This window comes from Pseudoduganella aquatica (genome assembly GCF_009857595.1).
In the GTDB taxonomy this organism is placed as follows: domain Bacteria; phylum Pseudomonadota; class Gammaproteobacteria; order Burkholderiales; family Burkholderiaceae_D; genus Rugamonas; species Rugamonas aquatica_A.
In genome coordinates this window covers 1-55,890 of the sequence record NZ_WWCU01000026.1, presented here as the reverse complement: position 1 = coordinate 55,890, position 55,890 = coordinate 1, and the positions used below count along the sequence as shown (strand labels likewise).

General features: G+C 66.6%; 49 protein-coding genes, 3 tRNA genes and 1 pseudogene (1 of these 53 only partly in view). 23 read left to right on the top strand and 30 right to left on the bottom strand.

Annotated features, from left to right (window positions below):
• Positions 1-883: the 5' portion of an L-histidine N(alpha)-methyltransferase gene (gene egtD / locus GTP77_RS20515; RefSeq protein ID WP_371869380.1), read on the bottom strand. Its footprint begins 128 nt before the window's first position; 883 of the gene's 1,011 nt are visible here — the first part of the coding sequence; it begins with the start codon at positions 881-883; its stop codon lies beyond the left edge, outside the window.
• A gap of 169 nt (positions 884-1,052) precedes the next feature.
• On the opposite strand from egtD, the gene GTP77_RS20510 reads away from it, so the two are divergent.
• From GTP77_RS20510 to GTP77_RS20465, 10 genes are all read left to right on the top strand, one after another.
• A complete protein-coding gene (locus tag GTP77_RS20510) occupies positions 1,053-1,919 on the top strand; it encodes a putative selenate ABC transporter substrate-binding protein (protein ID WP_161074006.1) in 867 nt (288 codons plus the stop codon).
• A 10-nt stretch (positions 1,920-1,929) separates the two neighbouring features.
• Entirely contained in the window at positions 1,930-2,760 is an 831-nt protein-coding gene (locus tag GTP77_RS20505) for a phosphonate ABC transporter ATP-binding protein (protein ID WP_161074005.1), read from the top strand.
• Positions 2,761-2,768: 8 nt separating this feature from the next.
• Positions 2,769-3,623: a PhnE/PtxC family ABC transporter permease gene (locus GTP77_RS20500; RefSeq protein WP_161074004.1), complete on the top strand. Its 855-nt coding sequence runs from the start codon at positions 2,769-2,771 to the stop codon at positions 3,621-3,623.
• Positions 3,620-4,435 carry a phosphonate ABC transporter, permease protein PhnE gene (gene phnE / locus GTP77_RS20495; RefSeq protein ID WP_371869379.1) on the top strand — a complete coding sequence of 272 codons (816 nt, stop codon included), beginning with the start codon at positions 3,620-3,622 and terminating at the stop codon, positions 4,433-4,435. Before GTP77_RS20500 ends, phnE begins: the two co-directional genes overlap by 4 nt.
• 6 nt (positions 4,436-4,441) lie before the next feature.
• Positions 4,442-5,125: an ABC transporter ATP-binding protein gene (locus GTP77_RS20490; protein WP_161074003.1), complete on the top strand. Its 684-nt coding sequence runs from the start codon at positions 4,442-4,444 to the stop codon at positions 5,123-5,125.
• A gap of 171 nt (positions 5,126-5,296) precedes the next feature.
• On the top strand, positions 5,297-5,584 hold the full coding sequence (locus GTP77_RS20485; RefSeq protein WP_056404796.1) for a hypothetical protein: 288 nt from the start codon (positions 5,297-5,299) through the stop codon (positions 5,582-5,584).
• A 131-nt stretch (positions 5,585-5,715) separates the two neighbouring features.
• Positions 5,716-7,152 carry a hypothetical protein gene (locus GTP77_RS20480; protein ID WP_161074002.1) on the top strand — a complete coding sequence of 479 codons (1,437 nt, stop codon included), beginning with the start codon at positions 5,716-5,718 and terminating at the stop codon, positions 7,150-7,152.
• Positions 7,149-9,044 carry a phospholipase D-like domain-containing protein gene (locus GTP77_RS20475; RefSeq protein WP_161074001.1) on the top strand — a complete coding sequence of 632 codons (1,896 nt, stop codon included), beginning with the start codon at positions 7,149-7,151 and terminating at the stop codon, positions 9,042-9,044. Before GTP77_RS20480 ends, GTP77_RS20475 begins: the two co-directional genes overlap by 4 nt.
• Positions 9,037-11,778 carry a DEAD/DEAH box helicase gene (locus tag GTP77_RS20470; RefSeq protein ID WP_161074000.1) on the top strand — a complete coding sequence of 914 codons (2,742 nt, stop codon included), beginning with the start codon at positions 9,037-9,039 and terminating at the stop codon, positions 11,776-11,778. Before GTP77_RS20475 ends, GTP77_RS20470 begins: the two co-directional genes overlap by 8 nt.
• 93 nt (positions 11,779-11,871) lie before the next feature.
• Entirely contained in the window at positions 11,872-13,437 is a 1,566-nt protein-coding gene (locus GTP77_RS20465) for a methyl-accepting chemotaxis protein (protein ID WP_161073999.1), read from the top strand.
• Here GTP77_RS20465 and GTP77_RS20460 read toward each other — a convergent pair.
• The 11 genes from GTP77_RS20460 to GTP77_RS20410 form a co-directional block, all read right to left on the bottom strand.
• Entirely contained in the window at positions 13,421-13,984 is a 564-nt protein-coding gene (locus GTP77_RS20460) for a TetR/AcrR family transcriptional regulator (RefSeq protein ID WP_161073998.1), read from the bottom strand. The two genes, GTP77_RS20465 and GTP77_RS20460, sit on opposite strands and share 17 nt — an antisense overlap.
• Before the next feature lie 16 nt (positions 13,985-14,000).
• Complete coding sequence (locus GTP77_RS20455; RefSeq protein WP_161073997.1) at positions 14,001-14,471, bottom strand: nuclear transport factor 2 family protein; 471 nt, start codon at positions 14,469-14,471, stop codon at positions 14,001-14,003.
• Between the two features lie 68 nt (positions 14,472-14,539).
• On the bottom strand, positions 14,540-15,031 hold the full coding sequence (locus GTP77_RS20450; protein ID WP_228895954.1) for a molybdenum cofactor synthesis domain-containing protein: 492 nt from the start codon (positions 15,029-15,031) through the stop codon (positions 14,540-14,542).
• Between the two features lie 2 nt (positions 15,032-15,033).
• Positions 15,034-15,792 carry a GNAT family N-acetyltransferase gene (locus tag GTP77_RS20445; protein ID WP_161073996.1) on the bottom strand — a complete coding sequence of 253 codons (759 nt, stop codon included), beginning with the start codon at positions 15,790-15,792 and terminating at the stop codon, positions 15,034-15,036.
• A gap of 94 nt (positions 15,793-15,886) precedes the next feature.
• Positions 15,887-16,531: a hypothetical protein gene (locus GTP77_RS20440; protein WP_161073995.1), complete on the bottom strand. Its 645-nt coding sequence runs from the start codon at positions 16,529-16,531 to the stop codon at positions 15,887-15,889.
• Positions 16,532-16,569: 38 nt separating this feature from the next.
• Positions 16,570-17,709, bottom strand: a complete 1,140-nt coding sequence (locus GTP77_RS20435; RefSeq protein WP_161073994.1) for a response regulator — start codon at positions 17,707-17,709, stop codon at positions 16,570-16,572.
• Positions 17,710-17,716: 7 nt separating this feature from the next.
• Positions 17,717-20,902 carry a hybrid sensor histidine kinase/response regulator gene (locus GTP77_RS20430; protein WP_161073993.1) on the bottom strand — a complete coding sequence of 1,062 codons (3,186 nt, stop codon included), beginning with the start codon at positions 20,900-20,902 and terminating at the stop codon, positions 17,717-17,719.
• Positions 20,902-21,726 (bottom strand): substrate-binding periplasmic protein, encoded by an 825-nt coding sequence (locus GTP77_RS20425; RefSeq protein ID WP_229202273.1) that lies wholly within the window; start codon positions 21,724-21,726, stop codon positions 20,902-20,904. The genes GTP77_RS20430 and GTP77_RS20425 overlap by 1 nt, the downstream gene beginning before the upstream one ends.
• Before the next feature lie 2 nt (positions 21,727-21,728).
• A complete protein-coding gene (locus GTP77_RS20420; protein ID WP_161073992.1) occupies positions 21,729-23,183 on the bottom strand; it encodes a Ppx/GppA phosphatase family protein in 1,455 nt (484 codons plus the stop codon).
• Between the two features lie 147 nt (positions 23,184-23,330).
• The gene (locus tag GTP77_RS20415; protein WP_161073991.1) at positions 23,331-24,494 is read right to left on the bottom strand and encodes a GGDEF domain-containing protein; all 1,164 of its coding nucleotides are present in this window, start codon (positions 24,492-24,494) and stop codon (positions 23,331-23,333) included.
• Between the two features lie 33 nt (positions 24,495-24,527).
• Entirely contained in the window at positions 24,528-24,803 is a 276-nt protein-coding gene (locus GTP77_RS20410; RefSeq protein WP_161073990.1) for a hypothetical protein, read from the bottom strand.
• A gap of 149 nt (positions 24,804-24,952) precedes the next feature.
• Between GTP77_RS20410 and GTP77_RS20405 the strand changes: the two genes are divergently transcribed.
• Positions 24,953-25,744 (top strand): spermine/spermidine synthase domain-containing protein, encoded by a 792-nt coding sequence (locus GTP77_RS20405; RefSeq protein ID WP_161073989.1) that lies wholly within the window; start codon positions 24,953-24,955, stop codon positions 25,742-25,744.
• A 125-nt stretch (positions 25,745-25,869) separates the two neighbouring features.
• Positions 25,870-28,737, top strand: a complete 2,868-nt coding sequence (locus tag GTP77_RS20400; RefSeq protein ID WP_161073988.1) for a bifunctional diguanylate cyclase/phosphodiesterase — start codon at positions 25,870-25,872, stop codon at positions 28,735-28,737.
• A gap of 41 nt (positions 28,738-28,778) precedes the next feature.
• Here the strand turns inward: GTP77_RS20400 and GTP77_RS20395 are convergent, their stop codons facing one another.
• The 4 genes from GTP77_RS20395 to GTP77_RS30225 form a co-directional block, all read right to left on the bottom strand.
• Positions 28,779-29,243: an acyl-CoA thioesterase gene (locus GTP77_RS20395; RefSeq protein ID WP_161073987.1), complete on the bottom strand. Its 465-nt coding sequence runs from the start codon at positions 29,241-29,243 to the stop codon at positions 28,779-28,781.
• A gap of 33 nt (positions 29,244-29,276) precedes the next feature.
• Positions 29,277-29,645 carry a hypothetical protein gene (locus GTP77_RS20390; RefSeq protein ID WP_161073986.1) on the bottom strand — a complete coding sequence of 123 codons (369 nt, stop codon included), beginning with the start codon at positions 29,643-29,645 and terminating at the stop codon, positions 29,277-29,279.
• Positions 29,646-29,756: 111 nt separating this feature from the next.
• Positions 29,757-29,906 (bottom strand): hypothetical protein, encoded by a 150-nt coding sequence (locus GTP77_RS30230; RefSeq protein ID WP_187358784.1) that lies wholly within the window; start codon positions 29,904-29,906, stop codon positions 29,757-29,759.
• Between the two features lie 157 nt (positions 29,907-30,063).
• On the bottom strand, positions 30,064-30,216 hold the full coding sequence (locus GTP77_RS30225; protein ID WP_187358783.1) for a hypothetical protein: 153 nt from the start codon (positions 30,214-30,216) through the stop codon (positions 30,064-30,066).
• 134 nt (positions 30,217-30,350) lie between these two features.
• On the opposite strand from GTP77_RS30225, the gene GTP77_RS20385 reads away from it, so the two are divergent.
• From GTP77_RS20385 to GTP77_RS20360, 6 genes are all read left to right on the top strand, one after another.
• Positions 30,351-31,208 carry an HTD2 family dehydratase gene (locus GTP77_RS20385; RefSeq protein WP_161073985.1) on the top strand — a complete coding sequence of 286 codons (858 nt, stop codon included), beginning with the start codon at positions 30,351-30,353 and terminating at the stop codon, positions 31,206-31,208.
• Between the two features lie 13 nt (positions 31,209-31,221).
• Entirely contained in the window at positions 31,222-32,382 is a 1,161-nt protein-coding gene (locus tag GTP77_RS20380; RefSeq protein ID WP_161073984.1) for an acyl-CoA dehydrogenase family protein, read from the top strand.
• A 10-nt stretch (positions 32,383-32,392) separates the two neighbouring features.
• Entirely contained in the window at positions 32,393-33,571 is a 1,179-nt protein-coding gene (locus GTP77_RS20375; RefSeq protein WP_161073983.1) for a CaiB/BaiF CoA transferase family protein, read from the top strand.
• 118 nt (positions 33,572-33,689) lie between these two features.
• Positions 33,690-35,045 carry an MmgE/PrpD family protein gene (locus GTP77_RS20370; RefSeq protein WP_161073982.1) on the top strand — a complete coding sequence of 452 codons (1,356 nt, stop codon included), beginning with the start codon at positions 33,690-33,692 and terminating at the stop codon, positions 35,043-35,045.
• A complete protein-coding gene (locus GTP77_RS20365) occupies positions 35,042-35,902 on the top strand; it encodes an HpcH/HpaI aldolase/citrate lyase family protein (RefSeq protein WP_161073981.1) in 861 nt (286 codons plus the stop codon). Before GTP77_RS20370 ends, GTP77_RS20365 begins: the two co-directional genes overlap by 4 nt.
• Before the next feature lie 45 nt (positions 35,903-35,947).
• Positions 35,948-36,946, top strand: a complete 999-nt coding sequence (locus GTP77_RS20360; protein WP_161073980.1) for a TRAP transporter substrate-binding protein — start codon at positions 35,948-35,950, stop codon at positions 36,944-36,946.
• 40 nt (positions 36,947-36,986) lie between these two features.
• Here GTP77_RS20360 and GTP77_RS20355 read toward each other — a convergent pair whose 3' ends face one another.
• The 6 genes from GTP77_RS20355 to GTP77_RS20330 form a co-directional block, all read right to left on the bottom strand.
• Positions 36,987-37,919, bottom strand: a complete 933-nt coding sequence (locus tag GTP77_RS20355) for a LysR family transcriptional regulator (RefSeq protein WP_161073979.1) — start codon at positions 37,917-37,919, stop codon at positions 36,987-36,989.
• A gap of 35 nt (positions 37,920-37,954) precedes the next feature.
• Complete coding sequence (locus GTP77_RS20350; protein ID WP_161073978.1) at positions 37,955-39,628, bottom strand: glycoside hydrolase family 30 protein; 1,674 nt, start codon at positions 39,626-39,628, stop codon at positions 37,955-37,957.
• Positions 39,629-39,632: 4 nt separating this feature from the next.
• Positions 39,633-40,358 carry an SIMPL domain-containing protein gene (locus GTP77_RS20345; RefSeq protein ID WP_161073977.1) on the bottom strand — a complete coding sequence of 242 codons (726 nt, stop codon included), beginning with the start codon at positions 40,356-40,358 and terminating at the stop codon, positions 39,633-39,635.
• 72 nt (positions 40,359-40,430) lie between these two features.
• Positions 40,431-42,308, bottom strand: coding sequence for a sensor histidine kinase, YfiR-like protein-associated (locus GTP77_RS20340; protein ID WP_161073976.1), 1,878 nt, complete (start codon positions 42,306-42,308; stop codon positions 40,431-40,433).
• The gene (locus tag GTP77_RS20335) at positions 42,308-42,949 is read right to left on the bottom strand and encodes a TOL_0243 family YfiR-like periplasmic protein (protein ID WP_161073975.1); all 642 of its coding nucleotides are present in this window, start codon (positions 42,947-42,949) and stop codon (positions 42,308-42,310) included. Before GTP77_RS20335 ends, GTP77_RS20340 begins: the two co-directional genes overlap by 1 nt.
• Positions 42,937-44,856 carry a TOL_0244 family TonB-dependent receptor gene (locus tag GTP77_RS20330; protein WP_161073974.1) on the bottom strand — a complete coding sequence of 640 codons (1,920 nt, stop codon included), beginning with the start codon at positions 44,854-44,856 and terminating at the stop codon, positions 42,937-42,939. Before GTP77_RS20330 ends, GTP77_RS20335 begins: the two co-directional genes overlap by 13 nt.
• 556 nt (positions 44,857-45,412) lie before the next feature.
• Here GTP77_RS20330 and GTP77_RS20325 point away from each other — a divergent pair.
• Both GTP77_RS20325 and GTP77_RS20320 read left to right on the top strand, forming a co-directional pair.
• Positions 45,413-47,194 (top strand): ABC transporter permease, encoded by a 1,782-nt coding sequence (locus tag GTP77_RS20325; protein WP_161073973.1) that lies wholly within the window; start codon positions 45,413-45,415, stop codon positions 47,192-47,194.
• A 10-nt stretch (positions 47,195-47,204) separates the two neighbouring features.
• Positions 47,205-48,515, top strand: a complete 1,311-nt coding sequence (locus tag GTP77_RS20320) for an ABC transporter ATP-binding protein (RefSeq protein ID WP_161073972.1) — start codon at positions 47,205-47,207, stop codon at positions 48,513-48,515.
• 138 nt (positions 48,516-48,653) lie between these two features.
• Here GTP77_RS20320 and GTP77_RS20315 read toward each other — a convergent pair.
• Positions 48,654-48,743 (bottom strand) — tRNA-Ser (locus GTP77_RS20315).
• A 61-nt stretch (positions 48,744-48,804) separates the two neighbouring features.
• Entirely contained in the window at positions 48,805-49,938 is a 1,134-nt protein-coding gene (locus GTP77_RS20310; protein ID WP_161073971.1) for an FAD-dependent monooxygenase, read from the bottom strand.
• Between the two features lie 108 nt (positions 49,939-50,046).
• On the opposite strand from GTP77_RS20310, the gene GTP77_RS20305 reads away from it, so the two are divergent.
• Positions 50,047-50,802 carry an IclR family transcriptional regulator gene (locus GTP77_RS20305; RefSeq protein WP_161073970.1) on the top strand — a complete coding sequence of 252 codons (756 nt, stop codon included), beginning with the start codon at positions 50,047-50,049 and terminating at the stop codon, positions 50,800-50,802.
• 132 nt (positions 50,803-50,934) lie between these two features.
• On the opposite strand, the gene GTP77_RS20300 is transcribed toward GTP77_RS20305, so the two are convergent.
• From GTP77_RS20300 to GTP77_RS20280, 5 genes are all read right to left on the bottom strand, one after another.
• Positions 50,935-51,024: transfer RNA gene (locus GTP77_RS20300), tRNA-Ser, on the bottom strand.
• 32 nt (positions 51,025-51,056) lie between these two features.
• Positions 51,057-51,146, bottom strand: a tRNA-Ser gene (locus GTP77_RS20295).
• 66 nt (positions 51,147-51,212) lie between these two features.
• Positions 51,213-52,502, bottom strand: a complete 1,290-nt coding sequence (serS, locus tag GTP77_RS20290) for a serine--tRNA ligase (RefSeq protein ID WP_161073969.1) — start codon at positions 52,500-52,502, stop codon at positions 51,213-51,215.
• Positions 52,503-52,606: 104 nt separating this feature from the next.
• A complete protein-coding gene (locus tag GTP77_RS20285) occupies positions 52,607-52,810 on the bottom strand; it encodes a hypothetical protein (protein WP_161073968.1) in 204 nt (67 codons plus the stop codon).
• Positions 52,811-53,247: 437 nt separating this feature from the next.
• Positions 53,248-53,919 (bottom strand): glutathione S-transferase family protein, encoded by a 672-nt coding sequence (locus GTP77_RS20280; protein WP_223149372.1) that lies wholly within the window; start codon positions 53,917-53,919, stop codon positions 53,248-53,250.
• Between the two features lie 106 nt (positions 53,920-54,025).
• On the opposite strand from GTP77_RS20280, the gene GTP77_RS20275 reads away from it, so the two are divergent.
• Together GTP77_RS20275 and GTP77_RS20270 are read left to right on the top strand one after the other, a co-directional pair.
• Positions 54,026-54,943, top strand: coding sequence for a LysR family transcriptional regulator (locus GTP77_RS20275; RefSeq protein WP_161073967.1), 918 nt, complete (start codon positions 54,026-54,028; stop codon positions 54,941-54,943).
• A 66-nt stretch (positions 54,944-55,009) separates the two neighbouring features.
• A complete protein-coding gene (locus GTP77_RS20270) occupies positions 55,010-55,714 on the top strand; it encodes a GntR family transcriptional regulator (protein ID WP_161073966.1) in 705 nt (234 codons plus the stop codon).
• Between the two features lie 71 nt (positions 55,715-55,785).
• Here the strand turns inward: GTP77_RS20270 and GTP77_RS31275 are convergent.
• Positions 55,786-55,890 (bottom strand): annotated as a pseudogene (locus GTP77_RS31275) (IS110 family transposase); the annotation flags it as partial.

Genomic DNA, 55,890 nt, shown 5'->3' with positions numbered 1-55,890 from the left:
CTTCCGTGTGTATGCGCTCGCCGCGCGCAAAGTGGCGCTCGTAGCGCTGGCGCCCCCCGGCCGGCCAGCTCACCGACAGCGCCTCGCGCGCTTCCAGGTGCATTTCCACCCGGCTTTCCTCGGCGTTGAAGAAGGCGCGGTGCTGCCACTGCGTGACGTCGAAATCCGCGCCTGTCAGGTGGTTCAGGTGGCGCAGCATGTTCAGGTTGAAGGACGAGGTGACGCCGATCGCGTCGTCATAGGCCGCGTCCAGCACGGCGCCGTCCTTGACCAGGTCCACGCCGATCAGCAGGCCGCCGTCGCCCTGCTCGTTGGCGCGCATGCGGCGCAGGAAGGCGATCGCCTCGTGCGGCGCGAAATTGCCTATCGACGAGCCGGGGTAGAAGAACACGCGCCGCTCGGGCCGCACGCTGGCCGGCAAATGGAAGCTGCGCGAGAAATCCAGCCCCAGCGCCGTCATTTCAATATGCGGGAAGCGCTGCTGCAGCCGGCTCACCGCCTCGTTCAGGAAGTCGCGCGAAATATCGATGGGCACGTACTGCGCCGGGTGCAGCAGCGGGAACAGGCCGGCCGCCTTGGCGCAATTGCCCGCGCCCAGGTCGATCAATGTGGAACCCAGCCCCACCGCCTGCGCGATTTCGCTGCCGTAACGCTCAAAGATGGACGCTTCGGTGCGCGTGGGATAGTATTCGGGCAGCTCGCATATCGCTTCGAACAGCTTGGAGCCCAGGCTGTCATATAAATATTTGGGCGAAGTGTAAGCCCGCTCCGCCAGCAAGCCCGTGCTGATCTCGGCGATGGTGGCTGGACTGCCCTGCGGAACGCTGGACGACAGGCTGGGAATATCAGGCGAAATCACGCGGATCGCCGCAGTACGGGACATAGGCATAGTGTGCTCAGTCAAGTTGATGGGCCATCACCGAGCCTGCTGCCGATGACAGTTTTGCTATCATAGCTGAATATCATATTTTCAGTGTCGCCGCGCCCAAGCCGTGCATTCTTGCGTTAGCCGCTTAACATTGGCTGCTTAACAACTACAAAAAGGAACTTCCATGAAATGCTCTCCATTGACCCTCGTCAAATCCCTGATGGCCGCCAGCCTGCTGTTCGCCGCCGCCCAGGCGCCGGCCCAGCAAGTGCTGCGCGTGTCCGCCATTCCGGACGAAGCGCCGACCGAACTGCAGCGCAAGTTCAAGCCGCTGGGCGAGTACCTGGAGAAGAAACTGAACATGAAGGTCGAGTTCACCCCGGTGACCGACTACGCCGCCTCGGTGGAAGGCCTGATCAACCACAAGCTGGACATGGTGTGGTTCGGCGGCTTCACTTTCGTGCAAGCCAAGGACCGCAGCAAGGGCCAGGTGGTGCCGCTGGTGCAGCGCGCCGAGGACGAGAAATTCCGCTCGGTGTTCGTCACCACCAGCAAAACCATCAACAAGCTCGATGACCTGAAGGGCAAGACCCTGAGCTTCGGCTCGGAGTCGTCCACCTCCGGCCACCTGATGCCGCGCTCCTTCCTGCTGGCCGCGAAGATCAATCCGGACACCGACCTGAAACGCATCGCCTTCTCCGGCGCGCACGACGCCACCGTGGCGGCCGTTGCCGGCGGCAAGGTGGACGCGGGCGCGCTGAACATCTCGGTATGGGAAAAGCTGGTGGCCGAGAAAAAGGTCGACCCGGCCGCCGTGCGCGTGTTCTACACTACCCCCGGCTACTATGACTACAACTGGACCGTGCGCGCCGACATGAACCCGGAACTGAAGAAGAAGATCACCGACGCCTTCCTGGCGCTGGACGCATCCAAGCCGGAAGACAAAGCCATCCTGGACCTGCAGCGCGCCTCCAAGTTCATTCCGACCAAGGCCGAGAACTACACCGCCATCGAAGCGGCCGCCGTCAACGCGGGCCTGCTGAAGAAATAAGATTCGATCCATGTCCGCTCCTTTGTACCTGCTCGAGCGCCTGACGGTGCGCCATGCCGGCGCCGCCAGCGCGCCCGCGCTGCACGCCATCGACCTGGCCATTGCGCCGGGCGAGCAGCTTGCGCTGATCGGCCCTTCCGGGGCCGGCAAGACCACGCTGCTGGCCACGCTGGCCTGCAACCACCAGCCGCAATCGGACGACGGCGGCCGCTACACGGCCTTCGGCGCCGACCCGTGGGCGCTGGACAACGCGGCCCGCCACCGTTTGCGCGCGCGCCTGTTCCTGGCACCGCAGACGCCGCCGCTGCCGCCGCGCCAGCGCGTGGTGACGGCGGTGCTGGCCGCGCGCCTGCCGCACTGGAGCTTGTGGCGCGCCCTGCGTTCGCTGGTCAAGCCGGTGGAGCCGGAAGCGGCCTACCGCGCGCTGGCCCGCTTCAACCTGGGCGACAAGCTGTATAGCCGTGTGGACCGCCTGTCCGGCGGCGAGCGCCAGCGCTGCGGCCTGGCGCGCCTGATGCTGTCGGACGCGCAGGCGCTGCTGGTGGACGAGCCGCTGTCCGCGCTCGACCCCGCGCTGTCGCAATTGACGCTGTCCACGCTGCAGCAGGAAGCCCGCGAACGCAACGCCGCGCTGGTGTGCAGCCTGCACCAGGTGGAACTGGCGCTGGCCAACTTCCCCCGCATCGTGGCGCTGAAACAGGGCAGCATCGCCTTCGACCTGCCGCGCGAGCAGGTCACCGAGGCCATGATCGCCGAACTGTACCTGGGCGAGCAGCCGCCGGCCAATGCGCCCTCGCTGCACGAGTCGGCGGAAAAACTGGCCATCGGCGCCTGCCTCTGAAACACCGTATGCGCAATCTCCCCGCAGTCCCTTATACCAGCCCGGCCGACCGCCACCCCGACCCCGCCTGGCGCGGCCGGATGACGTTCGCCGTGCTTGCTCTCATTGTGCTCTGGCCCATGGTGGTGGCCAGCGAATTCAAGCCCTTCGAACTGCTGGACTGGCAAAGCCTGACTGCCACCGGCCGCTTCCTGGCCGGCTTCGTGCCGCCGGCGCACGACGCGGAATTCCTGTCCATGCTGCTGCGCGAGACCTGGCTCACCATCGCCATCGCCACCGCCGGGCTCACGCTCGCGCTGCTGGGCGCCATCCCCGCCACGCTGCTGGTGACCGAGCGCCTGTCGATCTCGCGCCTGGGCAGCGGCCGCATGGCGCTGCCTTCGCGCCTGCTGCGCCAGGCCGTGCGCTGGCTGCTGATCTTGCTGCGCAGCGTGCCCGAACTGGTGTGGGCGCTGCTGTTCGTGCGCATCGTCGGCCTGGGGCCGACGGCCGGCGTGCTGGCCATCGCCCTGACCTACTGCGGCATGCTGGGCAAGGTCTACGCCGAGATCCTGGAATCGTCCGACGCCCACGCGGCCGACACGCTGCTGGCCAACGGCAGCGGCAGGCTGGCGGCGCTGCTGTACGGCGCGCTGCCGGAGGCGGCGTCCGAGCTGGTGTCCTATACCGTGTACCGCTGGGAGTGCGCGATACGCGGCTCGGTGGTGATGGGCTTTGTCGGCGCGGGCGGGCTGGGCCAGCGCATGGACGAATCCATGAAGGCCATGAGCGGCGGCGAAGTGTCGTCCATGCTGCTGGTGTTCGTGCTGCTGGTTGCCGCCGCCGACCTGGTGTCGAAATACCTGCGGAGGCGCCTCGGATGACGCAGACTGCATTGAAAGAGGCGCCGGCCGGGATGCCGCCGCCCCCCGCTCGCTCCTGGTCCGCCTGGCTCATGGCGCTGGCCCTGGCCATGCTGGTGGCGGCCAGTTTCGCCACGTTGCCGCTCAACTGGTCGGCCCTGCTGAGCGCCGACGCGGTGCGCAGCAGCAGTGAATTCCTGGCCGGCTTCGCGCCCCCGGAACTTGCCGTGCCCTTCCTGGTCAAGACCGCCAACGCCACGCTGGAAACGCTGGCCATGTCCGCCCTCGGCACCCTGCTGGCGGTGGCGGGCGGCCTGCTGCTGGCACTGCCCGGCGCGGGCCGCTTCGGCCGCCCAGCGCGCGCCGCCGTGCGCGCCGTGCTGAACGTGCTGCGCTCGGTGCCGGAGCTGGTGTGGGCGTCCATCCTGATGATCGCTGCCGGACTGGGGCCGTTCGCCGGCACCATGGCGCTGGCCGTGCACACCGCCGGCGTGCTGGGACGGCTGTTTGCCGACGCGCTGGAAAACGCCGCGCCGCTGCCGGAGCAAAGCCTGCGCATCAACGGCGTCTCGCCCATGGCGGCCTTCCTCTACGCCACCTTGCCGCAAACGCTGCCGCAAATGCTGTCCTACACCTTGTACCGGTGGGAGAACAATATCCGCGCCGCCGCCATTCTCGGCGTGGTGGGCGCTGGCGGGCTGGGGCAGATGCTGAAATACCATTTATCGCTATTCCAGATGCAAGCCGCAGCCACCGTCATCATCGCCATGCTGCTGCTGGTGGCGCTGGTGGATGCGGCCAGCTTCGCCACCCGCCGCGCCCTCACCCGCTGATTGCCTATGCTCGCCCTGAACAAGCTGTCCAAGACCTACGCCGGCCGGCCGGTGCTGAGCGAGCTGAGCTGGCTTTTCCGCGCCGGCGAATTTGTCGCCATCATGGGCGAATCGGGCGTGGGCAAATCCACCCTGCTGAACCTGGTCGCGGGCCTGGACCAGCCGGATATGGCCCCGGCGTCCGGACCTCCCATCGTGCTGGACGGCGTGGCCATGTCCGCGCTGGACGACGACGCCGCCACCCGCTTGCGGCGCCAAAAGATGGGCTTTGTTTTCCAGGCCTTCCACGTGCTGCCGCACCTGACCCTGCTGCAAAACGTGGCCCTGCCGCTGCTGCTGAACGGCCTGCCGCAGCAGCGCGCGCTGGACATGCTGGAGGCGGTCGGCCTGCAGGGGCGCGGCGGCGACTATCCGCACCAGCTGTCCGGCGGCCAGCTCCAGCGCGTGGCCATCGCCCGCGCACTGGTGCACCAGCCGGCCCTGGTGCTGGCGGACGAACCCACCGGCAACCTCGACCCGGAGACCGCGCACGGCATACTTTTGCTGCTGCGCAACGAAATAAAATCCAGCGGCGCTTGCACCATTATGGTGACCCATTCCCACGCCGCCGCCGCGATGGCGGACCGCACGCTCGTACTGACCAGCTCGGGACTACAAGAAACAACATCCGTCAACCGCTTTGCTCAATAAATAAGAATATTTTTTGTCCTAGACCTACCAATAATCTACCGTTGCAGTATCATACATACAACTTGCTTGGTTATTAATAGTTGAGTGATCCGCCTGTTTACGCCGTTTGGGCGGTAGAACACAAGCCAGGAGACGCCAATCTATCCACGTTTTCTAACTAAGGAGGAAAAAATGAGCGTGCGGCAAAAGAAACTGGAACTGATCGAGGCAATGAATCGAGCAAGGGCGTTGGAACCCTCCAGCTTTGTGCCCAACAAGCTGCTCGATACGCTGATTGAGAAGATGCACCTTAAAAATGATGCTGAACTCTGCCGCGTACTGGAGGTACAACCTCCTATCATCAGCAAAATCCGCCACCGAAAACTAGCTGTCGGAGCTACCATTTTGCTGCGTATGCACGAAAAATCCGAACTGAGCATACGCGAACTTAAAGATCTATCGACTGCCTCGATGCATTGACCGAATTCTGGTCGTGCAATGCCAGGCGCCGGCATCGCGGTCACCGGCGCCAATCTACAGCCTAGCCCCCGCTGTTACCCTCCCTGCAATCCCCCCTCCAAGCTGCCACCTGTTTCCGTATAGAATGTTGCATGTCCAGTATCAGGAATGCGCCATTGGAAATCCGCGACTTTTTCACCGAGTACAACGACGCCATCAGCGGCGACAGCAACACAGATCCACTGGGACTGACCGTCATCTGGGCTTCGCTGGGCCAGCGCATCTTCAGCAACCGCATCAGCTCCATTTCCTATGACGTGCGCAGCTACACGCTGAACCTGTTTCACCACCATATGGTGCGCGCGCTGGCGGATGACGCCGCCATCGTGCAGCACTATGCCGCGCTGGATTTGCCCAACAGCATGGACAGCCTGGCCTTCAAGAACAGCTGCCTGATCCATTTCGAAAACCTGTTCACCTACGCCATGGCGCAGCACGGCTCCGCCGCCCAGGCCAGCGGCGTGCTGGGCATCTCCAAGGCACGCCGCAAGCTGCGCGAAGCAGGCGGGGCGGCGCTGGGATTCGGCCACAGCCAGGCGCACCAGATCCTGCGCCGCCAGCTGCTGCTCGGAGTAAGCGGCCGCTACAAGACGCCCATGATAGAAATGCGCTTCTTCGACCGTGCCTACCGCTACCAGCTGCCCAAACAGCCCGCCGGCCTATGGCCGGCTGCCGACGCCCTGATCCGCAGGGTGCCGGAACTGTCGCGCTTGAAAAGCAAACTGCTGGCGCACTTCCTCCAGTTTCTGCAGCATGGACCGCAGCTGTCCATGCCGCTGGACAGCGTGGACCCCGAACTCAAGCTCGCCTATATAGGCGCGTTCCGCACGCCGGCCCACGTAGGCAGCTACGCGCGCAGCTTCTGGCTGGAAGCAACCGGCCTGAGCGGGGGCATCGCCGGTGCGGTCCTGGCGCAGCTGGACGGGGCGGAAAGGGCCGGCACGGCTCCGTCTCCGCCGCAACCGCCGCGCACAGTACTGGCCCAGGCGCGCGCGGCGATGGAGCAGGCCTCTCCGGCCGCGCCCGGCAGCGCCGAACTGGAGGCGGCGCTGCTGCCCATCCGCCACATAGAACAGGTGGAACCCTTCATTGCGGACCTGGACTTGCTGTTCCAGCTGGCGCTGCGGCGGCCGCACAGCAGCATGGCGCAGATCGAAGAGGACTGGACCCGCTACGGGCGCAACAGCGGCACCCTGCCCGCTCAGGCCGCCGCGCTGCAAGCCTCGCCGCAGCTGATGCCGTCCTTGCCGGGCACCGCGCAGCGCCGCCTGAGGAAACTGCTGGAGATTGCCGCCTGTCCGGACCTGGAAACGCAACTGGCCCACCTGCTGCGCTACCATGGCGGCATCATGCAGCAGCGCGGCCAGGGCGCCTGGCTGAACGTCAACGCAGCCGGGGCTTATGCGGTATCGGTCCGCACCAGCAAACCGCCCGCTGCGGAGAAACGCCCTCCCGGCGCCTGGATACACGGCTACTACATCGGCGAATTCAAGCAGTTCGCCCAAGGCCTGCGTGGAGGCGCCGCATGAAGCTGCTGGACGAATTCCAGCGCCAGCTGGACAAGACCGGGCCGCCGCGCCGCGTCTTCCTCACCACCTTCAACATGGGCATCGAACTGGTCGAGACTCATCTGCTGCCCGCCATCCTCGGCATGGAGACGCCGCGCTCCGCGATGGAATTCGAGCAGATGCAGCAGGAGCTGGCGCTGCGGCAGGCAGCCGCCGACAATGCCGAAACGGACGGCGACGCCGCCCCGCCCCCGCTCGACCTGCGCGTATTCGCCGACCGCCGCATGCTGTTCAACAGCGTGGAGCGCAAGCGCACGTCGCTACCCGTGAGCGCCGTGTCACCGCTGCGGCTGGGCTTCGGAACGGCCAGCCTGTTCCATCCCAAGGTCATCTATATTGAAGGCGCCGAGGGCGCCATTCTCGGCTGCGGCAGCGCCAACCTGTCCGTGGGCGGCTGGGCCAACAACCAGGAAGTGTTTGTCTTCCGCAAGATCAGCAGCGCGGCGCAAGCGGCGCAGGTGCAGGCCTTCTTCGCACCGCTGCTGACGGCTGCGGGCCAGCCGGAGACGGCGCTTGGCGCCAGGCTGTGGGGCGATGACGCCGGCTGGTCGTTCTGCCACAGCTTCCAGCCGGCCGGACTGCTGCCGCAACTGGCGGCGCACCAGCCGCCGGGCACACCCATGGAAGGGCTGGGCGTATGGTCGCCCTACTTTTCCGACGACCTGGCGCACATGCTGGACGCGGTGCGCCGGCAAGCGGGCCATCCCGGAATGCCAGTCAGCGTGGTGGCAGACCGGAACGAGACCGGCCAGATCCGCACCCGCTGGAGCGGTGGGCTGGCCGAGCAATTGCAGGAGGGCCGGCTGGCCTTCCACGCGGGCAGCCGCCAGGTACGCCGGGACGAGCGCATCAAGATGAGCCACGCCAAGGTGTGGCTCACGCCGCACGCGATCGCCATCGGCTCCTGGAACTGCTCCATGCCGGGCGCCCAGCTGCAAGGCCGGGACAACAATATCGAAGCCGGCATGCTGCTGCCGGACCCGCCCGATTTCAAGAGCGCGCTGGGCGACGCCATCCCCGTGGATGAAGGCCACTTCTGCAGCCCGGCGCAGCTGCTCGAAGACGAGCTGCAGTTGCCGCCCCTGCCGCCGTTCGACCTGGCCGTCTCCTTCGACTGGCGCACGCTGAACTACAGCGTCCGGCTGGACTGGCCGGATGACTGCAGCGCACCGGACTACGTGCTGCACCTGCCCGATCTGCCCGGCATCCCGCTGCAGCCCGGCATGCCGGCGCAAGCGCACTACCCGGTAGCGGAGCCGCAGCGCATCCTCACCAACCGCTACTACACCGTGGAGCTGAATGGCGGCACGGTGGCGCGCGGCATCGTGAATGAACAGCATGCGCAGCTGCGCCGCGGCGAGCGCTTCGCATCGCTCGACGACCTGCTCGAGGCGCTGGTGCTGGGCTTCGACTCGGCCAGCTGCCCTGCCACCGAACTGCGCGGGACCGCCACGCTGGACCTGGACGCCGCCGACGCAGCCGATCTGGAGCCGCCGTCCAACGCTGCGCTGTCCAGCTACTTCCGCCTGTTCAACGCCTTCGACCAGTTCCGCAGCCTGATCGCCAAGTGCGATAGCGCCGTGAGCCTGCACATCTGCGTGCTGGCGCGGCCCGGCTGCGTGAAGGAGCTGCACGAGAAAATCCAGCAGCATCCCGAGGGCGGCAACGCGATCTACCACTGGTTCCTGGTCCAGGAATTCAACACGCTGCTGCTCGCCGCGCAGAAAAAAGCCGCCGCGCTGGGGGCGGGCCTGCCGCTGGACCTGGACCGCCTGCGCCTGGCCAGCGCCGCGCCCGACGGCAATGCCGCCCGCTACATGGAACTGATACGGAAAGAATGCAGCTATGCGTGACTGGAGCACCCTGCGCCCTGAGCAAATCAGCCAAGAAATGAATTTCGAGCTGGCGACGCCAGCGTGGCAGTACCAGCCCGGCCACGTATCGATGGCGAACAAGCAGGCCGAGGGCGTGGCCTATCTGTGCCGGCTGCTCGAGCGCGAAGGCCTGGCGCTGCTGGCCGACGAAGTAGGTATGGGCAAGACCTTCCAGGCGCTGGGCGTCATGCATCTGCTATGGCAGGCCAAGCCGGAAGCGCGCGTGCTGGTCATGGCGCCCAACAAAAGCATCTGCAGGCACTGGCAAAACGAGCACCAGCAGTTCCTGCAGGAACATTGCCGGCCGCCGGTTCCGGCCGACACGGCCGCTGCCGGCGCCGCCACCATCTGCGGCAATCTCGCCGCCCTGTGCGAACAGGTGCGCGATCCGGACAAGCGCTTCTTCCTGGTCACTACCCACTCGCTCAGCATGCTGGGTGACGGCAATGTGGAAGGCGGCGATGCAGGCGCAGGGAACAGCGAGGATCCGGCTGTCAGGGCCAAGCGCATCGCGGACGGCATGCGCCTCGACATCCACGCAGCGCTGCCCGGCGGCTTCGACCTGCTGGTGATCGACGAAGCGCACTACTTCCGCAACATCCACGGCGGCTCGCAGCGCGTGGCCGCAGGCGAAGGGTTCTTCGGCAAGGCCGCCGCGCCGCTGGCGCGCAAGGCATTGCTGCTGACCGCCACGCCCAGCCACAAGGGCATGCAGGACGTGCGCAACATTCTTGGCTTCTTCAAGGATATCGCACCACAGCCCGCTCCCGAACTGTTGCGGCGCTACGCCCTGCGCCGCCTGCGCCTGATGCCAACGCAGGACAACAACTACGTCACCAAGCACAGCTACCGGCGCGAACTGGCGGTGCCGGCCAGCTTCGGCGCCAACTCCCTGTCCGAGCTGTTCTTCGCCTTCTACCAGAAACGCCTGGGCAAGAAAATGGGCCGGAAGATACTGTACGGCTATCTGGAAGGCTTCGAATCGCTGGGGGCGGCCACCCTGCCCGAGGCGCAGGCCGCCGGCGGCGACACCAGCAGCAAGGACTTCCATAAAGCGCCCGACTCCGAACTGCTCAGTGCCATGTCGGCCGAGTTCCACGGCCTGTTCGGCCGCCTGCCGGACCACCCCAAGTACGACGCCACGATCGCCAAGCTGGTGCCGCGCGCCTTGCGGGATTCGGATGTGCCCCTGCACCACAACAAGCACCTGGTATTTGTGCGCCGCATCCCCTCGGTGCGGGAGCTGACGCAGCGCGTGAACCGCGCCTATGATGAACTGTACATTCCGCTACTGCTGCAAGCATGGGGCTTGAAAGCGAACGACCCCGTTGCGCAGAATTGGAAGGCCAGCAACTGGAGCCGTTCCGGCTTCGCGGCGCTGACCAGGGAAGTCACCGAGCGATACAGCAAACGCGGCGAACAGCTGGAAGCGCCGCCCGCGCTGGACGATGCCGGCGGGGAGCAGCCTGCCGCGCCGCACGACGACAGGCTGGGCTCCGTGGTCGCCAACCTGTTTGTGGTCAAGCGCAACGCCGGCAAGGAGGACGGCCAGGACGGCGGCAAAGAAGGCGGCAGCGAGCGCACCGACTGCGCCAACGTGCGGCTGCGCTTCCGCAAGCCGGAATCGGTCTTCTCGCTATTCCTGGAACCGGCGGCCGACTACCGCAGCGCGGGCTACAGCGCCTGCTACGACAGCATCGACGGCCACAAAAGCCTGTATGCCACCGCCGCGCGGGATACACGCCTGCACCGCCACAAGCTAGCCGGTGAACCGCAGCCGCCCGAGCACTATGTACCGGCGCAGATCACCCCGACAACGCAGGAGCTGGAAACGGCCTGGGGCCTGATCCACCCGCTACTGACCGACAGCGAGCGCGAGATACTCGACGGCTGGCGATGCCGCATTGGCGTGGCGGAAAACTTTGCCAACTACCTGCGCGAAGGCTTCCTGCAGGCGAGCCCGGTCATGGTGGAGCTGTACTGCTGGTTCACCGCTTTCCGGCTCGAACAGTGGAAGAATCAGGGGAAGGAAAAAACACGCAGCTATGACCACGCCAGCGCGCCCGAGCGCTACCGCATGTTCGTGGAGTACGCCAAGCTCCGCATGCCCGGTTCACTCATGCTGGCGTATTTCCGCGAAGCGCTGCCCAGCTTTGAGACGCTGTGCAAAAAGATCGCCGGCTACAAGCCTGCCGACTACAAGAAAAAATGGACCGTGCTCACGCAAATGCACAACCCGGCCTGGTACGCCAGCGGCGCCTCGGGCGACCGCGATCGTCTCATTATCGGCTTCAACAGCCCCTTCTTCCCCAACGTGCTGGTGGCCACGTCCGTGTTCCAGGAAGGCGTGAACCTGCATCTGCAATGCCGCCAGGTGCACCACTACGGCATTGCGTGGACGCCGGGCGACAATGAACAGCGCGTCGGACGGGTGGATCGCTTGTTCGGCCGCGTCTACAAGGAACTGGCGCAGCCTGGATCCACCACGCTGGACATCCATTTCCCCTATCTGGAGCGCTCTTTCGACGAAGACCAGGTCGGCTCATTCGTCCGCCACAAGCACGGCGTGGAAGCGGCGATGGATTTCTGCCTCCAGGATGCCTTCGACAAGGCCATCGACACCACCCTCGCGCCGGGCGAATGGAAGCAATACCTGCGCACGCCCGCAAGCGGCGCCGGGCAGCGGCCCGATCCCTATGGAGCGCACTTCTAGCCACGCGCCTGGACTGACTGCAATCGTCAAATTTCGCATAAGCTAATTCACTTTCGGCATATACTGACGGTTTCTCTTCAGCATATACCAGGCATGCAATCCCCTCGCTTCAAGCTCTCCCACCGTTTCGCCCTCCTCCTCGGCATTTTCGTGTTCGGCTTCGCCGCCTATGGCTACTGGTCCTTCCACACGCTCAGCCAACTCAAGGTGAACGGGCCGCTGTATCAGAATATTGTCCAGAATAAGGATCTGGTGGCGGACGTGCTGCCGCCGCCCGAATACATTATTGAATCCTATCTGGTAGCGCTACAGCTGGACCGTGCCGCCGACGGCGCCGGCCAGCAGGCGCTGGCCACGCGCCTGCAGGCGCTGAAGAAGGACTACGACACCCGCCACACCTATTGGCAGCAAGCCGGCCTGGACGCCACGCTGGGCGACATCCTGCTGCGCCGCGCGCACGAGCCGGCACTGGCCTTTTACGCGCTGGCCTTCGACAGCTACCTGCCCGCCCTGCGCAGCGGCGACCGCGATGCCGCCACTGCCGTACTGGCGCGCATGGGCGCGCAGTACGAGCTGCACCGCAAGGCGGTCGACGAGGTGGTGCAGCTCGCCGTCAAGCGCACCGAAGACGACGAGGTGGCCGCCCGCACCAGCATTGCCTCGGCCCATGCCGGGCTGCTGGCACTGTTCCTGCTGTCGCTGGGCGCGGCCGTGGCGGTGGCGGTGGTGATCTTGCGCGGCCTGCTCAAGCGCCTTGGCGGCGAGCCGGACTACGCCGCCAGCGTGTGCAAGGAAATCGCCGCCGGCAAGCTCAATGTGCCCATCGCCCTGCGCACCGGCGACAGCGGCAGCCTGCTGGCCGACATGCACGCCATGCAGGAGCGGCTGGCGCGCACCGTTTCCGGCATCAAGACGGCGGTGGACACGCTGGGCACCGGCGCGGCGCAGATTTCCGCCGGCAACCTGGACCTGTCGGTGCGCACCGAGCAGCAGACCGCCTCGCTGGGCCAGACCACGGCGGCCATGCAGGCCCTGACCGACCATGTGCGCAGCAACGCCGGCAACGCGCGCGAAGCCAACCAGCTGGCGCAGTCGGCCTCTAGCATCGCCGAACAGGGCGGCGCGGTGGTGGCGCAGGTGGTGGACACCATGGCGGCCATCAACGCCTCGTCGGCCCGGATTGTGGATATTATCGGCGTCATCGACGGCATCGCCTTCCAGACCAATATCCTGGCGCTGAACGCCGCCGTGGAAGCGGCGCGCGCCGGCGAACAGGGGCGAGGCTTTGCCGTGGTGGCGGGCGAGGTGCGCAGCCTGGCGCAGCGCAGCGCCACCGCCGCGCACGAAATCAAGCAGTTGATCGACGACTCGGTGCAGAAAATGGCCAGCGGCAGCAAGCTGGTGAGCCAGGCCGGCGGCACCATGGTGGACGTGGTGGACAGCGTGCGCCGCGTCACCGGCATCATGGCCGACATCGCCGCCGCCAGCGAGCAGCAGCAAGGCGGCATCGAGAACGTGCACAGCGCCATCGCGCAGATGGAAGACGTGACGCAGCAGAACGCGGCGCTGGTGGAGGAAGCCGCAGCCGCGGCCGCGTCGCTGCAGGATCAGGCCGAGCAGCTGGCGGCGGCCGTGAGCATCTTCAGGCTGGCGCGCTAAGCCGCGCGCGCATGCGCTGCAGCGCGGACACAAACACCTCCGGGCGGTCGAGGGCGCGGGCCAGCACCAGCGCACCCTGGATGCCGCCCACCGCCTCCTCCGACAGCGCCGCCGCCTGCGCGCCGTCCATGCCGGTGCGCACCAGCGCGCTGGCCAGCGCGTCTATCCACGCGGCGAAGTAGTCCCGCACGCGGACCGAAAAGCGGTCGCGCTCGTTGCCCAGCGCGAACACGCCCACCAGGCAGACCTTGCGGCCGGACAGGAAGTAGCACTCCACCTCGTCGAACATATTGGCGATGCCGGCCGCAGGGTCGGCGCCTTCGTGCAGGGGCTCGAACACGCGCAGGCGGAACCAGGCGTCGATTTCGCCCAGCACGGCGTCGGCCATTTCCTCTTTGCCGCCGGGGAAGAAGTTATAGATACTGCCCTTTCCCAGCCGCGTACCTTCGGTAATGCGGGCCAGGCTGGCGCCCTCGAAACCAAAGGTGCGGAACACCTCCGCCACCAGCGGCACCACGTCGGCCCGCTCTGCGATCATTCTTGCCATTGCTATTCCTGTGCTATTAGAAACCCAGCTCCGTCAAGCCTGGGTGGTCGGCCGGGCGCGGGCCGCTGGCGTCCCAGAACAGCTTGCGCTCCGACTCCTTGATCGGCGTTTCGTTGATGCTGGCGTGACGGTGGTGCATCAGGCCGTTCTCGTCGAATTCCCAGTTTTCGTTGCCATAGGCGCGGAACCACTGGCCGGAGTCGTCATGGTATTCGTAGGCGAAGCGGACCGCAATGCGGGCGCCGTCGTGCGCCCACAATTCTTTCACCAGGCGGTAGTCCAGCTCGCGCGTCCATTTGCGTTTGAGCAGGCCGACGATGGCGGCGCGGCCCTGGACGAATTCGCCCCGGTTGCGCCACCAGCTGTCTTCGGTATAGGCGAGTGCGACTTTCTCGGCGTCGCGGGTGTTCCAGCCGTTTTCGGCCAGGCGGACCTTTTCTATGGCGGTTTCGCGGGTGAACGGGGGCAGAGGAGGACGAGTGGACATGATGGATTCCTATGATTGTTCCGATCGGTACGACATGTACCGATCAGTACAATCAATATAATCCGTGTTCAGGCCGGATGCAAGCTGTTTTTCCGGAGCGGGACGGCAAGCTGGGCGCTGATAATGCGGTCCCAGGCGAGCGCGCAGGCGCCCACCACGCCCGGCAGGCAAAACACCAGCGTGCCGTTGGCGTAGCCGGCCAGCGCGCGCGATTGCACGATGGTGCTGCCCACGGCGCTGTAGACCAGGTGCTGCAGCAAGTCGCCAAAGCCGCGTATTTCCTGCTCCAGCAGGCCGGCCGCCGCTTCCGGCACGGCATTGCGCCGCGCGAAGCCGCTGCCGCCGGAGCTGAGCACGACCTGGATCTCGGGGTCGGCGATGCAGTCGCTGAGCATGCGGCGCACTTCGTCCACGCCGTCGCCCACGCAGACGCGGCGCACCACGCTGTGCCCTGCCGCTTGCGCGCGCGCGGCCAGCAGCTCCCCTGCCCCGTCCCTGGCCGCGCCGTGCGCGCTGCTCACGCTGAGCACCGCGCAGCGCAGGCTGATTGCTTCAGCCACTGTCAGCCCTCCACGCCGTAGTGGCGGGCGTAGCGGCTGTCCAGATTGGCGAGCGGCATCAGCAGGAACAGGTCGGCGCTTTCGAAATCAGGATCCCAGGCCGGTTCGCCGCAGATCCATGCGCCCGAACGCATATAGCCCTTGAGCAGCGGTGGTATCTGGGGGCTTTGCGCGGCTTCCAGCTTGCTGTACGGGAAAGGCAGGTGCGGGGTGACGCGGTATTCCACCGGCGCCATATGCTTGGCCGCCAGCGAGGTGTACACCGCCACCGCGTTGTGGCCGCCGTCGGCCAGGCTGATGCTGGCGCAGCCGGCCAGGAAGTCGCAGCGCTCGCGGCGCATGTATTCGGCCAGGCCGGACCACAGCAGCATGATGACGCTGCCGCCACGGTAGTCCGGGTGGATGCAGGCGCGGCCCGCTTCCACGATGCGGCTGCGCACGTTGTTCAGGCGGCTGAGGTCGAATTCATTCTCGGAGTAGACGCGGCCCAGCTTGTGGGCGCGCGCGGCGCTCAGCAGGCGGTAGGTGCCCACCACGCGCAGGGTGTTGGTGTCGCGCACGATCAGGTGGTCGCAGTGTTCGTCGAACTCGTCGCTGTCCAGGCCGTCTTCGCTGGCCAGCGCGGTCAGGCCCATCGTTTCGATGAAGACCTTGTAGCGCAGGCGCTGCACCTCGCGCAGCTCCTCGGCCGTGCTGGCCATGCTGAGCGACAGCTTGGCGGAGGAAGTGCGGATTTCCGTCTGTAAGATAGGCTGTTGCATGCTTCGTCCTTGTGAGTTGAGAACGAAGCAAGCGTAGCCGGGGAATACTTCAAGACTGTGACAAAGCTATGTCACTTTGGTTACATGCAACGGCTCAGGCCTTTTTCGGGCGGCCGGTTTTCAGTTGCGGCAGGGAAGCCAGCACGCCTTTCAGGGTGGCCATGTCGACCTTGCTGATCAAGGCAACACCAACGCGCAGCAGCTCGCTCTTCTTGATCTCGAAACCGGCTTTCAGGGCGGCTTTTTTCACCTGGCCCAGCACGGCGTATTCGGTTTCCGGCATGGTGAAGCTGTCGCGCACCAGTTTTTCCTTGCGCGCTTTGTCCTTGGCCGGCGCTTCGGCGGACTTGGCGGCGGCTTTAGGAGCAGCGGCTTTGGCGGCCTTGGGAGCAGCGGCTTTGGCAGCGGATGCTTTAGGAGCGGCGGCCTTGGGGGCGGCGGCTTTCGGAGCGGCGGCTTTCGGGGCGGCGGCTTTCGGAGCTGCTGCCTTGGCGGCGGCCTTGGGCGCGGCCGGCTTGGCGGCTGGCTTCGGCACTGCTGCTTTCGCGGCGGCGGCCTTCGGTGCGGCCTTGGCGGCAACGGCTTTCACAGCGGCCGGCTTGGCGCCATTGGCCTTGGCTGCCGCGGCTTTAGGCGCAGCTGCCTTGGCTGCAGCCGCCGGAGCGGCAGGAGCGGCAGGAGCGGCCACGGTTTTCGGGGTGGTTTCCGCCGGTTTGACAGCGCTAACAGTTTTGGTCATTTCAACTCCAGAATATTCAACAATATAAACAATATATACTATTTCTCGCCGGCGTGCTCGTTCTTGCCGTTTTCCGCGTCGCGGAACTGCGCCGCAATGTCGGCGAAACTGGCCTCTATGGCGAGGAATGCGTCCAATATGTCCGGATCGAAGTGGCTGCCGCGCCCGTCCTGCATGATCTCGACCGCCTCCGCATGGCTGTAGGGCAGCTTGTAAAGGCGCCGCGAAATCAGCGCGTCGTACACGTCCGCCACCGCCATCAGCCGCGCCGACAACGGTATCGCCTCCCCCGCCAGTTTTTCCGGATAGCCCGAACCGTCCCACTTCTCCTGGTGCGAATGCGCAATCTCGCGGGCATAAGTCAGGAAGCCGTTGCTGCCGCCGATATACTCCTCCACCTGGCGTATCGTGTCGCGCCCGCGCACGGCGTGCAGCTTCATGATTTCAAATTCTTCCTGGTCCAGCTTGCCCGGCTTGAGCAGGATCGCCTCCGGCATGCCGGCCTTGCCTATGTCGTGCAGCGGCACGGACTTGTACAGCAGCGTGATGTTCTCGTCGGTCAGGTCGGCGGCGAAGCGCGGATGGCTTTGCAGCTTGCGCGCCAGCGCGGCCACGTAGTTCTGCGTGCGGCGGATGTGGTTGCCGGTTTTCTCCCCCGTCTCGCTGTCGCGCGTTTCCGCCATGGTGGCCATGGCCATGACCGTTGCATCGTGCAGCAGCGAGAGCTGGCCGGTGCGCTCCTGCACCAGGCTCTCCAGGGCGGCGTTCTCAGCTTTCAGGCTCAGGTTGGCGGCGCGCAGCTTCAGGTGCGTGGCCACGCGCGCGAACAGGATGGGCGGGCTGATAGGCTTGGTCAGGTAGTCGGCCGCGCCGGCCCGCAGGCCCATCGCCTCGTCCTCGGGCTGGCTTTTGGCGGTCAGGAACAGGACCGGGACGTCCGCACTGGCGGGATTCTGCTTGAGGCGGCGGCAGGTTTCGTAGCCGTCCATGCCGGGCATCATCACGTCCAGCAGGATCAGGTCGACCTTGGAAGCCTCCACGATCTGCAGCGCGGTGGCGCCGTCCTTGGCGACCTTGGTGGTGTATTTGTCCTTCAGCAGACTGGAAAGCAGCGTGATGTTGTCCGGGGTGTCGTCAACAATCAGAATAACTGGGCGGGCGGTCTGTTTGGCGTTCATATGGCGTTCATTCAGGATCCAGTTGGTTGGCGGCGGCGGCCAGCAATTGGCTGGCGGCGGCGAAGTCATAGTGTGCCATGTATGCGGCCAGGCGGTCCATCGCGGACTGCGACAGCAGCGTGGCCAGCGCGGGGCGCGCGCTGTCGAAACAGTCGGTGCTGTCGCCGCTGAATTCGGCGAGCAGCGATTGCAGCTTGCGCAGCGCGGCGACGGCGTCGGCCAAGGCCAGCGCCGGGTCTGGGCCACTGCCTGGGCCGCCGTCATGGCTGAAGCGCTGCTGCGCCGTTGGGACGGAAAGGAAGTGGCGGTCGAGCGCGGCGCGCGCGCCGGTCAGGGCCTGCTCCATGGCGGCCAGTTGGGGCGCGGCGTCCTGCATGGACTCGTCCTGCGCCAGGAAGGCATCCAGCGCGGCGGCCTCGCGTTCAAGCACGGTGGCGCCCAAGCTGCCAGCAACGCCGCGCAGGGTATGCGAGATGCGGCGCGCCTCGTCCCTGTCGCCGCGCTCAAGGGCCGCCTGCACTTCGGCCACCGTTCCGGCCTGGGACTGGCGGAAGCTGTCCAGCAGTTGCAGGTAAAGCGCGGCATTGCCTGCAACGTGGTGCAGGCCAAGCGCCGTGTCGAATCCTTCAAGCACCGGCGGCACGATGGCGAACTGCGCGCCGGCGGAAGGCTTGCCGGCGGCACGGTAGCGCTCCGCCGCGCCGGGCGCCAGCGCTGTTTCAGCCGCCGGCGGCTGTGCCGGCGCCAGGCGGGCGATGCCCAGCCAGCGCGCCAGCAAGGCATACAGCCGGTCCGGCTCTATCGGCTTGGTGATGTAGTCCTGCATGCCTTCGGCCAGGCAGCGCTCGCGGATGTCGGGCAGCGCGTGCGCCGTCATCGCCACCACCGGCAGCGCGTCGAAATCCTTGTCCTCGCGCAGGCGCCGGGTGGCGGCGTGGCCGTCCAGCAGCGGCATTTCCAGGTCCATCAGCACCAGGGCATAGCCTTCCGGCCCGGCCTCGCGCAGCATCTCCAGCGCCTGCTCGCCGTTGCCGGCCATGTCCACGCAGATGCCCAGGGTGGCCATCAGCTCCGCGCCGATCTGCTGGTTCACCGCGTTGTCCTCGACCAGCAGCACGCGCGCGGCATAGCGCTGGCCCGGCAGGGCTTCGGCGGCGGAAGCCTGCCCATGGCGCCGGTCGCCCATGCGGCGGTCGCGCTCCGACCTGCGGTCCGCGCCGCGCTGGGTGAAGCCGGGCGACAGCAGCGACACCAGCGTGTCCACCAGCGCCGACTGCCCGATAGGCTTGAACAGGAAGCCCACCACGCCGGCCTGCTCGGCCTCGCGCTGCACTTCCTCGCGTCCGAACGCCGTCACCAGCACAATGCGGGGCCGTTCCTTCAACGCCGCATCCTGCTGCACCCGGCGCGCCAATTCAACGCCGTCCATGTCCGGCATCCGCCAGTCGCTCAGCACCAGCCGGTAGGGGTCGCCCGCCTTGTCGGCCGCCGCGATGCAGGCCAGCGCCTCGGCGCCGCTGGCGGCTGTCTCGGTGCGCAGCGGCAGCGCGCGCATGGACTCGGCCAGGATCTCCAGCGCCGCCGGGCTGTCGTCCACCAGCAGCAGGCGCACGCCATTGAGCGCGGCGGGCGCCACTTCGGCGTGTTCGAGATATTCGGGCTGCGCGGTCAGCGGGAATTCCAGGTCGAAGCGGAAGATGGAGCCCTGCCCCGGCACGCTTTCCACGGTGATCTCTCCGCCCATCAGCCGCACCAGCTGCTGCGAGATCGACAGCCCCAGGCCGGTGCCGCCGTACTCGCGGGTGGTGGAGCCGTTGGCCTGGCTGAAGGCCCGGAACAGCTTGGCCATCTGCTCGGGCGTCATGCCGATGCCGGTGTCGCGCACCGAGAAACGCAGCAGCGCGGTATGCTCGCCCGGGACCGCGTCGCGCCGCATGCAGGTCATTTCCAGTTCGCCTGCGGGCGTGAATTTGACGGCGTTGTTGACCAGGTTGATCAGCACCTGCTCCAGCCGCAGCGGATCGCCCACCAGGTGGCGCGGTATGGACGGCGGCACGTGGAACAGGTACTCAAGCCGCTTGTCCGCCGCCAGCTGGCTCGTCACGCTGGCCACGTTGGCCAGCACGTCGTCCAGGAAGAAAGGCACGTGCTCCACGTCCAGCCGGCCCGCTTCGATCTTGGAGAAATCCAGGATGTCGTTGATGATGGCCAGCAGCGACATGGCGGCGCGGTGGATCTTGCTCACGTAGTCGTGCTGCTTGGGCGTGAGCCCGGTGCGCAGGGCCAGGTAGGCCATGCCGATGATGGCGCTCATGGGCGTGCGGATCTCGTGGCTCATATTGGCCAGGAATTCGGACTTGGCCACATTGGCCGCCTCGGCCGCCTGGTTGGCCTTCACCAGCTGCTTCTGGCTGTCGCTGGCCAGCTGCACGGCCCGGGTCAGTTCGGCCGTGCGCTCGGCGATCTTCAGCTCCAGGTGGCTATTGAGTTCGCGCAGCTCATGCTCGGCCTGGCCCAGCCGGGCCAGCGTGTCGCGGAAACTGTACACGGCCTTGGACAGGCGGCCCACCTGGTCGGCGCGGTCTATGCCGGAGAGCTTGATGTCGGCCTCGCCCGCCGTCAGTTTTTCCAGCGCGTTCTGGATGTCGGCGAAGGGCCGTATCACCTTGCGCCCCACCAGCAGGATGGACCCCACGATGGCCAGCGCCAGCAGCAGGTTGGCCACCACCGTATGCGTGATCTGGCGCCGCAGCTGCAAGTCCACCTGCTGGCGCGAGAACGCCAGCTCCAGCGTGCCGACCGGGTAGTTCCGCTTGCCGTATTCGAAGTCGACGGCGCGCCGCACGTGGATGGCGTCCAGCGCTACCCCGCGCCCGGCGTGCAGGCGGGCCAGCTCCTCGCCGCCCGGCCCCAGCACACGCAGGTCCAGCACTTCGGGGCTGGCCTGCATGGCCTCCACCACGCCGGCCACGGCGGTGCTGTTGATGTCGAACAGCGGCCGCGCCAGGGTTTGCGCCAGCACGCTGGCCAGGTGGTCGGCGCGCTCGCGCAGGTGCTGCTCCGCTTCGGCGCGCAAGGTGTGCGCGGCGTAGGTGGTGTAGACCGCCGTGGTGAGCACCACCGCCAGCAAAATGCCCGTGGCAAGGCGCAGCAGGATGTCCTCGCGCCAAGCCCTGAGCAGGAAGCGGCGCATCAGTTATTCCCGCCTTCCTGCGCCGCCTGTTCGATTTTCTTGTAGGCCGGACTATTGCGCACCTGCGCCATCGCCGTCCAGATGCGCTGAGCCAGTTCCGGCCGCCGTTCCGCCATGCCATGAGACAGTACCAGGTAATAAGGTTTTTCGATCAGCGGCAACGGCAGCACTTCCAGCTCGGCCGCCAGCGGGCCGCGCATGATGGCGGCGGTGTCGCTGCCACCCATGGCTGCCGCGCCGAGCCGGCCCAGTATCAGCTTGCGCGCCAGTTCGTCGGCCCGCTGGCTGCCTTCGTCCACTTCCACATGCAGGCCGCGCAGCACCTCGCCCACCGAGTAGCCGAGCTGGAAGCCGACCGGCCCTTGCAGCTTGCGCAAGGCCTTGCCGTCCCACTCCACGGCGCTGCCCTTGCGCCGCAACAGCATGTAACGGTCCACGTGCATGCGCTTGGCGCTGTCGGCGCTGCCCGTGCCGGTGCTGCCCGTGCCGGGAAACACGCCCAGCGCGCGCCGCTCGGGCACATAGCTGACGGCGAAAGCGCCGTCGTAGGCGTTGGCCTGCAGCTGCGCCAGGCAGCGCTTCCAGGGCACGCTTTGAAAATCGAAATGGATGTTGAGGCGCTGCTCCACCATGCGCAGCAGCTCGAAATTCAGGCCGCCCAGCTGCTCGGTGCGCCAGGGGATGACGTTGGCGCGCTCAAAGCACAGTGTGACGGTCTCCACCCGGGCCGCAGGTTCGGCGGCAGCGGCGGGGACGGATGCGGCGGAAAGCGCGCAACAAGCCAGGACAGCCAGCGTGCGTATGGCGCGGCGGCTGCCCATCATGGTCAGGCCGTGGCCCGTATGCTGAAATCCACGCCCACCTCGTCCCATAGCTCCTGCTCCTTCTCCATCCAGTAGGATACGGTCGGATGGCCGGTCACCCATTCGCGCCGCAGCTCCAGTTCGATACGGTTTTTCATGCGCAGCCTCAGCTCCGTGAAATCGATCTCTATGCGCGAATGCATGAACAGGATGGCCAGGCGCAGCGCCACCACGGCCTTGGCGAAATCCGCGTCGGCCAGGAACTCGCCCACCTTGCGCAGATTGCCCTTCTGCGCCACGATCAGGCGCCCCATGGTTTTCTGGTCGCGCGTGGTGAAGCCCGGCAGGTCCGCGTTCTCCACCATATAGCAGGCGTGCTTGTGGTAGCCGGTTTGCGACACCGCCATGCCCACCTCGTGCAGCAGGGCGCTCCAGGACAGCAGGCGCGTGTAGTTGTCGGTGACGGGTTTCATCTGCGCGTACAGCGCGCCGGCGTATTCGGCCACGCGGTCGGCGCGCGCCTCGTCGACCTGGAAGCGCTGCAGGAAGGCGCGCACCGACTGGTCGCGCCGGTCGCGCTTGGTCGAGCGCAGGTGCAGGTCCCACATCACGCCCACGCGCAGGCCGGCCTCTATCGGCGTGAGCGTAGCCACGCCCAGTTCATGCACCAGCGCGATCAGCACGGCCAGGCCGCCGACGATGGTGCCGGCGCGGTCCGGGCGCAGGCCCGGCATGTCCATCTTGCTCACGTGGCCGGCCGCGATGAAGCGCTTTTTCAGCGCCTCCAGGCTGACCGCCGTCACGCCGTTGCCCAGCTTGTTCTTCTCGATGATGTCCGCAATGGCGCGGATGGTGCCGGACGAGCCGTAGCACTTCTTCCAGTATTCGGGATGGTATGGCGGCGCCGCGTCCTCGAAATGGCTGCGCGCCGACAGGATGGCCGCCTCGAACGAAGGCCCGTCCACCCGGCCGCCGACGAAGAAGGACAGGCTTTGCTTGACGCTGCCGATGGAGAAGGACTCGACGCGCTCGATGTCGCTGCCGCGCCCCAGTATCAGCTCGGTGGAGCCGCCGCCGATGTCGATCACCAGGCGCCGCTCGCCCGGCAGGTTGAGGGCGTTGGACACGCCCATATAGATCAGCCGCCCCTCCTCCTCGCCGGAGATGATTTCGATGGGCTGGCCGATGGCCTGCTCGGCGGCGGGCAGGAAGGCGGCGGCGTTGCGCGCCAGCCGCAGGGTGGAGGTGGCCACCACGCGCACCGCTTCCAGCTCGTAGGCTTCCAGCACGGCGCGGAAGTTCTTCAGGCAGGACAGGGCCGACTGCATGGCCGCCTCGGTCAGGTTGCCGGAGGCGTCCAGGCCGGCCGCCAGGCGGATCGGCTCGCGCGCCGTCTTGACGACGCGGATCTCGTCGCCGTCGTGCCTGCCGATGGCGAGGCGAAAACTATTGGAACCCAGGTCTACCGCTGCGTACATGCTGACTGCTCCAGGTGTGGGTCCGTGTATTGATTCCAGCATCGATTTATACTGTTTATATGAAAATGCTACCACAGTACGGCTCGATTATGACGCGATGATGACAGTCTGTCTCCCGTGCGCGACGAAGGGCCTGGCCGGCAAGCGCTACACTTCGGCCATGGTCACGTCCGGCGCTTCCATCACCCGGTTGGCGCCGGCCAGCATGGCTTGCTGCAAGGCGCCGTCGGCGCGCTTGAACAGGGTGACGGTGCTGTCGTCGGCGCGGATGGTGGTCACGCCCATGCTGGCGGTGACGCTGATCATGGCCTTGTCGGCCCGCACCGGCTGCTCGGCGATGGCGGCGCGGATGCGCTCGGCCACCATGGCGGCGTCCTGCTGCGTGGTGCGCGGCAGCTGGATGGCGAATTCGGCGCCGCCCAGGCGGCCCATCAGGTCGCTGTCGCGCAGCTGCTTCTTGCAGATGTCGGCCATGGCCTTCAGCACCACGTCGCCCACGGTGTGGCCGTAGCTGTCGTTGACGCGCTTGAACTGGTCCATATTGAGGATGATCAGGGCGGTGGGCATGCCGGGGCGGCGCGCCAGCGCCATCCACGGCGCCAGCGCCTGGTAGAAGCCGCGCCGGTTCGGCACGTCCGTCAGCGCATCCATCACCTCCAGGCGCGCCAGCTCCGACTGCAGCTTTTCGCGCGACAGCAGCAGATAGCCGAAGGCGTTGGTCAGCATCATCAGGTACAGCGCGCCGAAGCCCACGCCCTGCAGCACGCCGGGGCCGATCCAGGACCAGCCCTCGGGATGCACGGCGGCCAGCAGGCCGCGCCCGGCCACCAGCACGCTCAGCGCCGCCATGGTGACCACCAGGTAGCGCCGCAGCATGGAGCCGCCGCGCCAGGCCAGCGCCAGCGCGGCCACGCCGGACAGGAAGAAGCCGCTGACAATGAGGAAGCCGGCGGCCGCGCGCGCGCCCGGCTCCACTTCCAGGAAATGGCAGGCCAGGTAGACGAAGGCGGCGCCGGCCAGCGCAGGCAGCAGCAGGCGGCGCCAGCCCGTCCGGCCGGCCGCCTCCCACAGCGCGCCCGCGTCCAGCGCCATGCCGGCGAACAGCAGCACATTGGCCAGGGGGCCGGTCAGCATGTCCGGCAGCACGCCGCGCAGGTACAGCAGGAACCAGGCCGCCGCCTGCAATTGCTTGGCGACCGCCCAGGTGGACAGGCTGAGGGACTTCTTGCTTTCGTACTGGAAGAAGAACAGCGCGGCGCACAGGCTCAGATTGCCCAGCGCCAGAGCCAATACCAGGGTTTTTATATCCATGTCGGGGACACCGGGCCGCGCCTGCGGCCCCGCTTAGACTTCGTGTTCGACGTTGGCGCTGCCGTCGCCGATCTTGCTGGCCCAGGCCTTGGAGAAGAATTCCTTCTCGTCCTCGGTGGGGGCGTCGTGCCAGAACACGATCAGCGTGCCCTTGTGGTCGTGGATTTGCGAAAATTTCTCGATAAAGCTGGATTTGCCGGCGATATCAGCCAGCGCCGCCACATAGCCATAAACGCGGCCCAGACGCTCGATGCGGTCAGGTTCGGTGAAGCTGTTTGTGGCGGTAATGGTCGGGTGATCTAAAAACATGGTGTGCTCTCTCCGCGGTGGCCGCTGCCTATGACGGCAATGTACCGATAAATAGTGTGCGTGTAAATGAATATGCGCGGGCGCATGCTCTCCGCTACAATTCCCCGAGCTTATCAGAACTTAATGGTTGACAACAAGGCCAGCGCCCCATGCAGTCCACTCCCGACCCCGCGCCAGCAACAACGGCAGCAGCGCCGCGCGTGCTCACGCGCGGCGGCCTGCGCACGCTGGAATTCCAGCCCGGCTTGATCCAGAGCGAAATGTGCTTGGCCGACCCCGACCGGCTGGTGCTGGCCTACGCGCGCGCCATGATGTGCTTTGTGCTGTTCCAGCCGCGTCCAGCCCACATCGTCATGGTCGGCCTGGGCGGCGGTTCGCTGGCCAAGTTCTGCTACCGCTACCTGCCGCACAGCCGCATCACCGTGGTCGAACTGCGCGCCGACGTGATCGCGCTGCGCGCGCAATTCGCCATTCCGCCGGACGACGAGCGCTTCCGCGTGGTGCACGCCGACGCCAGCCGCTACCTGGCCGGGCTGCGCGCGGCGGCCGACGTGCTGCTGGTGGACGGCTTCGACGGCGACGGCCTGCCGCCCGCGCTGAGCAGCGCCAGCTTCTACGCGGACTGCCGCCGCGCCCTGCGTCCCGGCGGCGTGCTGGTGGCCAATGTGTTCAGCTACGACCCGCAATACCCCGCCGTGCTGCGCCGCCTGCGGGCCTGCTTCCAGCAGCGCGTGGGCAGCTTCTACGGCATCGCCGGCAACAACCGCCTGCTGTTCGCGCTGAAAACCAGCCCCGGCGCCCCGCCGTCCCCGGCCCAGCGCGCGCTGCAGCGCACCGTGCACCGCAGGGGGCCAGCCTGGGGCCTGGCGCACCGCGTGCTGGCGCGCTGGACCGTGTTCCGGCTGCGCTGGCCCGGCCAGCTCGGAAGTATTACCAAATAGTAATAGTTGTTGTTCGAGGGAATTATTTTTGCGTGAAATTATGCCATGTGGCAAGATTCTGTGACAAACTAGCGGCGGCCCCTCATGGGCCGGGTTCCGCCAATTTTTCACTGAACAGGAAAGTAATGACACGTCGCCGCAAATCCACCCTGACTGTTGCGGCGGCCTGCACCCTGGCCGTGGGCCTGCTGATCTCCTGCGTGCTGTTCGCCGCCGTGGGGGCGCTGGAATACGGCAAGATGCAACTCGATTTCGAACAACGCGCCAACCTGCGCACCAGCGCCATCCAGCGCGGCCTGAACGAGGCGGTGCAGGTGCTGAAAGTGACCAACCAGCTGTTCGTGGCCGCCGCGCCGGTCAGCCGCCAGCAGTTCCACGACTTCACCGCGCCGCTGCTGCAGCAATACCCGTTTATCCAGGCCTTCAACTACCACCGCATCGTGACGCTGGCCGAGCGCCCGGCCTACGAGGCCGACATGCGGCGCGAGTTCCCCGGCTTTACCATCACCGAGCATGACAACGGCGTGCTGCGTCCGGCCGGCGAGCGGCCCTCTTACGACGTGGTGCACCTCCTGGAACCCATGGACGCCAACCGGCGCGCCTTCGGCCTCGATTCCGGCTACACCCCGCAAATGCAGCGCGCCATCGACGAGATCCTCACCACCGGCGAACCGCGTTCCACCGGCCTGCTCAAGCTGGCCCAGTCCAAGGGCAACGAACCCGGCCTGGTGATGGTGACGCCGGTCTACCGTGCCGGCGCGCCGGTGGGCAGCGCGGTCGAGCGCAAGGCCGCCTGGCAGGGCGACACCGCCACCGTGATCCGGGCCACCTCGCTGGTGAGCAAAATCCTGCAGTCGGCCGGCCTGCTGGCCGACAGCGGCCTGGCGCTGCGCGTCTACATCGGCGCGCCGGCGCAGGCCGGCAACCTGGTCTTCAGCCACGGCGAGCTGCCCGACGCGCCCGGCGCCGCCAACCCGCTGGCGCGCTGGCTGGCCTTCCACCAGCACGCGCTGTACCGTCAGACCTACACCGTGCTGGGCCAGCCGTGGGAGATGCGCGTGACCGCCCTGCCCCAGCCCTTTATCGACACCCACCTCGGCTCGCTGTGCACGCTGCTGGGTGGCGTGCTGTTCAGCGTGCTGATGGCGGCGCTGGTGCAAAGCCTGGTGCTGCGCTCGCGCCGCGTGCAGATGCTGGTGGACGCGCGCACCACCGAGCTGCGCCTGTCCAACGAGCGCCTGGCCGCCGACGTGGCCATGCGCAAGCACACCGAACGCGCCCTGCTCGACAGCGAACAGCGCTTCCGCCGCCTGCTGGCGCTGTCATCGGACTGGTACTGGGAGCAGGACGCCTTCTTCCGCTTCACCAGCATCACCGACGGCTTCTTTGAAAAAGGCCACATCAGCCCGGGCCGCTTCATCGGCCGGACCCGCTGGGACAGCACGCCGGAGATGCTGAGCACGCGCTGGGGCCGCGACCATATCGCCCGCCTGGAGGCGCGCCTGCCCTTCTCCAACCTCGAATACGCCATCACCGGCGACGACGGCGTGCTGCGCTGGTACAACACCAGCGGCGAGCCGGTGTACGACGCGCGAGGCGAGTTCAAGGGCTACCGCGGCACCGGCAGCGAGATCACCGAGCGCAAGCTGTCCGAGCAGCGCATCCAGCACATCGCCCACCACGACGTGCTGACCGGCCTGCCCAACCGCGCGCTGCTGCAGGACCGCCTGGGCCAGGCCATCGCCTACGCCAACCGCAGCGGTCATCCGATGTGGGTGCTGCTGATCGACCTGGACCGCTTCAAGTTCGTCAACGACAGCCTGGGCCACAAGGCCGGCGACCAGCTGCTCAAGACCGTGGCAGAGCGCCTGCAGACGGCGGTGCGCAGCAGCGACACGGTGGCGCGCCTGTCGGGCGACGAGTTCGTGGCCATCCTGGGCGAATCGAACGACGCGGCGCTGTCGCCGGACATCGTGCAGCGCGTGATGCAGGCGGTGGCCCAGCCGGTGCTCCTGGAGGGCAAGGAATTCTTCGTCACCTGCAGCATCGGCGTGGCGTCCTACGACGGCAACGGCAACGCCCAGCACCTGATCGAGCACGCCGACATCGCCATGTACGCGGCCAAGAAAATGGGCCGCAATATGTTCCAGTTCTACGAGCCGGCCATGAACGAGGAAGCGCAAGAGCGGCTGCGCATCGAGAACGCGCTGCGCAAGGCGCTCGAGCGCGGCGAGTTCGCGCTGCACTACCAGCCGCAGGTGGACCTGGAGAGCGGCCGCATTATCGGCGCCGAGGCGCTGCTGCGCTGGCAGCATCCGGAGCTGGGGCTGGTGTCGCCGGCGCGCTTTATCGGCCTGGCCGAGGAAACAGGGCTGATCGTGCCGATCGGCGCCTGGGTGCTGCGCACCGCCTGCGCGCAGGCCAGGGAATGGCTGGAGCACAGCCACGGCCATGCGCCGATGCGGATGGCGGTCAACCTGTCGGCCCGCCAGTTCAGCCAGCCGGACCTGGTGCAGACCATCGCGGCGGTGCTGGCCGAGACCGGCCTGCCGCCGGCCTGTCTGGAACTGGAGCTGACCGAGAGCGTGTTCATGAATGATGTGGCGCAGGCCGTCAGCCTGCTGCGCCAGCTCAAGGCGCTGGGCGTGACCCTGTCCATCGACGACTTCGGCACCGGCTACTCCAGCCTGGCCTACCTGCGCGACTTCCCTATCGACGTGCTGAAGATAGACCGCTCCTTCGTGAACGACATCGTCACCGATCCGGACGACGCGGCCATCGTGGTGTCCGTGATCGCGCTGGCGCACAACCTGAAGCTACGCGTGGTGGCCGAAGGCGTGGAAAACCGCGAACAGCTGGACTTCCTGCAGCAGCACGGCTGCGACGCCATCCAGGGCTACTACTTCAGCCGCCCCGTGGCGCCGGAGCAGTTCGAACACATGGCGCGCCAGGGCCGCCATCTCGATTCCGCCAGTTCCACCATGGCCGCCTGAGCGCGGCGCGAATCAGCTAGCAACGCCGCGCATTGCTTTTGCTATTTGCGCTTGGGCGCGATCTGCTGGCGCGCGGCCTTGCGCAGCTTGGCCTGCTCGTAGCGGGCTTTTTGCTCGTCCGTCTCCGGCACCAGCGGCGGCACGGCGACCGGCTTGCGGTCCTTGTCCACCGCCACCATGGTGAAGTAGCAGCTGTTCGCGTGGCGCACCAGGCGCTGCTGGATGTTTTCCGTCACCACCCGGATTCCCACTTCCATCGAGGTGTTGCCGGTGTAGTTGATCGAGGCCAGGAAGGTCACCAGCTCGCCCACGTGGATAGGCTGCAAAAACATCACCTGGTCCACCGACAGCGTCACCACATACGCGCCCGAGTAGCGGCTGGCGCAGGCGTAGGCCACGCTGTCGAGATACTTCAGGATGGTGCCGCCGTGCACATTGCCGGAAAAGTTGGCCATGTCAGGGGTCATCAGTACGGTCATCGTCAGCTCGTGGGCCGACCAGTGCATTGCGCTATCCATAGCGAACCTTGAAGTGGTGGGTTAGATGCCTTGGGCTTCGATATCGGCCAGCGACTCGCGGCCCTTGTCGGTGATGTCGTAGCCGCCCGCTTCGCGCGGCACGATATGGGCTTTCTTGCCGAGGAAGGTGGCCACTTCGCTGTCCAGCTTGACGTCGCCGCCTTCGGCCACGGCGCGCAGGCCGAGCACGCAGCGGCGCAGGAACAGCGCTTGCTGGCCTTTTTCGGTCAGGGTGATGTGGCCGTTGCGGGCGATGCTGAACATCTTCAGCCCGGACAGGCGTTTGGTGTTGCGGCCGACGCATGCACTGATGCGCTCGCCCAGCTTGAGGCCGCGCGACACTTCTTTCAAAGCGTCATATTCATCGGCGGAGAGTTTTTCGTTTTTCATTGCCTAAATTCCAAAAGAGACTTGCGGCCCTCATGGTACGCGCCTGGCAGCGCCAGGGCAAGGCAATGCGGCCGCGAGCTTGCGCCCGGCGGCCTTTTCAGCGCGGAGAAATCAGTTCAACGCCTGGATCGCGAACCACGCGATGGCGGCGCCCGCCACTGCGGTAAACAGCAAGACAGCCTGTGCCCGCTTGGTGCCCAGGGCGCTCAGGGCGGCGTGACGGCGGCCAAGATAAATTTTATTGTGTAAGGAATTGCCCATGATGGCCTCCGAGATCAATAAACCGAATGTCGATGATTCATTATATGAATAGATTCGTGACGCTACTGTGACGGTGGGCACAAACATCGAAATTTGTAGCTGATCAGCAACGGCGTTTCTCGTCGATCAATATTGTCCGCGCAGCTACGCCCCGCCGTTACAGGCGCGCTTTGATGGGCGGCTGTGGCGGTTCCGGTTCTTCTATGGGCGGCGTCTCCGGCAAGGGCGTGTTGTCGGGCGGCGGATCCTTCTCCGGCTTGGGCGCCGGAATGTCCGGCTCGGGCGTGCTGTGCGCGTGGATGCGGCTCATGGTCTTCTCCTTCTGTTCCCGAAACGGAGCACTTGCCTCAAGCTGAAGCGAAGCCCCCCTTCCGAAATGGCAAATTGTGGCGTGCCTGCGCGCGGCCTACACTGGCTCATCGCTTCAATCTTGATGGGCCGACAATGAAACCCGACACCGACGACATCACCCTGTTGCAACAGTGGACCGGAAAAACGGAAACCCTGCATGACGTGGTGCGGCCCGAAGCGGTTGCCGCGCTGGCTGCCACGCTAGACTATCCGAGCGCGCCGCAGCACGGCGCACCCTTGCCGCCGCTGTGGCACTGGATTAATTTCTGGAGCACGGCGCCGCAGTCCGGCCTGGGGCCGGACGGCCATGCGCGCCGGGGCGGCTTCCTGCCGCCGGTGCCGCAGCCGCGCCGCATGTGGGCCGGCGGACGCCTGACCTTCCCCGGCAGCGTGCCGGTCGGCGCCGCCATCAGCCGCACCTCCACCATCCAGGACATCACGCAGAAATACGGCGCAGGCGGCCAGCTCACTTTCGTCACCGTGCGCCATGACATCCACCACGCTGGCCTGCTGGCCATTACCGAAGAACACGACATCGTCTACCGCGACCTGCCCGCGCCGGGCAGCGCCGGCCCCGCGCCCAAGATGCCGCCAGGCGAAGCGCAGTGGACGCGCAAGATCACGCCCGACCCGGTGCTGCTGTTCCGCTACTCCGCCCTCACCTTCAATGGCCACCGCATCCATTACGACCGCAGCTACACCACCGAAGTGGAAGGCTACCCCGGCCTGATCGTGCACGGCCCGCTGATCGCGACCCTGCTGATGGAGTTGCTGTGCGCCGAACTGCCGCAGGCGCGCGTGGCCGAATTCAGCTTCCGCGCCGTCTCGCCGCTGTTCGACATTGCCCCCTTCACCGTCAACGGCCGTCGCAACGCCGACGGCACCGCCACGCTGTGGGCCGCCAACAGCAAGGGCGAACTGGCCATGCAGGCCGAAGCCAAACTGGATTAAAAGAGGAGACACCATGCACACACCAAGCCAGGACCACCAGGACATCCGCGACGCCGTGCGCGCGCTGTGCGCCGAATTCCCGTCCTCCTATTTCCGCGACATCGACCAGCAGCGCGGCTACCCGGAAGCCTTTGTAGACGCGCTGACCAAGGCCGGCTGGCTGGCCGCGCTGATCCCGCAGGAATACGGCGGTTCCGGGCTGGGGCTGACGGAAGCCTCCGTCATCATGGAAGAAATCAACCGCTCGGGCGGCAATTCCGGCGCCTGCCACGGCCAGATGTACAACATGGGCACCCTGCTGCGGCACGGCTCCAAGGCGCAAAAGGAGTTCTACCTGCCCAGGATCGCCAGCGGCGAACTGCGTTTGCAATCGATGGCCGTGACCGAGCCCACCACCGGCACCGACACCACCAAGATCAAGACCACCGCCGTGAAAAAGGGCGACCGCTACGTGGTCAACGGCCAGAAGGTGTGGATCTCGCGCGTGCAGCACTCGGACCTGATGATACTGCTGGCGCGCACCACGCCGCTGGCGGACGTGACCAGGAAATCCGAAGGCATGTCCATCTTCATCGTCGACATCAAGGACGCCATGAAGCAAGGCATGTCGGTGGTGCCCATCCTGAACATGGTGAACCACGAGACCAATGAACTGTTCTTCGAAAACCTGGAGATCCCGGCCGAGAACCTGATCGGCGAGGAAGGCAAGGGATTCAAATACATCCTCGACGGCCTGAACGCCGAGCGCACGCTGATCGCCGCCGAGTGCATAGGCGACGGCTACTGGTTCATCGACAAGGTCACCAAATACGTCAACGAGCGCGTGGTGTTCGGCCGCCCGATCGGCCAGAACCAGGGCGTGCAGTTCCCTATCGCCAAAGCCTATGTGAACCTGGAAGCGGCCAACCTGATGCGCTACAAGGCCTGCGAGCTGTTCGACGCGCACCAGCCCTGCGGCACGCAGGCCAACATGGCCAAGATGCTGGCGGCGGACGCGTCGTGGGAGGCGGCCAACGCCTGCCTGCAGTTCCACGGCGGCTTCGGCTTCGCCCACGAGTACGACGTGGAGCGCAAGTTCCGCGAGACGCGCTTGTACCAGGTGGCGCCCATCTCCACCAATCTGATCCTGTCCTTCGTGGCCGAGCACGTGCTTGGCATGCCACGCTCGTTCTGAGGAGAGCACCATGCGCCCACTCGACGGCATCACCGTCATCACGCTGGAACACGCGATCGCCGCGCCCTTCTGCACCCGCCAGCTGGCCGACCTCGGTGCGCGCGTCATCAAGGTGGAGCGGCCCGGCGTTGGCGATTTCGCCCGCGCCTACGACGCCCGCGCGCGCGGCCTGGCCTCGCACTTCGTCTGGACCAACCGCTCCAAGGAAAGCCTGACGCTGGACGTGAAGCACGGCGAGGCCGCCGTCATCCTGGACAAGCTGCTGGCCGATGCCGACGTGCTGGTGCAGAACCTGGCGCCCGGCGCGGCGGCGCGGCTGGGCCTGTCCTACGAGGCGCTAAAGGACAAGTATCCGCGCCTGGTCGTGTGCGACATTTCCGGCTACGGCGCGGACGGGCCATACCGCGACAAGAAGGCCTACGACCTGCTGATCCAGAGCGAATCGGGCTTCCTGTCGATTACCGGTTCGCCGGACGAACCGGCCAAGGCGGGCTGCTCGATCGCCGACATCGCCGCCGGCATGTACGCCTACACCAACATCCTGGCGGCGCTGATCCAGCGCGGCAAGACCGGGCAAGGCTGCAATATCGACGTGTCCATGCTGGAGAGCATGGCCGAGTGGATGAGCTATCCGCTGTACTACGCGATGGACGGCGCCGCCCCGCCGCCGCGCGCCGGCGCCGCGCACGCCACCATCTACCCGTATGGCCCCTTCCCTGCCGGCGACGGCAAGACGGTGATGCTGGGCTTGCAAAATGAACGCGAGTGGGAGCTGTTCTGCGCCAAGGTGCTGCTGCAGCCGGAGCTGGCCAAGGATCCGCGCTACTCCTCCAATGCGGTGCGCACGGCGGCGCGGCAGGAACTGAGGGAAATGATCGTCAAGGTGTTCTCGGCCCTGAGCGCCGAGCAGGTGATAGCGCGGCTCGACAGCGCGCAGATCGCCAACGCCCACATGAACGACATGCACGACCTGTGGCAGCACGCGCAGCTCAAGGCGCGCGAGCGCTGGGTGGAAGTGGGCACGCCCGCCGGCCCCATGCCCGCGCTGCTGCCGCCGGGCGTGCCGAACACGTATGAAGCGCGCATGGACAGCGTGCCCGCGCTGGGGCAGCACACGGACGCGATCCTGGCCGGGCTGGGATACAGCCAGGACGCCATCGCCACCCTGCGCGCCGCCAGCGCCGTCTAAGCCGGCGGGTTACGGCTTTCAGCCTAACCCGCCCTACGCAGCCGCAGCCGCCAACGCCATCAAGAGCACGTAGGGCGGGTTAGGCCGAAGGCCGTAACCCGCCGAAACAGGAGACACAATGAACGCCATCAACCACCCCAGCCTGGCCCTGGCGACCTTCGCCGCCACGCTGCAATTCGAAACCATCCCGCACGAGGTGCTGCGCCGGGCCGAAGACCTGATGCTGGACTGGGCCGGTTCCGCGCTGGCCGGCAAGGGCGCGCGCCCGGTGGAAACCATCGCGCGCTACGCCGAACAGATGGGCGGCCCCGGTCCCTGCGAAATCCTGATCTCCCGCACCCGTGCCACGCCCATGTTCGCCGCCATGGTGAACGCCGCCGCGTCCCACTACGCCGAACAGGACGACGTCCACAACGGCTCCGTGTTCCACCCCGCCGCCGTGGTCTTCCCGGCCGCGCTGGCCGTGGCGCAGGCGCTGGGCCGCTCCGGCCGCGAACTGCTGACCGCCGTGGTGGCCGGCTACGAAGTGGGCATCCGCGTGGGCGAATTCCTCGGCCGCGCGCACTACAAGATCTTCCACACCACCGGCACCGCCGGCACCATCGCCGCCGCCGCCGCCGCGGGCCGCCTGCTCAACCTCACGCCCGAGCAGATGCTGCACGCCTTCGGCTCGGCCGGCACGCAGGCCGCCGGCCTGTGGGAGTTCCTGCGCGACGCCGCCGACTCCAAACAGCTGCATACCGCCAAAGGCGCCAGCGACGGCCTGATGTCCGCCTACCTCGCCCAGGCCGGCTTCACCGGCGCGCGCCGCATCCTCGAAGGCGCGCAGGGCATGGGCGCCGGCATGACGCGCGACGCCGACCCGGCAAAACTGACCGACCGCCTGGGCTTCCGCTGGACGCTGGCCGAAACCTCCTTCAAATTCCACGCCAGCTGCCGCCACACCCACCCCGCCGCCGACGCGCTGCTGCAAGTGATGCGCGAGCACAGCCTGGCGCCGGAGCAGATCGCCCATGTGGACTGCCATGTGCACCAGGGCGCCATCGACGTGCTCGGCCCCGTGGTCAATCCGCAGACGGTGCACCAGGCCAAATTCTCCATGGGCACGGTGCTGGGCCTGATCGCCGAATTCGGCAGCGCCGGCTTGACCGAATTCGACTCCAGCTTCAATGCGCAGCGCGTGGCCCAATTCCGTGGCAAAGTACACATGGTGCTGGACAAAGAAGTGGACCAGGCCTACCCGGCGCGCTGGATAGGCAAGGTCAGCATCCGCACCACGGATGGCCGCACGCTGCACGGCCGCGTCGACGAACCCAAAGGAGACCCCGGCAATACCCTGAGCCGCACCGAGCTGGAAGACAAAGCCGCGCGCCTGGCCGCCTTCAGCGGGGCCGCCAGCCCGGCTGAAATGGCCGCCCTGGCCGACAAAATCTGGTCCATAAGCCGCATCACCAATATGGGAGACTTGTTATGAGCACTGCCGTACATGCTGCCCCACCCGACGCCAGGCTGGCCCTGGCCCATTCCTTCCTGTTTGTCCCCGGCGACCGGCCCGAGCGCTACGCCAAGGCCTGCGCCTCGGGCGCGGACGTGGTCATCATCGACCTGGAGGACGCCGTGGCCCCCGCAGCCAAGGGCGCGGCGCGCGACGCGCTGGAAAACTGGCTGTCCAGCCCCGAAGGCCGGGCGCCCCATGTGCCGGTGCTGGTGCGCGTCAATTGCGTGAACTCCGGCTGCTTTGGCGACGACCTGATCCTGTGCCACCGGCCCGGCATCGCCGGCATCGTGCTGCCCAAGGCCGAGCGGGTGGCCGACGTGGCCAGCGCCTCGTCCAGCGCGCCGCTGTTTCCGCTGATCGAAACCGCACAGGGCTTCGCCAACCTGAGCCAGATCGTGACCGCGCCGCGCGTGCAGCGGCTCATGTTCGGTTCCATCGACTTCAAGCTCGACATGGGCATCCACGGCGACCGCGACGAGCTGCTCGTTTTCCGCTCGCAGATTGTGCTGGCCTCGCGCCTTGCCGGCCTGCGCCCGCCGGTGGACGGCGTGACGCTGGACCTGGGCGACGGCAGCGCTGCCGAGGACGACGCCCGCTACGCGCACCGCATCGGCTTCGGCGGCAAGCTGTGCGTGCATCCCGGCCAGCTGGAGGCGGTGAACCGCGCCTTCCTGCCATCCGATGAGGAAGTGGCGTGGGCGCGGCGCGTGCTGGCCGCCGCCGAGGACGCGCGCGGCGCGGCCGTGGCGGTGGACGGCAAGATGATAGACAAGCCGGTACTGCTGCTGGCCCAGCGCATCGCCTCCGAGGCGGCGCGCAAGAATCTGCATTAAAAACCCCCAGGGGCCGGCAAGAGCCCTTCACCATCTGGAGACACCATGAAACTGCAATCCCTGCTGTTTGCGGCCGCCACTGTATTCGCGGCCAGCGCCTTTGCGCAAAATCCCATCATCATCAAGTTCAGCCACGTGGTCGCGACCGACACGCCGAAAGGCAAAGGTGCGCAGAAGTTCAAGGAGCTGGCGGAAGCGGCCACCAAGGGCCGCGTGAAGGTGGAGATTTATCCGAACAGCCAGCTGTACAAGGACAAGGAGGAGCTGGAGGCGCTGCAGCTGGGATCGGTGCAGATGCTGGCGCCGTCGCTGTCCAAGTTCGGCCCGCTGGGCGTGAAGGAGTTCGAGGTCTACGACCTGCCCTACATCCTTCCCAGCAAGGCGGCGCTGGAGCGCGTGAACGACGGTCCGGTGGGCAAGGCGCTGCTGAAGAAGCTGGAGGCCAAGGGCATCGTCGGGCTGGCGTTCTGGGACAACGGCTTCAAGGAAATGACGGCCAACAAGCCGCTGCGCACGCCGGCCGATTTCAAGGGTACCAAGATGCGCATCCAGTCGTCCAAGGTGCTGGACGCGCAGATGCGCGCGCTGGGCGCCAATCCGCAGGTGCTGGCCTTCTCCGAGGTCTACCAGGCCATGCAGACCGGCGTGGTGGACGGCAGCGAGAACACGCCGTCCAATATCTACACGCAGAAGGTGCATGAGGTGCAGAAGCACCTGACCGTGTCCGACCACGGCTACATCGGCTACGCCGTCATCGTGAACAAGAAGTTCTGGGACGCGCTGCCGGCCGACGTGCGCACCGCGCTGGACGGCGCCATGAAGGAATCCACCAAGTACGCCAACGACATTGCGCAGAAGGAGAACGACGCCGCGCTGGAAGCGATCAAGAAATCCGGCAAGACCGAGGTCTACACGCTCACGGCGCAGGAAAAAGCGGCCTGGCGCGCGGCCATGCAGCCGGTGCAGAAAACCATGGAAGAGCGCATCGGCAAGGAACTGATCGCTGCCTTCAACAAGGAAGCGGCGGCGGCGGAAGGCAAATAAGCCGCGGGCCTGCCGGCGGGTTACGCTACGCTAACCCGCCCTACGCCCTCAATGTGCCTGTGGTCCCGCGTAAGCCGCCGTGCTCGGCCTCCATCGTACAAATGAAGTCGACCAGCTCGCGCGCATACAGCGGCAATGCGTCGAGCTTCTGCACCACCACGCTGCGTTCGCGCACCGCCCACGGCTCCGTCAATTCCACCAGCGCCAGCTTCATGCTGCGGCTCAGCCGCAGCGCCGACGAATGCGGCAGGATGGCCACGCCCACATTGTTCTCCACCATCCGGCACATGGCCTCGAAGCCACGCACCTGGATGCGCAATTGCAGCCGCTGCCCGGCTTCGTGCGCGGCGCGCGCCAGGAAGTGCTGCAACGTGCTGCCTTCGTGCAGGCCGATGTGCTGGTAGTCCAGCGTTTCCGCAAAACCTATCTGCCCGCGCGTTGCGAGCGGATGGTCTTGCGCCGTCGCCAGCACCAGGCGGTCGGTGGAAAACGGAATGATCTCCAGCCCGGCGCCCTGCACCGGGCCGGCCGCGATGCCGATATCGGCCGTCCCCTCCTGCACGCCGCGCACGATGTCCTGGTTGAGCCGCTCCTCCAGCGCCACGTTCACCTGCGGATGCACGCCCAGGAAGCGGCCCAGCACTTCGGGCATGAATTCGGTGACGGCGGTGGTGTTGGCGAAGATGCGGATATGGCCCTTGATGCCGTTGTTATATTGCTGCATCTCGCTTTTCAGGCGCTCCACCATCTGCATGAACTGCTGCGCGTGGGCCAGCAGCGTTTCGCCCGCGGGGGACAGCTGCACGCCCTTGTTCTCGCGGTACAGCAGCCGCGTGCCGAAGCGCGCCTCCAGCTCCTTGACCCGGTTGCTCGCCGCCGCCAGCGACATATGCATGCGCTCGGCGCTGCGGGTCAGGCTTTTCAGTTCGGCGATATGGATAAACAGGCGTAAATCAGTCAGGTCGAACAGCATGGCGCTCCTCTGGGCTAAGCGCCGATTCTACGCCATTATGGCCCGTCCCGAGGGGCAGCTGGCGTGGCGGCGGGACGCCAGACGTAGGTGGCGACGCTGGCGGGCGGGAGGGTGGCGGTGAAGGCTAGCGCGGCGGCCTGGATGGTGAAGGTGCGCGGCTCGGCGGCGGAGTTGACGGCGATGAGCGCCAGCGTGCCGTCGGGGTTGTCGAAGGCGGCGCTGTCGACGCCGTCCTTGGCCGCGCCGGAGGCGATGCGCCAGGCGCCGGCGCGCGCGAAGCGGCTGGCGTGTGCCAGCGCGTAGTATTCTGGATTGCGCGTGACCACGCCGCCCTCGCCCACCGTGACCACGCCCCGGCAGCCACGGCAGCCGCCGATGCGCGGGCCGCCCTGCCCGTCCAGCGCCAAGTTGCCCAGCATGATGCCCTTGGCCGCGCCGCGCGCCGCGCCCTGCACCAGCGTGCGCGCGAAATGGGTGAGGTTGTCGCTCCAGGCCGGAGCCCAGGCGCCGCCGGAGCATTCGGTGATGTAGCTGTCCTGGCCCGGATGGGCGGCCGCCACAGCGGCCTGCGCGCCCACGTCGCCGGCGTAGCAGTGCCAGGCCACGCCGGCCACGTACTGGCCTGCTGCCTTGTCGGCCAATACCTTGAGCGGGGCTTGCGGAGTGTCGCGGTTGCCGTCCCAGTCCAGTATCAGCGGGCCTTCGTCTTCCAGCAGCGGGCCGAGGTGCTTGCCTATCAGCTGCGCGCGGGCGGCGTCGTCCAGGCGCATGCCGGGGGCGTCGGCGGGCTCGGCGGATGGCTCGTTCTGCACGGTGATGGCGTGGATGGGAATGCCTTCCTCCAGGTAGACGTCCACGTAGCGTTTCAGGTAGCGGGCGTAGGCGTCGAAGGCCTCCGGCTTGAGCGTGCCTTGCAGCAGGCTGCCGCTGGTCTTCATCCAGCCGGGCGCGCTGGCGGGGCTGGCGATCAGTTCCAGCTCGGGGTTGTAGGCCAGCGCTTCCTGCAGCAGCGGCAGCAGGTGGGCGCGGTCGGGGTCGATGGAGAACTGGGCCAGGCCGTCGTCGGTCTGCCCGGGCGGCAGGTCGTTGTAGCTGTAACGGCCGAGGGCGAATTCGTTGGCGCCCAGCGGCAGCCTGGCCACGCTCAGGGCGATGCCGGGCGGCGGGCCGAACAGCTCGGCCAGCAGGGCCTTGCGCTGGGCGGGGTCCAGTTTTTCCGTCAGCAGCCAGGCGGACGAGGCGCTGATGGCGGCGCCGAAGCCGGACATGCGCTGCCGGCGCGCGCTGCGGTCGACGGTGATCACGAGCGGCGAAGCAGGCAGCGGGCCGGCGGTTTCCACGCCGGGCGACCAGGGCGTGAGCGCGCGCGGCGCAGCGCCGAGCGCGATGTCCGGCTGGCGCTGGAGCAGGCGGGACTGGTCGCCGGTGGTGAGCCAGGAGGCCACCATGCCGGGCGCAGGCTGGTCGATGGTGGATTGAGGCGGGACGGCAGCGGCTCCAGAAACGGCGTCCACGGCAACAGGCGCGGCGGCGCGGACGGCGGAGGCCTTGGCGGCTGGCGAGACTGCGGCTGGGGGAGCCGCGGCGGTGGGAGCGGCGGCTTTCGGCTCGGGACGCTGGGCGCCGGGCAGCCCGCCCAGGCCGCCCGCGCAGCCGCTGAGCGCCAGGACGGCGGCGGCGATCAGGGCGGGGGCGGCACGGCGCGCCATGGGCTTACTTGAAGCGGAACAGCACATCGACCGACTGCGACATCTTCATCGCCGTCACCAGCAGCAGATCCGCCGGGTCCGTGTCGTTGCGCTTGGTGTTGGCGCTGTTGCTGTTGCGCGGCCAGTCCACCGGGGCCAGGCCTATAGCCCGGGTGATGTTCTTGATCTCGTCCGACGACACGCCGGCCACCGGACCCACGCGCTTGCCGAAGCCCTTCGCTATCGAGTCCGCCTTGACGGTCGCTTCCTGCACGGCCTGCATCATCAGTTCCGCCTCCACCTTGGCGCGGTCTTTCAGGCCGAAGGTGGCGGCGAAGGCATCCAGGTTCTGCTTTTTCAGCAGCGGCATCATGATGTCGCGCCACTTGCCCAGGTCGCGCACCACGATGTGGATCGAGCATTTGATATCGTACTCAGGCTCGGAGGCGGTAGCGCTGGCCTTGCGGATCTGGCGGCGCATGTCGCGCACGTCCACGTCCGCGTCCGTCACGCCCTGCTCGGCCAGCAGCGCGCGGATCTCCAGCACGCGCTCCTGTATCACGGCCACCGCTTTTTCGGCCACCTGATCGTAGGCCGACACGTCGAAATCAATCTCGCCCATGTCCGGCCCCACGTACATGAAACCGGTGCCGCGCGCGTGGATGAAGGGATAGGACGGCAGCTCGGCAGCGACGGCGCCTTGCAGGGTAGCCAGCGCAAGCGCTGCGGCCAACAGGGATTTTTTCAGCATGGCAAAGTTATAAAATAGTAAATCACAAGTATTGCCGAATGGATAAACTTTAGCAACCGAAATGTGCGCCGCCTAGCCGCCGCCATCCAGTATGGCGAGGAACTGCTCCAGCCCCACCGGCTTCACCAGGTGGACCTGGAAGCCCGCCTCGAAGGCCAGTTGCCGGTCCTTCTGCTGGCCCCAGCCGGTGACGGCCACCAGCACCGTGCTGTGCAGGCCGGGAAGCTGGCGCAGCGCACGCGCCAGGTCGTAGCCGTTCAGTTGCGGCAGGCCGATGTCGAGGAAGGCGAAATCGGGCGCAAAGCCCGCCGCCAGATCCAGCGCCTCCTGCCCGCCGTGGCAGACGCGCACCGTGTGCCCGGCCGCGCTCAGCAGGATGCCGATGCCGTCGACGAAATCGGCATTGTCGTCCACCAGCAGGATGCGGTGCCGCCGCCGCTGGCCGTCCGCGCGCGGCGCCACGACGGCGTCGGCGGGCGGCGGCGGCATCAGCGGCAAGGTCACGGTGAACTCGCTGCCCTGCCCCAGGCCCGCGCTGGCCGCCGCCAGGCTGCCGCCGTGCAGCTCCACCAGCTTGCGCGCCAGCGACAGGCCCACGCCCAGCCCGGCCGTGCTGCGCTCGAGCGACGTGTCCGCCTGCACAAACATCTCGAAGATTTCGCCCAGCATATGCGGCGCCACGCCGATGCCGTTGTCGCGCACGCGGATGCGCAGGCTGTCCCCGTCCAGTTCGGCCAGCAGCGCCAGCTTGCCGCCCCGGTCGGTGTACTTGGCCGCGTTGTTCAGCAGGTTGGACAGCACCTGCGCCAGGCGCGTGCCGTCGCCATGCACGCACACGGGCGGCGGCGGCAGCACCACCTGCAGCTCGTGGCCCAGCGCGGACAGATAGGGCCGCACCAGCTCCAGCGCGTCGCCCACCACCGCGTGCAGCTGCACCGGCTCGCGCCGTATCGCCAGCTTGCCGGTATTGATGCGCGACACGTCCAGCAAGTCATCCACCAGCCGCACCATCTGCTTGAGCTGGCGTTCCATGATGGCGCGCGCCTTGGCGCCGGCGGCCAGGTCGTCCGGGTTCACGCGCAGCATGTCCAGCCCGGTGCGGATGGGCGCCAGCGGATTGCGCAGTTCGTGCGCCAGCGTGGCCAGGAATTCATCCTTGCGCCGGTCCGCCAGCAGCAGCGCGCGCTCGGCGCCCTGGCGCACCGCCATCTCGCGCTCCAGCGTCTGGTTGGCCTCCTGTAGCGCATAGGCACGCCGGCCCACTTCGGCCAGCATATTGTTGAAGGCCGCCACCAGGGTGCCGATCTCGCCGCTGCCGGAAGGCGGCACGCGCAGGCTGAAATCGCGCTTCTGCATCACTTCGCGCGCCACGCCGGTCACCGCCGCCAGCGGCTCGGTGATGCCGCGCTGCAGCCGGCTGGCCACCAGCGCCGCCAGCAGCAGACTGAGCACCATGACCCCGCCCAGGATGGCGGCATAGCTGCGCACCCGGTCTATCAGCCGGTAGCGCGCGCTCAGGTAGATGCTGCCGATGACCTCGCCGTTCTCGACGATGGGATGGTTGACCACCAGCCGCCCGCTCTCGATGCTGTAGCCCGGCCGTCCCGGCTTGTCGGGGAACACCGGCGTGTCCTGCACCGACTGCGCGTAGGCGGCGAACAGCTTGCCGTTGGCGGCGTAGATGGCGCCGGCCTGGATCTGCGGGCGCACCCGCAGCAGCGACAGGTTCTGCCGCGCCGCCGTCTGGTCGTTGAAGCTGAGCGCGGGCATGCTGACCGCCGCCACGATTTCCGCCTGCGTGGTCATGTCGTCCACCCAGTACTGCTGGAACGAGTCGAGGTCGTACAGCAGCATGGCGGCGGAGGACGCAACCAGCGCCACGAAGGTGGTTGCCAGGGCCATCAGTATCAGCTTGCCGCGCACCGTGCCTGGCTTCAGGTGCGCCAGCATCAAGAGCCGCCCTTGTTCACATGGTAGGCCACCGACAGCAGGCGCGAGCTGAGCTTGAGCCTGCTTTTCTCGGCCGCCGGCAGCGACACTTCAAAGCGCACGCGGTCTTCCACCAGCAGGAAATTGATGGTGCCGCCCTGCTGCAGGCCGTCGCTGTTTTCCGTCACACCGAGCGCGCCTGCCTGCTGCGCCGCGCGCAGCATGGCGCCCGGCCGCTCGGCTTCCCTGCCGACAAACAGCATGTGCAGGCCGGCGGGCGGGTCGCCCTCGTGCAGCACGCGCACGGCGATGGCGCGCGCACCGACCTGGCGGCCGGCGGTGATGCGGGACAGTTCGGCGGCGATATCGTCCGCGTCCAGCACGCCCACCACCAGCGGGCCGGCCGCGTCCACGCCGGCGCCGAATTCAACATAGCCGAGGAATTTGTACAGGAAGGCCGCTTTCACGCTGCGCTCCACATTGGCCGGCGCCTGCACGGGCGCGTCCGCCCCGCCGGCCAGGCAGTGCAGGGCCAGGCACAGATAGGCGGCCAGCAGCAGCCAGCGCGCGCTTGACAGGCCGCGCCAGGGCCCGGTCCAGCGTTGCGCCAGGGGCAGCGCAAAGCAGACGGCGCCGGCGGCGGCAGGAATCAGAATCGCCATGTTACTTTCAGCAATGCGCTGCGCTCGAGTACGCTGCGGTTAGGCGCGGCGGCCCATTCGGCATGCCTGGCATGCAGCAGGTTCTGGGCTATCAGCGCCACGTCGACGTCGGGCCGCACACGCCATAGCCATTGCACGTCCATTTCATAATAGGACGGCACCACGGGATGCGGCAGTTTCCCATTGTAGCGCAGCGTCAGGTCCAGTTGCTGGGCATCGGACAGCTCGTGCGAGGAGCGCAGCAGCCAGTGCAGGCGCGGGTCGTTGGGCAGGAAGATGCCGGCCTGCAGGCTGTCGCGGCTGCCCGGCTTGAGGCCCAGCTTGACGTTCTGCGCGGTCAGCCCGCCGCTCAGGCGCCAGTTGGGCGTGGCCTGCCAGCGCGCCCACAGCTCCAGGCCGCGCGTGGTGGCCTGGCCCAGGTTGCGGAATTCGCTGCCCAGCACCGGCAACGGTTCCATGGTGCGCAGCTTGTCGTAGTCGGCATAGAACAAGGTGCCGGAATAGCTCCAGCGCGCGCTGGGCTGCGCGCGGTAGCCCAGCTCGGCCACATTGGCCACCTCGGATTCGAACTGCTGGCCGCCGCCGATAACAAAGCGCGGCTGGCCCGCGATGATGATGGGCGTGCCCGGCACATACCAGTCGCGGTCGATGCGCGAGGGTGCGCGCACGGTGCGCGCCAGGCTGGCCCACAGCAGCTGGGCCGCGTCCGGCATCCACGCCGCGCGCAGGCTGGGCAGGTATTCGGCGCCGGTATAGTTGTTGTGCTCGGCCTTCAGGCCGGCGGTCAGCTTGAACTGCGGCGTGACGGCGATCTCGTCCTGCGCGAACAGATTCCCCCAGTGCATATTGAGCTTGCCGGGCAGGAAGGCGTAGCCGCCGGGTGTGACCTGGTCGCGGCTGTGGCGGTAGCCGCCGCCCCACACCAGGCTGTGCACGCGGCCGAAGCGCACGCCGTGCTGCGCTTCCAGCTCCGCCGTGTCCAGCCGTTCGATAAAGTTGGCCGGCTGGTTGCGCTCGGTATGGTCCAGCACCAGCTGCACGCGCAGGTCGGCATCGCCGGGCAGCTTGCGGGTGTAGCGGCTCACCAGATTGGCGCCCGAGATGTAGATGTCGCGCGTGCCGGCCTGGCCGAGCGCGCCCTGGTAGGCGTTGCCCAGCATGGTGACGCCGCCCTGCAGCACATCCATGTCGGCGCGGAAGCCGGCCTGGCGCCGCCGCATGCCGGTGACGGTATCCTTGCCGGCGGCCGAGGTGGTGGCGTCCACATCCATGTAGCGTGCGTACAGCCGGTAGTGGGCGCCGTTGTCCAGCTTGCCGCCGTAGCGCAGCGTGCCGTCCTTTTCGTCCGCGCCGCCCGCCACGCTGGCCAGGCCGCCCTGCGTGTCATTGGCCGAACGCGTGATGACGTTGATGACGCCATTGACCGCATTCACGCCCCAGATGGTGGCGCCCGCGCCGCTGATGACCTCGATGCGTTCCACGTCCTCCATCACCACGTCCTGCGCGTCCCAGTACACGCCGGAGAACAGCGGCGAATAAACGCTGCGGCCGTCTATCAGCACCAGCAGCTTGTTTTCGAAGGCGTTGTTGAAGCCGCGCGCGGTGACCGCGTAGTTGCGCGCGTCGATACGCGCCACCTGCAGATTGGGCGCCAGGCGCAGCGCCTCGGGCAGGCTGCGCACGCCGCTGCGGCGCAGTTCGCTGCCGGTGATGATGAAGACGGACGCGGCCGCATTGCTCAGCCTTTCGTCCTGGCGCGACACGGAGGTGATGACGATATTGCTCAGCTGTTCAATCGACAGGTCGGCCAGGTCGCTGTCGGCCAGGGCTGCGGCGTGGGCTGCCGGGCCGGCAAGCGAAAGGGAAAGCAGCAAGGGGAGCAAGCTCTGCGGGGCGCGTTTTGTCATGGCCGGACTCTCCAGTGGCTGGTCTGAAAAGATTATAAACATTTCCCTCCGGCCCACCCGTTAGATTTGCAGATTTGCAATTGTTCAGGACAGCGAGTGGGGGCGGATGCAACAGTCCTCCCGCGTTAAGGAGGCGTTAAGAAGCGCTTAGGACGGCCTTAGGCTGGTCAACATTCAACCATCAATGTATTGACCAGCCGCAAGTAGCTGGATAGACTCGCGCTGTTTACGTTTTATGGAGCCCCTTCATGGGCACTTGTTCGAGTGGTAGTTGTAGCCAGGCCCGCCCTGGCTCCGCCCCGGCAAGATAACGCAGGCCTCCCCTGCCGTCATCCTGCCCTGCGCGGATGATGGTGTCTTTCCCGCCCCGGAACCGTTCCGGCGCAGGACTTTCCCCACACTGATTTGTTTGCATGCCCTGCCGGCCCAGCCGCGCGCGCCCCGCCCATGCCCACGCATGCCGGCGCGCCGCCGCTGGCCGCAGGCTTCGTGGCCCGCGCGCGACCGCGCAGGCCGGAACCCGGCTGCCCCCGCGCAGCCCGTATCGGGATTGCTTATGGTTGAACTGTTCTTCCCCCGCCGCGCCGGCGCGGCCGCCACCGTCGCAGCGTGGCGCGCATCCGGCCCCAACCGCTGGGACTGGGCCTTGCTGCCGCTGGTGCTGGCCGTGCTGGCCGCCGCCGGCTTCGGCGCCTCGCAGATGGCGCGCCCCTTCACGCTGGGCCAGCCCGCCGTGATCGCGCTGGACGCCGCCTGGCTGCCCTACTACCTGCTGCGCACCATGCTGCGCATGTTCATGGCGCTCGGCTGTTCGCTGCTGTTCGCCTTCGTGTTCGCTGCGGTGGCGGTCAAGTCCCGCGCCGCCGAAAAGGTGCTGCTGCCGCTGCTCGACGTGCTGCAGTCGGTGCCCATCCTCGGCTTCCAGGCGATTGCCATCGCGCCCTTTATCGCGCTCTTCCCCGGCAATCTGCTGGGCGTGGAATGCGCCGCCGTCTTCGCCATCTTCACCTCGCAGGCGTGGAATATGGCGTTCAGCCTGTACCAGTCCATGCGCAACGTGCCGGCCGAACTGAACGAGGCCGCGCGCGTGTTCTGCCTGTCCGGCTGGCAGCGCTTCTGGCGCCTGGAGCTGCCCTTCGCCATGCCCAACCTGCTGTGGAATATGATGATGTCCATGTCCGGCGGCTGGTTCTTCCTGGTGGCGGCCGAGGCCATCTCGGTGGCGGGCCAGGACATCAAGCTGCCCGGCATCGGCGCCTATATCGCCGTGGCCATCGAGCAGGAAAACGGGCGCGCGATCGCGCTTGCCATCGCGGCCATGCTGGCCGGGATCGTACTGTACGACCAGCTGTTTTTCCGCCCGCTGCTGGCCTGGGCCGACAAATTCCGCTTCGAGGACACCCAGGGCGACACGGCGCAGCGCTCCTGGCTGCTGGACTGGGGCCGCCGCAGCCGCTGGACGCGCAAGCTGACCGGCCAGTTCTGGACCGCCATGCGCGGCACGCTGGGCTGGTTCGCTGCCGCTCCCGCAGGCGCGCGCCCCGCAGCCGCGCCGCCCGCGCCACGCGGAGCGCATGCATGGCTGCGCGGCCTGCTGGCGCGGCACGGCGCACGCGCCTGGGACGTAGCCATTGTCCTGGCCGCGCTGCTGGCGGCCTGGCAGCTGCTCATGTTCGTGCACGGCACGGTGGGCTGGGCCGAGGTGGCGCACGTGGGCGGGCTCGGTTTCATCACCCTGCTGCGCGTGATGGTGCTGATCGCGCTGGCGTCCCTGCTGTGGGTGCCGGTGGCGGTATGGATAGGCCTGCGGCCGCGCTGGGCGCAAGGCGTGCAGGCGGTGGCGCAGTTCCTGGCCGCCTTCCCGGTCAACCTGATGTTCCCGGTGGTGGTCTACCTGATGGTGGCATTGAAGCTCCAGCCCAATATCTGGCTCAGTCCCTTGATGGTGTTCGGCACGCAGTGGTACATCCTGTTCAACGTGGTGGCGGGCGCCTCCACCATACCGAACGAGCTGCGCCTGGCGGCGGACAACCTGGGCCTGAAAGGCTGGCTGAAATGGAAGCGCGTGTACCTGCCCGCCGTGTTCCCGGCTTACCTGACGGGCGCCATCACCGCCTGCGGCGGCTCGTGGAACGCCAGCATCGTGGCCGAATACGTCACCTGGGGCAAAACCACGCTGGCGGCCGATGGCCTGGGCAGCTATATCAAGCAGATGACCGACGCGGGCGACTTCCACCGCATCGCGCTGGGCGTGAGCGTCATGTGCATCTTCGTGATGCTGTTGAACCGATTCTTCTGGACCCGCATGTACCGGCTGGCCGAAAACCGTGGACTGTAAGGAGTAGAACATGGCTGAAAATATTCTGATGGAGCTGGCCGGCGTCGGCAAATCCTTCAACAAGGCGGACGGCGCGCCGCGCGTGATCCTGGACGGCGTGGACTTCTCGCTGCGCAAGGGCGAGATCGTGTCCCTGCTGGGAAAATCCGGCTCCGGCAAGTCCACGCTGCTGCGCATCATGGCCGGGCTGATCGCGGCGGACAAGGGCCGCGCGGCCTATCGCGGCGCGCAGATCAGCGGCCCGGCCGGCGGCGTGGCCATGGTGTTCCAGTCCTTTGCGCTGTTCCCCTGGCTGACGGTGCAGCAGAACGTGGAGCTGGGCCTGGAGGCGCAGGGCGTGCCGCCTGCGGAGCGCGAGCGGCGCGCGGACGAGATGCTGGAGCTGATAGGCCTGGCGGGCTTTGGCGGCGCGCTGCCGCGCGAGCTGTCCGGCGGCATGCGTCAGCGCGTAGGCATCGCGCGCGCGCTGGTCACCAATCCCGATGTGCTGCTGATGGACGAAGCCTTTTCGGCGCTGGACGTGCTGACCGGCGAAACGCTGCGCAACGATATCCTGGACCTGTGGGACAGCGGCCGCATCCCCACGCGCGGCATCCTGGTGGTGTCCCACAATATCGAGGAAGCGGTGATGATGTCGGACCGTATCGTGATCCTGTCCAGCGACCCGGGACGCGTGCGGCACGAGATCGCCATCAATCTGCCGCGCCCGCGCAACGCGGACTCGCAAGAGGTGCGCGACCTGATCGACGAGGTGTACGGCCTGATGACGATGCGCAGCGCGCCCGCCGCCATGCCGGCGGCGCCCGCAGCAGGAGCCGCCACGCCGCCGGACTACCGCCTGCCGGAAACGGACATTAGCCGCATCGAATCGGTGCTGGAGCTGGTGGCCGCCGCGCCCTTCAGCGGCCGCGCCGATTTGCCGCAGCTGGCCGAGGAAACCGAGCTGCCGGACGAGGAACTGTTCCCCACCTGCGAAGCGCTGGCCATGCTGGACCTGGCCGTGGTGGAGAAAGGCGACATCACGCTCACCGCGCTGGGCCAGCGCTACGCGCAGGCGGACCAGCAGCAGCGCCAGGAGCTGTTCGGCCAGCAACTGCTCAAGCACGTGCCGCTCGCCGCCCGCATCCATGCGCAACTGGCGCAGGCGGATGGCGGGTCGGTGGCGGAGGAGCCGTTTATCGAATTGCTGGAGGCGATGCTGGAGGCGGAACAGGCTAAGCGCACGCTGGAGATTGCTGTGGAGTGGGGGCGGTATGGGGAGGTTTATGAGTATGATTTTCATACGCGGAGGCTGATGCTGCCGGAGCGGAGCTCACTTTAAAGGCGAAGTCAAAAGCAACTGCAGAATGGGCGATTCGGAGAGGGCTGGGCGAAGTACGCCCAGCCCTTCGAATCCCACCCTCTCCGTCCAAACAAATAAAAACGGGCTCCCGCAGGGGAGCCCGTTTTTATTTGTTTTTGGCGGAGAGGGTGGGATTCGAACCCACGGTAGGGTCGCCCCTACGCTTGATTTCGAGTCAAGTACATTCGACCACTCTGCCACCTCTCCTGGTCTCGCACTTTCGCGAAGGCTGGATTATAGGTGCCCGCACGGGAAATAGATAGCCCCTTCAGGCAACTTTCCACGCGTCGTATCCGTACACCCAATCAGCGTTCCCTCCTTCGCGCAGCCAGTTGTTGCCGCGCGAGCCGAGCTGGATCTTGGAGGTGCGCTCGATGCGCAGCTCTTCGAACCGGCGCAGCGCGGCGGGAATGCCGCCGGATTGCGTCACGCCGCGCAGAACCCGCGCCAGCACCACGCCGTCTTCGATGGCCATGCCGGCGCCTTGCGCCATGAAGGGCATCATGGGATGCGCGGCGTCGCCCAGCACCACCAGGTGGCCGCTGGCCCAGGCCGGCAATGGGTCGCGTTCGTAGAGGGCGGTCTTGAGCACTTCGTCGCAGGCGTCCAGCAAGACGCGCGCGTCCGGGTGGAAGCCGGCGTAGCTGTCGCGCAGTTCCTGCACGCTGCCTTGCGTGGTCCAGGATTCGAGGTGCCAGCTTTCCTGCGCGGTGGTGGCGAAGATGAAGATGTCCTTGCCCGCGTTGAGGGGGAAGGTGACGATCTGGCTTTCCGGCGTGGGTCCCCACCATTTGGTGAACGCCTGCAGATTCGGCACGCCTGCCAGGCTCTCGGCGGGAACCACGGCGCGGTAGGCGACCACGCCGGTGAAGCGCGGACGCTCCTGGCCGAACATGGCGCTGCGCACGGCGGAGTGGATGCCGTCGGCGCCGACCAGCAGGTCCAGCTTGTGGCTGCTGCCATCGTCGAAGGAGACAGTGGCGCCCTGCTCTTCGGCCTGGATGTGCTCCACGTGCTTGCCGAACAGGACGCGCTCGGCCGGGAAGGCGGCGGCCAGCGCGGCCAGGAGGTCGGCGCGGTGGATGGTCAGTTGCGGGGCGCCGTATTTTTGTTCGGCGGTGTCGCCCATTTCGAGGCGGGATGTTTCTTCGCCGTTGTCCCAGGTGCGGCTGATGCGGTGCGTGGGACGCGCGGCCGTGCGGCGCACGGCTGCGGCTACGTCGGCGCCCAGGCCGTCCAGCGCGCGCACGGCGTTGGGGGTGAGGTTGATGTCGGCGCCGACGCGCAGGAATTGTTTGGTGTGCTCGAAGACCACGACGTCTTGGCCCATTTCGCGCAGGGCGATGGCGGCGGCCAGGCCGCCTATGCCGGCGCCGGCGATGCCGATTTTCAGTTTGCTCATGGTGTTGTCTCCGCTGGGGGTTGCAAGGTGGGTTGACTATAGCAATGCGGATTTTTCTTGTGCGATTTTTGTTCAATGTGTTCAAATATGAACAGATTGGGAGGATGTATGGCGGATGGAGATGGTTCGGTGTCGCGTGCGTTCAGGCTGCTGGCTTTTGTGGCCGGAGGCGGGTCGACGGGGAATTTGAGCGCGCTGGCGCGCGAGGTGGGGATTAACCGCATCACGGCGGCGCGCTTGCTGGCGACGCTGGAGGCGGAGGGGGTACTGGAGGCGCTGCCGCAGGGCGGACACAGGATAGGCGTGCGCTTTTTGGGGCTGGCGGCCGATGCGCTGGGGCAGGATGATTTGATCGGCCATGGGCGGCGCCTGGTTGCGCTGCTGAGCAAGCAGGTGCGCTGGTCGGGGTATATGGTGGAGCTGGATGGGCCGTTTGCGGTGTATCTGGTGAAGGAGGTGCCGCAGACGCCGCTGGTGAGCAATATCCGGCCGGGGAGCAGGCTGCCGGCTTATTTGATTGCGCCGGGACGGGTGCTGATGGCGCGCTTGCCGAGGGAGTCCTGGCGGGGGCTTTATGATGCGGCGCAGGGGGATCCCAGGGGCGGCCGGTTTTCGTTTGAGGAGGTAGAGGCTTTGCTGCTGGATGCGGCGGAGCGGGAGTGCTGCTGGAGTTTTGGGAAGTTTGAACAGGGGATTGATGCGTGCGCGGCGCCGGTGTTTGATGCGGCTGGGGAGGCGGTGGCGGCGATCAGTGTTGCGGGACCGAGTTATTTGCTGATTGACGAGCCACTGCAGAAGCTTGCTATTGAGGACGCCGTTGTGGCGACTGCCAAGCGGCTGTCGGGGGTGCTGGGGGCTGGCTAGCTTTTAAGGCGCACTGCAAAATGGGCGATTCGGAGAGGGCTGGGCGAGTACGCCCAGCCCTTCGAATCCCACCCTCTTCCGTCCAAACAAATAAAAAAGGGCTCCCGCAGGGGAGCCCGTTTTTATTTGTTTTGGCGGAGAGGGTGGGATTCGAACCCACGGTAGGGTCGCCCCTACGCTTGATTTCGAGTCAAGTACATTCGACCACTCTGCCACCTCTCCTGGTGACGCATTTTCCTGCAGCAGCTTGTTTGTGGCGGAGAGGGTGGGATTCGAACCCACGGTAGGGTCGCCCCTACGCTTGATTTCGAGTCAAGTACATTCGACCACTCTGCCACCTCTCCGTTTTCCCACATGCTGCTGCGAGAAGGCAAGATTATAGCAGGCCTTCGCAGAAAGGGAAGGCTTATTTATGCCTTGAGGTGAGTTATTCCACCCATGTAGGGACGCAGCACTTCCGGCACTTCCACCGAACCATCCGCTTGCTGGTAGTTTTCCAGCACGGCGACCAGGGTGCGGCCCACCGCCAGGCCGGAGCCGTTCAGGGTGTGCAGCAGTTCTGGCTTGCCTTGGGCGTTGCGGAAGCGCGCCTGCATGCGGCGCGCCTGGAAGGCTTCGCAGTTGGACAGGGACGAGATCTCGCGGTAGGTGTTCTGCGCCGGCAGCCACACTTCCAGGTCGTAGGTCTTGGTGGCGCCGAAGCCCATGTCGCCGGTGCACAGCGACATCACGCGGTAAGGCAGGCCCAGGTCCTTCAGGATGCGCTCGGCGTGGCCGACCATTTCTTCCAGCACCTCATACGAGGTGTCGGGATGCACGAGCTGGACCAGTTCCACTTTGTCGAACTGGTGCTGGCGTATCATGCCGCGCGTGTCGCGGCCGTAGCTGCCGGCTTCGGAGCGGAAGCATGGGGTGTGGGCGGTCATCTTCAGCGGCAGCGCGTCGGCGGCCAGGATTTCGTCGCGCACGATGTTGGTCAGCGAGACTTCCGAGGTCGGGATCAGGTAGAAGGTCTCGCCCTCGCCTTCCGCGCCGCCCTTCTTCACCGAGAACAGGTCGGCTTCGAATTTCGGCAGCTGGCCGGTGCCGCGCAGGGAGTCGGCGTTGACCATGTAGGGCGTGTAGCATTCGGTGTAGCCGTGCTCGCCGGTGTGCGTGTTCAGCATGTACTGCGCCAGCGCGCGGTGCAGGCGGGCGATTCCGCCCTTCATGACGGAGAAGCGCGAGCCGGTCAGCTTGGTGGCGGTGTCGAAGTCCAGGCCCAGGGCCGCGCCCACGTCGACGTGGTCTTTGACTTCAAACTCGAAGGCGCGCGGCGTGCCGACTTTGCGCACTTCCACGTTGCCGCTTTCGTCCTTGCCGACGGGGACCGATTCGTGCGGCAGGTTAGGCACCGCCTGCATGAAATCGCCCATCTGCGCCTGCACGGCCGACAAAGCTTGTTCGTTGTTCTTCAGCTCATCGCCCAGGCCGGCCACTTCCGCCATCACGGCGGTGGTGTCTTCCCCTTTGCCTTTGAGCATACCGATCTGCTTGGAAAGCGAATTGCGCTTGCTTTGCAGTTCTTCGGTGCGCATCTGGATCGCTTTGCGTTCCGCTTCGAGGGCGTTGAAACCGGCCACGTCCAGCTGGAACTTGCGCGTCGCCAGGCGGGCTGCGACGGTGTCAATATCTTTACGGAGAAGTTGGATGTCTATCATGGGAGTTGCCGCTAGGTCGGAAAGACAGCAATTGTACCAAGACGAGGCCACTTCTTTCGAGTTTTCAGCCCTCCAGCCTGCTGCTTCTGAAAAACCGCCCCGTTTCAGATCAGGGCGGCTTTCTCGGCTGCGGTCAGGCGTTTGACGGCGACCACCACGACAGGCATCTTGGCAGGGGCTGCGGCCACGGTAGCGACGGCGGCGGCGGGGACTTCGATCACGGGCGTGCTGGCGGTAGCGTAGCTGGTGGCAACGGCCAGCGAAGCGGCGGCGACGAAGATGATTTCCATGTTTTTCAGTACGTTCATTTTAAGCTCCTCAGGTGGTTGGGACTACGTTGTGTGCTGCGATGTTTGTACTGTACCTAAAGGCTCCCCGCCCTTCCATCGGCGTGCGATGAAGCGCAAAAAACGGGGCATGAAACGCAGAAAACGGCCGAAATCCGGAACCGGGCTCTGCCGCACTCTCCCCAAATTCGGGGTCTGACCCCGGGGTTTGGGAAATGCGGCAGAGTCCGCTTGTAGGATTACATTTAACGGTATAGGACTAAATCAGGGGGACGGGCGGCAAGGTGGTGTCAGCGACGATGTGTCCGGGGCACCAAGGCGGACTCTGCCGCATTTTTACCACTCCGGGGTCAGACCCCGGATCGGGGGAGATGCGGCAGAGTTCGCTTGTAGGATTAGGTTTAGCGGCGTAGGGCTAAGTCAGGGCCTGCGGCGATTCCCCGCACTGACAACTGCTATCAGGCGTTCTGCGGGAACAGGGCGCGGCGGGTTTCTTCGTCGAAGTCTTGCTTCAGCGTGACCTTGTCCTTCAGCGCCAGCGCGCGCGCCACTGCCGGACGGGCCGAGATTTCGGTCATCAGGCGCTGCACGTTCGGGTAGTCGCTCAGGCCTTTTTCACCCAGGATGTAGCCGGCGAAGTTGGCCCAGCCCCACAGCGCCATGTCGGCGATGGTGTATTCGTCGCCGGCCAGGTATTTGCTCACGCCCAGGCGCTCGTCCAGCACGCGGTAGTGGCGCTCCACTTCTTTCAGGTAGCGGTTCTGCGCATACGCCAGCTTTTCCGGGGCGTGGTGCAGGAAGTGCACGGCCTGGCCGGAGAACGGCGACAGGCCGGTGGCGATGAACATCAGCCAGGACAGCATGGCGGCGTGGCCTGCGGCGGTCGACGGCAGGAACTGACCGTGCTTGGCGGCCAGGTGCAGCAGGATGGCGTGGGAGTCGAACACGATCACGCCGTTGTCGTCCAGGGCCGGCACCTTGCCGTTGGGATTGATGCTCAGGAAGGCGGCCTGGTGCTGCTCGCCCTTGAAGGTGTCCACCGCGATCAGTTCGAACGGCGCGCCCAGTTCCTCCAGCAGCAGCGCTGCCTTCATTGGGTTGGGCGAGGTGTGGAAGTAGAATTTCAACATGTGCATTTCCTTTGTAAGGGTTTTTCGTTTAACTGCATGCATGGTAGCGGCCGAAACCGCTCTTGCCGTACAATCTGGACGATGAACTCATTCGATAAAATTGCACATGTTGTCTGAAGACGAACTGGCGCTGCTGGACGCGATCCGCAGCAGCGGCAGCCTGTCGCGCGCGGCGGCACGGCTGGGCAAGGCGCCGTCCACCGTGTCGCACCAGGCGCGCCAGCTGGAATCGCGCTTCGACGCCCTGCTGTTCGACCGCCGCCGCTACCGCCTGCAGCTCACGCCCGCCGGGCAGCTGCTGGCAGACGAGGCCGAGCGCCTGATGCGTGACGCCGCGCGCATGGCCCAGCGCGTGCGCCAGGTGGCCAACGGCTGGGAGGACAGGCTGTGGATCGTCACCGACGAGCTGTTTGAATTCGACCTGCTGGCACCGCTGGTGGCGGACTTCGACGCCCTGCAGTCCGGCGTGAGCCTGCGCTTCAGCAGCGAGGTGCTGGGCGGCACATGGGAGGCGCTGCGCGACGGGCGCGCCAGCGTGATCGTCGGCGCCACCAACGAGCCGCCCGCCATACCGGAGCTGCGCTGGTTCGAGCTGGGAGCTATGGAATGGGTGTTCGCGGTGGCGCCGGCCCATCCGCTGGCGCGCGCCAAGGCGCCGCTGCAGCGCGACGAGATCGCCGCGCACCGCGCCGTGGTGGTGGCCGATTCGGCGCGCGTCAGCGGGAGCCGGGCTTATGGCACGGTGGGCGGCCAGGCGGCGCTGGCGGTGCCCAGCATGCGCGCCAAGGCGCTGGCGCAGCGCCAGGGATTGGGCGTGGGCTGGCTGCCGCGCCAGCGCGTGTCGGCGCTGCTGGCACGCGGCGAACTGGTGGAGAAGGCCACCGCCAATCCGCGCGAACCCAATGTGCTGTACGTGGCCTGGCGCGGCAGCAGCGAGGGCCGCGCGCTGGCGTGGTGGCTGGAGCGCCTGCGCGAGCCCACGCTGAAGCAGCGCTTGCTGGCAGGCGGCAGGCCGTATGACTAGGGGCTGGGCGTAGCCAATATATAGTCATCCATGTATGATTGGATAATTGATTACTGCTAGCGCTCCATGCCAACGTCCATCATCGCCATCGAAGAAAAACAGAGCAGTGGCGAGAGCTCGAACGACATTGCAAACCACATCGCGGAGGCCATCGCGGCGCGCAAGCTGCCGCCGGGGACCAAGCTGCGCGAGGAGGCTTTGTCGCGCCTGTATTCGGTCAGCCGCACCAAGATACGCGCCGCGCTGCTCATCCTGTCCAAGGACAAGCTGATCCAGATGGTCCCGGACAAGGGCGCCTTCGTGAGCCAGCCCAGCGAGAAGGAGTCGCGCGACATTTTCGCCGCGCGGCGCATCCTGGAAGCGGCACTCGCCAGGGAGTTCGTGGCCAAGGCCGTCGCGGCGGATTACAAGATGCTGGAGCGGCACCTGGAGCTGGAGCGCAAGGCGCTGGGCGACCACAAGGTGCGCTCGCAGCTGCTGGGCGACTTTCATGTGCTGCTGGCGGAAGTGGTGGGGAACCAGGTGCTGCACGAGATGCTGAGCGAACTGGTGGCGCGCAGCTCGCTCATCACCATGCTGTATCAGTCGGACCGCGACGCGGTGTGCTCGTCGAACGAGCATGAGGAATTTTTGAATGCGGCCAAGGCGGGCGACGCCGAGCTGGCCGCCAGGCTGATGCTGGAGCACCTGCTGCACGTGGAAGCCGCGCTGCGCTTCGACTCCAGCGGCGCCGCGCCGGATAAGGACCTCGTGGCGGCGCTGCTGAAGTAACGGCGGGTTATGGCTCCGCCTAACCCGCCCTACGCATGCTTGTGCCGTATCCGTAGATACTGTTATGCCGGTCAAGCGTTTTGAAGCTCCTGATTGAATGGTTTGCCAGATTTTAAGACGCCGAAAGCAACGTGGACGAGCTTGCGCATCATGGCGCCGATCACCAGCTTGGCCGG

Excerpts from the sequence above, each read along its gene's own strand:
- GTP77_RS30225 (WP_187358783.1), bottom strand. The coding sequence starts at position 30,216 with ATGAGCCGCATCCACGCGCACAGCACGCCCGAGCCGGACATTCCGGCG.
- phnE (WP_371869379.1), top strand. The coding sequence starts at position 3,620 with ATGACGCAGACTGCATTGAAAGAGGCGCCGGCCGGGATGCCGCCGCCC.
- GTP77_RS20480 (WP_161074002.1), top strand. The coding sequence starts at position 5,716 with ATGTCCAGTATCAGGAATGCGCCATTGGAAATCCGCGACTTTTTCACC.
- GTP77_RS20285 (WP_161073968.1), bottom strand. The coding sequence starts at position 52,810 with ATGAACGTACTGAAAAACATGGAAATCATCTTCGTCGCCGCCGCTTCG.
- GTP77_RS20510 (WP_161074006.1), top strand. The coding sequence starts at position 1,053 with ATGAAATGCTCTCCATTGACCCTCGTCAAATCCCTGATGGCCGCCAGC.
- GTP77_RS20325 (WP_161073973.1), top strand. The coding sequence starts at position 45,413 with ATGGTTGAACTGTTCTTCCCCCGCCGCGCCGGCGCGGCCGCCACCGTC.
- GTP77_RS20410 (WP_161073990.1), bottom strand. The coding sequence starts at position 24,803 with ATGTTTTTAGATCACCCGACCATTACCGCCACAAACAGCTTCACCGAA.
- GTP77_RS20465 (WP_161073999.1), top strand. The coding sequence starts at position 11,872 with ATGCAATCCCCTCGCTTCAAGCTCTCCCACCGTTTCGCCCTCCTCCTC.
- GTP77_RS20370 (WP_161073982.1), top strand. The coding sequence starts at position 33,690 with ATGAACGCCATCAACCACCCCAGCCTGGCCCTGGCGACCTTCGCCGCC.
- GTP77_RS20270 (WP_161073966.1), top strand. The coding sequence starts at position 55,010 with ATGCCAACGTCCATCATCGCCATCGAAGAAAAACAGAGCAGTGGCGAG.
- GTP77_RS20365 (WP_161073981.1), top strand. The coding sequence starts at position 35,042 with ATGAGCACTGCCGTACATGCTGCCCCACCCGACGCCAGGCTGGCCCTG.
- GTP77_RS20445 (WP_161073996.1), bottom strand. The coding sequence starts at position 15,792 with ATGCAACAGCCTATCTTACAGACGGAAATCCGCACTTCCTCCGCCAAG.
- GTP77_RS20475 (WP_161074001.1), top strand. The coding sequence starts at position 7,149 with ATGAAGCTGCTGGACGAATTCCAGCGCCAGCTGGACAAGACCGGGCCG.
- GTP77_RS30230 (WP_187358784.1), bottom strand. The coding sequence starts at position 29,906 with ATGGGCAATTCCTTACACAATAAAATTTATCTTGGCCGCCGTCACGCC.
- GTP77_RS20360 (WP_161073980.1), top strand. The coding sequence starts at position 35,948 with ATGAAACTGCAATCCCTGCTGTTTGCGGCCGCCACTGTATTCGCGGCC.
- GTP77_RS20395 (WP_161073987.1), bottom strand. The coding sequence starts at position 29,243 with ATGCACTGGTCGGCCCACGAGCTGACGATGACCGTACTGATGACCCCT.
- GTP77_RS20490 (WP_161074003.1), top strand. The coding sequence starts at position 4,442 with ATGCTCGCCCTGAACAAGCTGTCCAAGACCTACGCCGGCCGGCCGGTG.
- GTP77_RS20350 (WP_161073978.1), bottom strand. The coding sequence starts at position 39,628 with ATGGCGCGCCGTGCCGCCCCCGCCCTGATCGCCGCCGCCGTCCTGGCG.
- GTP77_RS20375 (WP_161073983.1), top strand. The coding sequence starts at position 32,393 with ATGCGCCCACTCGACGGCATCACCGTCATCACGCTGGAACACGCGATC.
- serS (WP_161073969.1), bottom strand. The coding sequence starts at position 52,502 with ATGATAGACATCCAACTTCTCCGTAAAGATATTGACACCGTCGCAGCC.
- GTP77_RS20310 (WP_161073971.1), bottom strand. The coding sequence starts at position 49,938 with ATGAGCAAACTGAAAATCGGCATCGCCGGCGCCGGCATAGGCGGCCTG.
- GTP77_RS20405 (WP_161073989.1), top strand. The coding sequence starts at position 24,953 with ATGCAGTCCACTCCCGACCCCGCGCCAGCAACAACGGCAGCAGCGCCG.
- GTP77_RS20335 (WP_161073975.1), bottom strand. The coding sequence starts at position 42,949 with ATGGCGATTCTGATTCCTGCCGCCGCCGGCGCCGTCTGCTTTGCGCTG.
- GTP77_RS20390 (WP_161073986.1), bottom strand. The coding sequence starts at position 29,645 with ATGAAAAACGAAAAACTCTCCGCCGATGAATATGACGCTTTGAAAGAA.
- GTP77_RS20330 (WP_161073974.1), bottom strand. The coding sequence starts at position 44,856 with ATGACAAAACGCGCCCCGCAGAGCTTGCTCCCCTTGCTGCTTTCCCTT.
- GTP77_RS20460 (WP_161073998.1), bottom strand. The coding sequence starts at position 13,984 with ATGGCAAGAATGATCGCAGAGCGGGCCGACGTGGTGCCGCTGGTGGCG.
- GTP77_RS20430 (WP_161073993.1), bottom strand. The coding sequence starts at position 20,902 with ATGCGCCGCTTCCTGCTCAGGGCTTGGCGCGAGGACATCCTGCTGCGC.
- GTP77_RS20345 (WP_161073977.1), bottom strand. The coding sequence starts at position 40,358 with ATGCTGAAAAAATCCCTGTTGGCCGCAGCGCTTGCGCTGGCTACCCTG.
- GTP77_RS20380 (WP_161073984.1), top strand. The coding sequence starts at position 31,222 with ATGCACACACCAAGCCAGGACCACCAGGACATCCGCGACGCCGTGCGC.
- GTP77_RS20275 (WP_161073967.1), top strand. The coding sequence starts at position 54,026 with ATGTTGTCTGAAGACGAACTGGCGCTGCTGGACGCGATCCGCAGCAGC.
- GTP77_RS20420 (WP_161073992.1), bottom strand. The coding sequence starts at position 23,183 with ATGTACGCAGCGGTAGACCTGGGTTCCAATAGTTTTCGCCTCGCCATC.
- GTP77_RS20400 (WP_161073988.1), top strand. The coding sequence starts at position 25,870 with ATGACACGTCGCCGCAAATCCACCCTGACTGTTGCGGCGGCCTGCACC.
- GTP77_RS20320 (WP_161073972.1), top strand. The coding sequence starts at position 47,205 with ATGGCTGAAAATATTCTGATGGAGCTGGCCGGCGTCGGCAAATCCTTC.
- GTP77_RS20470 (WP_161074000.1), top strand. The coding sequence starts at position 9,037 with ATGCGTGACTGGAGCACCCTGCGCCCTGAGCAAATCAGCCAAGAAATG.
- GTP77_RS20385 (WP_161073985.1), top strand. The coding sequence starts at position 30,351 with ATGAAACCCGACACCGACGACATCACCCTGTTGCAACAGTGGACCGGA.
- GTP77_RS20425 (WP_229202273.1), bottom strand. The coding sequence starts at position 21,726 with ATGATGGGCAGCCGCCGCGCCATACGCACGCTGGCTGTCCTGGCTTGT.
- GTP77_RS20500 (WP_161074004.1), top strand. The coding sequence starts at position 2,769 with ATGCGCAATCTCCCCGCAGTCCCTTATACCAGCCCGGCCGACCGCCAC.
- GTP77_RS20415 (WP_161073991.1), bottom strand. The coding sequence starts at position 24,494 with ATGGATATAAAAACCCTGGTATTGGCTCTGGCGCTGGGCAATCTGAGC.
- GTP77_RS20485 (WP_056404796.1), top strand. The coding sequence starts at position 5,297 with ATGAGCGTGCGGCAAAAGAAACTGGAACTGATCGAGGCAATGAATCGA.
- GTP77_RS20355 (WP_161073979.1), bottom strand. The coding sequence starts at position 37,919 with ATGCTGTTCGACCTGACTGATTTACGCCTGTTTATCCATATCGCCGAA.
- GTP77_RS20440 (WP_161073995.1), bottom strand. The coding sequence starts at position 16,531 with ATGACCAAAACTGTTAGCGCTGTCAAACCGGCGGAAACCACCCCGAAA.
- GTP77_RS20505 (WP_161074005.1), top strand. The coding sequence starts at position 1,930 with ATGTCCGCTCCTTTGTACCTGCTCGAGCGCCTGACGGTGCGCCATGCC.
- GTP77_RS20455 (WP_161073997.1), bottom strand. The coding sequence starts at position 14,471 with ATGTCCACTCGTCCTCCTCTGCCCCCGTTCACCCGCGAAACCGCCATA.
- GTP77_RS20340 (WP_161073976.1), bottom strand. The coding sequence starts at position 42,308 with ATGCTGGCGCACCTGAAGCCAGGCACGGTGCGCGGCAAGCTGATACTG.
- GTP77_RS20435 (WP_161073994.1), bottom strand. The coding sequence starts at position 17,709 with ATGAACGCCAAACAGACCGCCCGCCCAGTTATTCTGATTGTTGACGAC.
- GTP77_RS20280 (WP_223149372.1), bottom strand. The coding sequence starts at position 53,919 with ATGTTGAAATTCTACTTCCACACCTCGCCCAACCCAATGAAGGCAGCG.
- GTP77_RS20305 (WP_161073970.1), top strand. The coding sequence starts at position 50,047 with ATGGCGGATGGAGATGGTTCGGTGTCGCGTGCGTTCAGGCTGCTGGCT.